The organism is Amedibacillus sp. YH-ame6, assembly GCF_053848845.1.
In genome coordinates this window covers 1-57,671 of sequence record NZ_JBSPEZ010000007.1, presented here as the reverse complement: position 1 = coordinate 57,671, position 57,671 = coordinate 1, and the positions used below count along the sequence as shown (strand labels likewise).

Sequence of the window (57,671 nt, the reverse complement as noted above, 5' to 3'; positions counted from 1 at the left end):
AAGATGGAGATTTTATTAGTATCCTTGGGACGAATGGGGCTGGTAAGAGTACCTTATTGAATGTGATCAGTGGAACTGTGGGTGTAGATAGTGGACAGATTCTATTAGATGGTAAGGACTTAACGTATTTGTCAGAGTATAAAAGAGCGAAAGATGTGGGAAGGTTGTTTCAAGATCCTTTGAAGGGAACTGCACCTAATATGAGCATTGAAGAGAATTTAGGACTTGCGTATAGTCGTGGGAAGAGAACAACGTTAGCACAAGCGATAAAAAAAGGAGATCGTGCATTCTTTGTAGAAAAGTTGGGAGAACTTGGATTGGGATTGGAAGATCGTTTGTCGACAAGAGTAGGATTGTTGTCAGGAGGACAAAGACAAGCATTAACATTGTTAATGTCTACCATCGTGACACCAAAATTATTACTCTTGGATGAACATACGGCAGCACTTGATCCTAAAACAGCACAATCAGTTATGGATATTACAGATAAAATTGTGAAGGAACATCATATTACAACACTGATGATTACGCATAATATGAAACAAGCACTTGCCTATGGCAATAAGACCATTATTTTAAATGAAGGAAAAATTGTAAAAGTATTAGAAGGGGAAGAACGCGCAAAGACTACGGTGGATGATTTGTTGAATATGTACGATTTCATATAGATTACAGAAATTGGAAATGAGTCTTTGCACTCATAAAAAGAGAATCATGGTAGTATAATGAACATGCAGGAAGTTTTTCAAGTAAAAAATATCACGAAAAAAGATGTGAAAATTACGATATTTTAACTTGACTTTTCTGTGTGTTTTTGCTTTTACATACATTTATTACAAGATTTGTGTAAACGCATACAAAAAGTGAAATTTTCTCACAAAAAAGGTGGAAATTTATCCAAAAAGACTTTATACTTAATGTATAAACAAATTCCTAAGGGGGGATTTAACATGAGACAAAGCAACATGTTGGCTATGATATTAGCCGGAGGGCGCGGAACGCGATTATACGCCCTTACAAAAAAAATCGCAAAACCTGCAGTTTACTATGGTGGAAAATATAGAATCATTGATTTTCCTCTAAGTAATTGTGCAAACTCAAACATCAATGTAGTTGGTGTACTAACTCAGTATGAATCTGTTCTTTTAAACTCTTATGCAGCAGCTGGTCAGCGTTGGGGTTTAGATGCAAAGGATAGTGGTGTGTATGTATTGCCTCCTCGTGAAAAAGATGGCGCCGCTTTTGATGTGTATCGCGGAACTGCAGATGCAATTTCACAAAATATCGATTTCATTGACAGTCACAATCCGGAATACGTATTGATTCTGTCTGGAGATCATATCTACAAAATGGATTATTCTAAGATGTTATCTTGTCATAAAGCGAACAATGCGGATGCGACCATTGCGGTTCTTCCTGTGCCTATTAAAGAGGCAAGTCGTTTTGGTATTATGAATACTGATGAACAAGGACGTATTGTTGAGTTTGAAGAGAAACCAGAACATCCTAAGAGTAATTTAGCTTCTATGGGTATTTATATCTTTGATTGGAAGTCTTTACGTAAAAAATTAGTGGCGGATATGGATGATCCAAATAGTAGCCATGACTTTGGTAAAGATATTATTCCTGCAATGCTAGATGAAGGAAAGCGTTTGGTCGCTTATCGTTTTGAAGGGTATTGGAAAGATGTTGGTACGGTAGATTCTTTATGGGAAGCAAATATGGATTTATTGAGTAAAGATAACGAGTTGGATTTAAATGATCCTAACTGGAAAATCTATACGGAAGATGTAGCAACAGTTCCACATTTTGTAGGACCAAAAGGTAAAGTGAACAACGCTTATATCAATCAGGGATGTTTGATCAATGGAGAAGTTAATAATTCTGTATTGTTTACGAATGTTGAAATTGGTGAAGGCGCAGTAGTAAATGATGCTGTATTGATGCCAGATGTTGAAATTGGTGAAGGTGCAGTGGTGCATCGTGCAATTATTGCACAAGGTGTTAAAGTTGATCCAGGAGCTGTTGTGGGAGATCCTAACAGTGAAGAAATTGAACTGGTCAGCAAGAGAGTGAGGGGTGAGTAAGTATGTGTAATGCATTTGGAATTGTGAATTTCGAAGGACAGAGCGTACATGTAAAAGCAATGCAGGACTATCGTCCTATCTCAGCGTTCTCATTTCTTGGAAGATATCGTTTGGTAGACTTCCCTATCTCAAATTTAAGTAATAGTGGTGTAAATCAAATCAAAGTATTTGTGAAGACAAATCCTAGAAGTTTATTAGAACATTTAGGAACTGGTCGTCATTATAATATCAATTCAAAACGTGGAAAACTTCATATTTTACCAGCAAAGAGCATGGATGAAAATGATTTCTATAGCAACGATATCAATTCTTACATGTACAACATGCAGGCAATTGAACAAGTGAATACTCCATATGTGATTTTAATGCCTAGTCATATGGTATATCGTCAAGATTTTAGTGATTTATTGGATGTGCATATTGCAAGTGGTGCAGATATTACAATGTTGTATCAAAACGTAGATCATGCAAAAGAAACATTTATCAACTGTGATACGTTAGAGTTAAATAAACAAAAAGGTGTTCTTGCGATTGGAAAGAACAGAGGAAATGCAAAGCAAAGAGCAATTTCATTGGAAACTTACATCATGAGTAAAGAGTTGTTTATGGAACTTGTGGTAAAAGCAGCAAATATTTCTTCTCTTTATTGGTTTAGAGATATCGTAAATGATGAATGTGCAGAGTTGGATATTCGTGGTGTTGCGCATCGTGGATTTGTAGCTTGTATCAATGACTTTAAGAGTTATTACAAAGCAAACATTGATTTGTTGGATTATGATAAAGCAATGGATTTATTTGCGAATGATTGGCCAATTTATACAAGAACGAATGATTCTTGTCCAACACAGTATTCCTCAGGTGTTCATGTGTCAAATAGCATGGTATCCAATGGATGTATGATCAATGGTGATGTAGAGAACAGTGTCATTGGTCGTGGAGCAGAAATCATGGAAGGTGCAGTGGTGAAAAACTGTGTAATTCTTCCAGGCGCTCATGTTGGTGAAAATGTTCATATTGAAAACGTAGTTGTGGATAAACAGGCGAAGATAACGCGCAAAAAAGAACTTATCGGATTACCTGAACAACCACTATATGTAAAAAGGAATGATAAAATCTAATGGCAAGAATTTTAATGGTTGCGGCAGAAGGTCTGCCATATATCAAGAGTGGAGGATTGGCTGATGTAATTGGTTCACTTCCACAAGAGTTGGTGAAAAAAGGACATGAAGTGCGCGTTGTGATGCCTCTGTATGCACCAATAGCAAAGAAATATCATAGCACTTTCCAATTGGAAGCGCAGTATAGTGTTTCCATTGCGTATCATGAAGTACCTGTCAATGTATTCTCTTGTATGAATGGAAGTGTGAAATTCTATTTCATTGAGCATAAGGGATACTTTGAAAGAGATGCTTTATATGGGTATATGGATGATGGAGAACGTTTTGCGTATTTCCAGAAAGCAGTTATTGAAATGTTGAATCAGTTGAATTATTTCCCTGAAATTATGCATAGTCATGATTGGCATACGGGAATGATTCCAGCAATGTGCAAAGAAGGACATAGCTTTGATGAACGTTACCGTAACATTTCGCATGTGTATACCATTCATAACTTAGCATATCAAGGAAACTTCGGTGTGGAAATGTTGGATAGTTGCTTAGGACTTGATTATCGTATTTTCGATAATGGAAATGTACGATATGATGGTGGTATTAGCTTTATGAAATCTGGTATCTTATATGCCGATAAAGTAACGACTGTATCTCCTTCCTATTCCCAAGAGATTTTAACTCCTCAATATGGGGAACATTTGGAAATGGTATTGAATATTCGCCGTTATGATTTATGGGGTATCACCAATGGAATCGATATTGAGTATTGGGACAGTAAAGCAGATCCAGAAGTACCATATCATTTCAATAAAGTAAACGTTAAGAAAGCGAAAGCTTTAAATAAAGAAGCGTTACAAAAAGAGTTAGGTCTTACGGTAGATTCTGGTGTGTTATTAGTAGGAGTTGTATCGAGACTTACTTGGCAAAAAGGATTTTATCTATTGATGGAAAAACTACATGAAATATGTGGTATGCCAATTCAACTTGCGGTATTGGGAAGTGGAGAGGCAAGCATCGAAGAAAAAATGGCACAATTAGAAGCAGGCAATAAAGGAAAGATAGCATTCTATAAAGGGTACAATGAATCTTTAGCGCATCGTATTTATGCGGCAAGTGATTTGTTCTTGATGCCTTCTTTGTTTGAGCCATGTGGAATATCTCAATTGATATCTATGCGTTATGGAACATTGCCGTTGGTACGAGAAACTGGTGGTTTAAAAGATACAGTGACTCCATTCAATGAGTTTGAAAAGAGTGGAAATGGCTTTAGCTTTGCGAACTACAATTCAGATGAATTGGTAAGTGTTCTTTGGAAAGCAATTCATGTATACTACGATTGTCCAGAAGATTGGAAGACGTTAGTACGTAATGCGATGAATACTGATGTAAGTTGGGAAAAGAGTGCGAATACGTATTGTCAATTGTATGCGCAGTTACATCCATAAGCATCTAGAAGGGGTCATGTAAATGACTCCTTTTTTAAAAATCATAGAAAGGAACTGAGTATGGGAAAATTAAGTGGTAAAGTGGCTCTTATTACAGGGGCGTCAAAAGGTATTGGTGAAGGTATTGCGAAGGTGTATGCAAGTGAAGGTGCGAACTTGATATTGTGTGCGCGAGGAGAAGAGACAAAAACTCTATGTGAGACATTGGAGCGTACATATGATATAAAAGCAATCTTTGCGAAAACGGATGTTTCTAATATGCTAGATTGTAAAGAGGCAGTGCGTGTTGGTGTAGAGACGTTTGGCACAATTGATATTCTTGTGTCCAATGCAGGTGTTTGTCGTTTAGGGAACTTCCTAGAGGCAAGTAGTGAGGATCGTGATTTTCATTTGGATGTGAATGTTAAGGGAACTTGGAATATTGCACAAGCAGTTTTGCCTATAATGGTGGAGAAGAAGTATGGTAAGGTTGTGATTATGAGTTCTGTGACAGGATATATGGTTGCGGATTGTGGGGAAGCAGGATATGCGATGAGTAAAGCTGCCTTAATTGGACTGACCAAAGCATTAGCTAGAGAGTTTGCGGATAAAAACATTACTGTGAATGCAATTTGTCCAGGATATGTGGATACTCCAATGGCAGATAGTATTGCCTTAGCAAGTGATGAAAAAAATCCACAGAGTGTAAAACAAGGAATCGCGGATGCGACACCAATTGGACGTTTGGCAGATCCTTGTGAAGTGGGAGATTTAGCTGCGTTCCTTGGAAGTGATGAAAGTCGTTATATCACAGGTACACAAATTGTGATCGATGGAGGAAGCACGCTTCCTGAAACGGTGAGTGTTGGCGTATGATGCGTGATCCACAACTTACCATAGGGAATTTAATCGATAAACAAAGCATCGCATATATTAGTTCGATTGATGAAGATGGGTTTCCAAATACAAAAGCGATGTTAGCGCCAAGAGTGAGAGAGGGAATTAAGACATTTTATTTCACAACCAATACCTCTTCAATGCGTGTTCAACAATATCTAAAGAATAAAAAAGCATGTATCTACTTTAGTGATAAACGTTTCTTTCGAGGTGTGATGTTACTTGGAGAGATGGAAGTACTACAAGAGGATACATACAAAGAGATGATTTGGGAAGAGAAGGACACGATGTATTATCCACAGGGTGTTCATGATCCAGATTATTGTGTATTACGTTTTACAGCACATAAAGGTAGGTTTTATAGTGCCTTTAAGTCGGAAACATTTGAAATAAAATAAAGTAGAAAGAACATAAGTTAAAGTATTTATGAAAATATTTTCAAACTGTCTTGACTTCGTGTTCTTTTCTCATTATAATTGATTAAAATATCGTTGATAAATTAGGAAAGTATCATGACGAATATAAAGAAGGAGATGTATAAAATGGCATACTATTTTGATGAACCCTCTCATACATTCAGTGAATATTTAATTGTTCCTGGATATTCAAGTGCAGATTGTACTCCTGCAAATGTTTCTTTAAGAACACCTTTGGTAAAATTTAAAAAAGGTGAAGAATCACCAATCTATTTAAATATCCCTATGGTATCTGCAATTATGCAGTCTGTATCAGGTGAAAAGATGGCATGTACTTTAGCTAGAGAAGGTGGATTGTCTTTTATTTATGGTTCACAATCAATCGAAGATGAAGCAGCGATGGTACGTCGTGTAAAAATGACAAAAGCAGGTTTTGTACATAGCGATTCTAACATTCGCCCAGACGCAACACTTGCGGAAGTTTTGGCATTAAAAGAAGAAAATGGTCATGCGACTATGGCTGTAACAGAAGATGGTACAGGAAATGGTAAACTATTAGGTATTATTACAAGTAGAGATTACCGTGTATCTAGAATGGATGAAAATTCTAAAGTATCTGACTTCATGACACCATTTGAAAAATTAATCTGTGGTAAAGAAGGGTGTACATTAAAAGAAGCAAATGATATTATTTGGGACAATAAATTGAACCAATTACCAATCATTGATAAAAATCAGAACTTGGTTGCGTTTGTATTCCGTAAAGATTACGATTCTCACAAAGAAAATCCTAGTGAGGTATTGGATGCACAGAAACGTTATTTGGTTGGTGCAGGTATCAACACAAGAGATTATGAAGAACGTATCCCTGCGCTTGTAGAAGCAGGCGCTGACGTGTTATGTATTGACTCCAGTGAAGGATTCAGTGAATGGCAAGCAATTACATTAAAATGGGTACGTGAAACATATGGAGACAGCGTAAAAGTTGGTGCAGGAAATGTTGTGGATGCGGAAGGATTTAGATTCTTAGCAGAAGCAGGTGCTGACTTTGTGAAGATTGGTATTGGTGGAGGATCCATCTGTATCACTCGTGAACAAAAAGGTATTGGTCGTGGACAAGCAACCGCAACAATTGAAGTTGCGAAAGCTCGTGATGAATATTTCGAAGAAACTGGTATCTATGTACCAATCTGTTCCGATGGTGGTATTGTACATGATTATCACATTACACTTGCTTTAGCAATGGGTGCTGACTTCGTTATGTTGGGTCGTTACTTCTCTCGTTTTGAAGAATCTCCTACAAAGAAAGTTACCATCAATGGTACTTACATGAAAGAGTATTGGGGAGAAGGTAGTGCACGTGCACGTAACTGGCAGCGTTACGATATGGGAGGAAGTAAAAAACTTTCATTCGTAGAAGGTGTTGATTCTTATGTGCCTTATGCTGGAGCATTAAAAGACAATGTGGATTTAACCTTGAGTAAGGTAAAACACACCATGTGTAACTGTGGAACATTAACTATCCCAGAATTACAGAAGAATGCGAAAATGACGCTTGTATCTTCTACTAGTATTGTAGAAGGTGGAGCACATGACGTTGTAGTAAAAGATAATACAATTGATGCGAAAGTAAAATAATTAGGAACTGTTGAGCAATCAACAGTTTTTTTTCTATTGACATAACTGTCAATACTGTATATACTGTTATTGTAAAATAATAACAGTTAGAAACTGAGGTGAGTTCATGCAAATAAATCAGAAATCAGACGTAGCACTATATCAACAAATCGCGGAAGCATTCAAAGCACAAATTTTAAGTGGTGAACTTAAGAGTGGAGATTATCTTCCGAGCGTTCGTGCACTTGCGGCCGATTTGAAATTGAGTGTCGTAACTACCTTAAAAGCATATGAACAATTGACACAAGAAGGGTTGATTAGTTCGAAAGCAGGAAAAGGCTACTATGTGAATGAACAAGACGAAGAAATGATACGTGAACAACATATTCGCATTGTAGAGGAGAATTTACAAAAAGCGCTTGATGCGGCAAAAATAGCAAACGTAAGCGATGAAGAAGTGTTTTTAATCTTGAAAACACTAATGGAGGTATAGATATGCAAAGCGCAATTGAACTAAAAAATGTAACAAAGAAGTATAAAGAATTCTCAATCAACGAATTATCTTTATCTATTCCAAAAGGTTTAGCGACTGTATTTATTGGAAACAACGGTGCAGGAAAAACAACCCTTCTGAAGATTATGAGCCAACTCATCACATGTGAAGGAGAAGTATTTCATGATGGTGCCATGGTAGAAGAAGATGATGATAGCTTTAAGGAATCGATGGTTTATGTACCTGATTCTTGTTGTTTTCCAAGCTTTATGGATATTAAAAAAGTATGTGAACTTATGAAATTGGGGTTTCATGCATTCGATGAATCTAAGTTTATAAAACTTTGTAATGAGTTTGAACTAATTCAAGAAAACAAACTACAATCAAAGAAAATTAAAGAAATGTCCACAGGGAATCAAATGAAATTGATGTTGTGTGCAATGTTGGCGAGAAAAGGGAAATATTTGTTGTTGGATGAACCAGCCGCAAACTTAGACCCAGTTATGCAAGATTTATTACAAGAGAAGATGAGAGCGTATCTAATGGATGAAGAACATACCATTATTTATTCAACACATAACATTGAACAGGTGAATAATGTTGCGGATTATGTTGTCTTTATGAAAGATGGATGCATCCTTGAACAAGGACTAATTGATGATGTATGTGATCGCTATGTCATCGTACAAGGGAATAAGCAGGATCAAGATAGACTGAAAAAGGGATATCTTCACATGCGCGTACATGGAGAATATGTGGAAGGGCTTATGTATAAAGAAGAAGCACAAGGTTTATCAAAAGAGATGGATATTACCATCATGAAACCTGATTTACGTGAGCTATCGATTTTCTTATTAAAGAAGGAACCTTTATGTTCTCAAGAATAAAAGAAGCATATAAGCTTTATCACATTACCTCTATCCCCAAACTTTTAAAAGTAGAATTTATGATTGAATTTACGTGCACGTACCTCGTTGCGTATTATCTGTTGAGTAATCAAGCGCAAAATCTTATTCGTCTAACAAATGGAAATAGCGATAGTATCTTGTACTATATAACATATGAAATGTATCCTCGCGTAATTTTTCCAATCATTGTATATGTGGCAGTATTATTTTTTACACAAAGTCATTTATCATCTTTCGTTACAAAGAATGAAAAAGAAATCATACTTTATAAGATGTTACCGAATAGTTTTCAAAAATTTCAATGGAATCTGGTCATAACATTTGTCATTACAACAATCTTGCTTTTTGGGGCAGCTACCTTAATGATTATATTAGGATATTCTAGAATTTCATTTTCTACTGCCTATGTGTATGGATCTATGCTTCCATTAAGTGCTATATGGATATATAGGGGTTTAAAAAAAGAAAAGACCACTGCATTTTCAGGTGGAGTAGGTTTCGTTGTATTCTTCTTTATAAGCTTTATTTACGATTATATAGATGGGGCTAGCAACATATTTACAATAGAACAAGTTTTCTGTGCCTTATGTTTCATAATTCTTTGTCTCATCATTACAATTTGGTATGTAAAAAGGATACTTAAACTCATGAAAAGTAGGTGGTTAAATTGAGGAAATCATTAAAATTATATTTTCTATTATATCCCTTTTCTAAACGACGCTTCATATATATATGTTGTGCATTAGGACTATCTATGGGAGTGGTTACCTTAAACACGGATGTTAGTTATAATAGTGAGAAGATGTTATCTCTACTAGGACTAGGGTGTTCTATTTACTTTTTGGTTCTAGGTTTGGTGAATGACTTTCGTTTTTTATCAGAGAAAAAAGGAGTGAATCTATCTCATTTATTGCATCAGTTTCCTGAACAAAGAAATATTTATAGAAATGGTATTATTGGCTATGTGACCATGTTTACAGGGTTCTATATAGTAGCACAACTTGTAGTGTTTGGCATTCTTTCATTATTTGAACTTGTGTATATACAAACTGTTGTGTTGTGTATATGGGGAAGTGTGCTGTCTGGAGTCATTTGTGTATTTGTGTTATTTGCACAGGTTTGTGGAAGACAACTTCTTGGAATATTCTTCATAATATTCTATATTTGTGTGGTGTTTACTATGTTAGCAAACGTAATTCCAATAGAAATTTTTATTTATTTCCACCCTAAGAGTTTCATAATACTACTTTTTATAACAACTTTATTATTAGGTATTTCTATTATATTTGGAAAGTACTGTTATCGAACAAGACATGAATTAAATGAAAAAATGCGATTCAAAAGATTACATTAAGAAGGAGGTCATGATATGAAGCAATTTACGATGAAAACATATCAAACATTATTTGTACTAAGAGGGATATTTATAATTCTTTTGTTAATAGCGTTTATCCTTTTAGTCTCATGGAAACCTTTGTCTAACTGGCTTGAATTGTTGATTCTTGGTATTTATATAGTATTTAATGGTTTCTTATTAAAGTCTCTTTGTCGAGATATGCGCGCATGTCGTGTTAGTAAGGGAAACATACTCAAAAAACCACCAATAAAGCTTGAAACGATTGCATTATGTATGTCCATTCTTGGTTTACTATATGTAATTAATACGATCGCTGAAAGAACATATGACATTATGGATTTGATTCTTATCATTCTACTTTCTAATACCTCACTTATTTATCATGATTATGTAATGATTATCGTAGAAGATAACCAACTTTATTTCAGAAAATGTTGGATACCTTATAGTGAACTTCATGAGATTGAGTGTGATTGTAGTGTGAAAAATAGAGTGACGGTATATGTGATGGGAAAAAAGACAATAAGTCAAAGATTGAAAAAGGATGATTTTGAACAGTTTAAAGAAAGTTTGTGTGCTGTAGGTCATAAGGATAAGTTTGGAAAAGTGTAAATGCACTTTTCTTTTTTTTGTATAATTTGTATGAGATACGAACGTTTCTAAACGCGCATTTTATAGTGGAAATATGCCGGATTTGCTGTCATTTTCAACTTTTGTAAAGAAATTGTGATTATTTTCGCAAAATCACAAAAATCCTTTTACAGAAAAAGGCAGATAGTGGTATAATAAATGCGCTAGCATAAGGAGGATTTTATAATGGCAAAAAGAACTGTAAAAGATTTAGATGTTGCAGGAAAACGTGTTATCGTACGCTGTGACTTCAACGTTCCTAGAAAAGATGGGAAAATCACTAATGACAACCGTATCATTCAAGCATTACCTACAATCAAATACTTAGTAGAAAATAATGCGAAAGTCATTTTGATGTCTCACTTAGGAAAAGTTAAAACTGAAGAAGACAAAGCGAAAAATGATTTGCACTGTGTAGCTGATCGTTTAAGCGAATTAGTAGATACTAAGGTAACATTCGTTTCTGTTACTCGTGGAAAAGAATTAGAAGATGCTGTAGCTGCATTAAACGATGGAGAAATCGTTGTTATGCAGAACACTCGTTATGAAGCTGGAGAAAGCAAAAATGATGCTGAACTTGCTAAATACTGGGCTAGTCTTGGAGATATGTTCGTAGAAGACGCTTTCGGAAGTGTACACCGTGCACATGCTTCTACTGCAGGAATTCCTTCTATTTTACCTAATGCATTAGGTTTCTTAGTGGAAAAAGAAGTTAAAATGTTAGGAGCTGCTGTTGATACACCTGTTCGTCCATTTGTGGCAATCATCGGTGGAGCAAAAGTTTCTGATAAAATCGCTGTTGTAGACAACTTGTTGAAAAAAGCTGATAAAGTATTGATCGGTGGAGGAATGGCTTATACATTCTTAAAAGCACAAGGTCTTAGCGTTGGAAAGTCTCTTGTTGAAGAAGACAAGGTTGAACTTGCAAAAGAATACTTAGAAAAAGCAAACGGAAAATTGATTTTACCAGTGGATCACATTTGTGCTGATGCATTTGCTGAAGATGCAAATACTGTAATTGCAGACAATGAAAGCATTCCTGCTGATTACATGGGATTAGACATTGGACCTAAATCTATCGAATTATATAAAGATGCTCTTGCTGGAGCAAAAACAGTTGTATGGAATGGACCTATGGGTGTATTCGAAATGAAACCTTTCGCAACTGGTACATTAGAAGTTTGTACAGCAATCTCACAGTTACCTGGTGCTACTACAGTAATCGGTGGTGGAGACTCTGCTGCTGCAGCTATCCAATTAGGATTCGCAGAAAAATTCTCTCACATCTCTACAGGTGGAGGGGCTTCTCTAGAATATATGGAAGGTAAAGAATTACCTGGTATCGCAGTCATCGCAGACAAATAAAAATAGAAAACAGGAGAAAAATCATGAGAAAACCAATTATCATAGGAAACTGGAAAATGAATAAAACAATTGCTGAAGCAGTTGAATTTATCAAAGCAGTAGATCCTATTTGCCACGACAATGCTACATTCGGTGTAGGTACATCTTACTTAGCATTAAACGAATCTATTAAAAACGCTAAAAACTTAGTAATCGCAGCTGAAAACTGCCACTTCGAAGACAATGGAGCATTTACTGGTGAAGTAAGTGTACCAATGCTTCAAGAAATCGGTTTAAAATATTGTATCATTGGACACTCTGAACGTCGTGAAATGTTCGGGGATACTGATGAAACAGTAAACAAAAAAGCAAAACGCTTAATTGATGCAGATATTACTCCAATCCTTTGTATTGGTGAAACAGAAGCTCAATACGATGCTGGAGAAACTGAAAAAGTTATCCGTACACAGTTAACAGGAAGCTTAGCTGACCTTTGCCCTAAATGTGTGGCAAACATGGTAATTGCTTATGAACCAATCTGGGCAATCGGTACTGGTAAATCAGCTACAAAAGAAGATGCTCAAAAATGTTGTGCAATCGTACGTGACCAAGTTAAAGTTATGTATGGTGATGAAGCTGCTAACAGCGTTCGTGTACAATATGGTGGATCTGTTAAACCAGAAAACATCGTTGAATATATGGCATGTCCAGACATCGATGGTGCATTAATCGGTGGAGCTAGCTTAAAAGCTGATAGCTTTACAGATATCATCAACAAAACAAAATAATGTAACGAAGAGGCGAAAGAAATTCGCTTCTTTTTTTGTTTTTATGCATTTGGAATTTTTACCGCAAAAAAGAAAAAGTTACGTTGTTAGAGCATATATACCATAAATCATGTAAATGCTATTCTTTTATATACGTATATGGTATAAAAATAGCAGGTGTTGAAAGCGCTTATAATACAGCATCAAAAAATAAAGAGGAGGAAATAAAATGGTTCAAAAATTACAACGTTTTGGGGGAGCCATGATGGCACCAGTTATGTTAATGCCTTTCGCGGGTATTATCATTGGTCTATCTTCTATTTTCATGAATGTTAATATTATGGGAAGTATTGCGTAAAGTACGACAATATGGTATCAGTTCTGGTCAATGCTTTACGATGGAGGATATGCAATCTTCAATGAGTTGCCATTGCTATATGCAATTTCATTACCACTTGGTTTAGCTAATAAGCAAGGTGGAAGGGCTGCGATGGAGTCCTTTGTGATTTATATTACATTTAATTATTTTATTCAAGCTATGTTTACATTTTGGGAGCTGGCGTATTCTTGTTTACATTTATTGAAAAGTTAACAATGCCGACAGGGCTTCATCATTTCTTATGGGTACCATTTGATTTAGGGCCTGCAGTAATTCCTGATGGAAACTGGACACACTGGTTAGCAAATGTAAATGAATTTGCGAACTCTACAGAACCTTTAAAAGAATTATTCCCTACTGGTGGTTATGCATTATATGGTAACTGTGCGTTCTCTTAATGTGGCTAAAGACACTAACCCAAAACGGAAGTGGATATCGCAAACTTAAATACAGAATACCCACACTTCACAGTGAGGTGTATACGTGGTGACGAGAAGCAGTGCGCAAGTGTTTTATTGCGAGAAAGATTATGTTGCTTTTACAAGAGAGCAACGCGCGAGTTAACATGCCAATGGATAGCTTTTTCCGGAGGTTTATTCTGAACGAAAATCCTTCGAATTTGCTTGTCGAACAGATTTTTGGTATAATTTTATCAATCAAGGATATGGCGTTTATGTTCAAGAAAGGCTGAAAAGAGGGCGACATGAAAAAAATAATTTTAATCATTTGTGCATGCCTTTTTTTGGTTGCATGCATTCCGCAAAGCAAAAGTTCCGCTGAAGAAGAGCTCAGTGCGGCACTTACAATTCCTTTTACTTTTGTTTCCACTCAAACATCTCGCGACGATAATGGCTTGAAAACAGCTGTGTATACGTTTGAGGACGAAAACGGCGTTTCGTTTACACACAAGTCAGGGTTTTATAAGGGGTCGTATGGTCCAGCGTTTTATTCAGAATGTAATTATGCAGAGGTTTTGCTTGCACCTTATCAAGATACACTTGAGGCGCATCTCAAAAAAGGCTTTCGAACGAATTTTTTGAATTACTGTCTGGAATACACCATTTATGTTCCAACCTATGATTCATTGGAACAAGCAGCACAGGCTATTTTCAACGCCATTCAATCGGTTGAGCCAATGCCCATTGACAGGGAACAATATCCGTTCTATTTGCCCAAAATCACTGTCAATCATGATGACGGCACAACTGGATCGTTTGTAACTTCGTTTTCTTTCAGATGCAACGAAGAAAATCTTACAGAAACTGAAATATTAGAATCCTTGCAAAGGAGCTATGCAGACAGCGTGAAGCGTGGTTCTATCGATGAAACACTTCCGCCCGAAATCATGGAGAAATATCCGGTATCACGCATTTACAAAATATTCGTTGGTGAGGATCAAATTGATAAAAATCAATTTACTGTGCGATTCAATGTAGATTTGAATGAATATACTGTGGAAGGTCTTGACCCCTGCAAGGAGTCTGTGATAACCAGCCTTTATCTCGGAAAGGGAGCTTTTCCCTATCTCGTCAATCTATTGGGTGGTAGCTATTCAAGCGAAATAGTGGCGGAAAGCGCAAACCGTGACAAGCCTAGAAGCCAAAGATGGGAAGGTGGAAACGGAACATGGACCATTGGAGAAAACACGTGGACAGCACGGCTTACTCCACATATAAAAGAATATATGGGTAGTACCATTGTTTACTTTGATTTAGAAACAACGAAAAACGGCAAGAAGGTAAAGCAATATCCTTATCGCACGGAGGAATCTTTTGGGAAGGATACGGACGATACCTTTACCGTGTCTGAACTGGAAGAAATACTGGGAATTGATATTGTAATCGACCAAACAAATAATACCATGACATTTGTGAAGCCTTAACTTTATAGCAACGCAACCTATGGCATTGTTGAAAATCTCCTCTGTATAGCTCCGGCAAAAATGCAGAAAGCAGGATATTCACATGAAGGATGCCCTGAAAGGAAAAAAATATGGATGAGCATGTTTCTTTCATTTATGCTCATCATTTTTTATGCTTTTTCTATATTCTGGCATGGTGGTGTATGAAACCTACATCATGGGTAAGGAGCGCACAGCAGGTGAGTACGCTGGTGGAGCGTCGGCAGATAGTTGCACAAAGCATTGTAACCAGCATCACCTCCTCCATCACCATGAAAAAAGTCAAAATGTTACCCAAGATGAAGATCATAGCTTATAGGACATTTTTTAAATACTTTCATTTTCTTAAGATAGCTTGTATATCGAAAGGATTTCTTTTAAAATAAGGAGAAAGATTGGTGGTGGCATAATGAAAAAGAGAAACTGGAAGATACGTATACCAATATTGTTATTGTTTTTAGGATTAAGTGGTATGGTTATGTTGTCAATCTATAGTTTATCATCCGAAGATGGTCAACAATAGAGTGTTAGAAGTGAGACCGTAACAGAAACCATCAAAGAAGAAGTGAATACAAAACTAAATGAAAAAGGACTTCGTTTGGTAGATAAGATCAAGTACTATGTTATTTTGAAATCACCGTATGGAAGTGATTGGAATTTGAATATTCGTAAGTTAGCGCACTTTTCTATTTATTTTGCGTTGGGTAGTATGGTGTATATCTCCTTTGCGATATTAGGAGTCAATAAAACATTACGATTCTTATTAGCGGTTTTCCTTTGTTTCTTATTTGCAATAGCGGATGAGTATCATCAAAGCTTTACTGCAGGACGTGTCATGGCAAAACTAGATGTCTTTATAGATACGGCAGGTGCCTTTAGTGCAGCGAGTTTATTAACCGTTGTATCATGGGTGTTCTGTGGAATCCGTTATGGTGTTAACAAAATGTACGATGATAAAAAAGAGTCAAAAGTAACATTAGAAAGTAGATAAGCGCGAGAGCGCTTTTTCTTTTCGTACTAGTAAATACTTTAGGATTTCTTTATAATTGGTACGTTATACTTGATGTGTGAAAGGGGTGAAACCATGATTTTACGCTTATTAAAAAATGATTTGATGCGAGGAAAGCTCTCTAACTTTGTCATGTTGTTGTTTATCATGATTTCTGCGACTCTTTCCTGTGCAAGTGTGAATTTAATCTATTCATCTACGAATCAGATTTCATATTTCATGAATGATATGGGAAATGTTGCGGATTTAAACTATTCTATGATGAACGTTACGCAACAAGATAAAGAAAATGTAGAAGACTTTCTAAAAAAAGAAGGTATTCAAAATTATCAAATTGAGGAAGATGTGAGTTTACCATTAGCTTATATAAAATTTGAAGGACATGATGAATTAAAAAGTTCAGGAGTCTTTGCGACAACATCACCAAAGTACTACAATTTCTTATTTGATGAAGACAATGAAATTCCAACTATCAAAGAGGGATATGTAGGCATCCCTTTAACTATGAAAGAACAACTTGATTTACAAATTGGAGAAAACTTTACCATCACAAGAGATGGGGAGAAGTTTACGTATAAGATTCAATGTTTTGTAAGAGATTCTATTTATGGTTCAGAGATGGTTGGTCAGAAACGTATTCTATTACATCCAAAGGATTATGAAATACAATATGCATCCTCTAGTGAAAAAGAACATACGATGGTGTTATCTATAAAGTCCGCTAAAGGATATGAAAATCTTGAGGCAAACATGCAGAAAGCAAGATTGCCTACGTATATCTCAATTAGCAAAGATACATCGTATTTATCCTTTTTAGGACTGAGTATTGGTACTTGTGCGATTCTTATGATGAGTGGTGTTATTTTGTTATGTATGTCCTTTTTGATTATACGATATACAATTTTATTTCAAATGGAGAATAACTACGCAGAAATCGGAGTAATGAAGGCAATTGGGTTAAGGCATTCTCAAATACGTTCTTTATATATGGCGAAGTATTTAGGGTTAGGTGTTTTAGGAAGTATATTGGGATTCTTTGTTTCCATTCCAGCAAGCTCCATCTTAAAAGAAGTACAAGCAGGTGTTGTGCCAGTGTTGTCAGATGGAGTTGGTGTCTTATTATCCGCAGTGATTGTTGTGGTGATATTGTGTATGGTATATGGTATCACTGCGTTGGTTTTAAATCGCTTGAAGAAACAAAGCACCATGGATGCGATACGTAAGGGGAATGAAGGAGAAAGCTATAAAGCAGTTTCTTCAATGGAACTAAGAAAAATTCGTCATATGCCAATGTGTGTGTATCTTGCGGTGAACGAATTATTTGCGCATATGAAAAATACAGTTATGATGATTTCTATTTATGCGTTTTGTCTGTTGTTAATATTATTGCCACTTACTTTGAAAGATTCATTTCGTGGAAATGCTTTTTTGGATATCCTAAAGGTAAGTAGCGCAGATTTATTTACGAGACAATATGATGGTGTGGCGATATCAAAACTTGAAAAAGAACACCAAAAAGTTGTAAAGGATTTAAAAGCTTATGATGAACATGTAAGTGTTCGTTTAGAAACCATGACGAGTGCTACGTTGAATGAAGGAGATATAAGTACTGCTGTCTTTATGATGAAACGTGCGAATCGTGACATTCAGTTGGATTCAGGGAAAAGGCCAATATTAGAAAATGAAGTCGCTGTATCTTCAACAATTGCGAAACAATTTGATAAGACCGTCGGTGATTCTATTACCATATCCTGTGAAGGAAAGAAAGTATCTTATTTAATTACGGGCATTTATACCAGTATGATGAATCTAGGTAGTAATGTGATTGTTAGTGATAAAACAAAGTATTCATTTGCGTACAATGGGTACATGGTCATCAATTTCTCGGGAGATCAATTACAACGAGATAAAATAAAAGAAAAGGTATTAAAAGAATATGACGGTGTTAGTTTGATTACATCTACTGATTTGATGACATCGTTTAGTGGAGATATGCCAAAGCAGATTTCATCATTATCAGATTTGATGACGGTTGTTATTTCAGGGATTGTATTTGCGTTAATTATTCTATTTTCTAAAATGCAGATGTTACGATCTAAAAAATCAATCGCACTACTACAAAGCATTGGGTATCATCGTCGTTTTATACGTCGTTGGCAAACCTTACGTTGTTTACTTCAAGTTGGACTTGGACTTCTTGTAGGCTTGCTTGTTCATACGTTATGTACCAGTGCTGTGTTAGAAGCATTTTTCAAAGCGATGGGTATGGGAAAAGTGAACTTAGTTGCGAATCCCATACATGCGTATATTCTGTATCCTTGTATATATCTTTGTGTGGCCTGTGTTGCCCAATGGATGGTCAATCAAACACTACAAAAATGGAATGTAAAAGAACTCAATGATGAATAGGAGGAGTTAAAATGGAAACGTTAATTGAAGTAAAACAACTATGTAAATCATACGTTATAAATAAGAATCAAAACCATGTATTAAGAAATGTTGACCTTAGTATTCAGAAAGGGGAGTTCATTGCGATCATGGGACCAAGTGGAAGTGGTAAATCAACCCTTCTATATACAGTGAGTGGTATGGATCATATAAGTGGTGGCTCTGTTTTATTTGACCATAAAGACATCAGTAAGTATAATGATAAAGAAATGGCAGAGTTACGTTTACATGAAATGGGATTTGTATTTCAACAGATGCATTTCTTAAATAATCTCAATGTATATGACAACGTTATTATGCCTGGGTATATGGCTAATAAAAGAAAACATGGGGAAATTAATGCATTTGCGAATGAATTGTTTCAAAAGTTCATGATTGCGGATATTGCCAAACACAACATACAAGAAGTGAGTGGTGGAGAACTACAACGTGCATGTATTGCAAGGGCGATGATCAATCAACCAAAAGTATTGTTTGCGGATGAACCAACAGGAGCATTAAATAGTTCGAATGCTAGAGATGTGATGGATATGTTTTTGAAGGTACATGAACAAGGGACTACCATTCTTATGGTAACACATGATGTAAAAGTCGCTTCTTACGCACAACGGATTTGTTATATCAATGATGGAAAGATTGAAAGTGAATTAAATATAGGGGTTATGAATAAAGATAGTGATACAAAAGAGAGAGAAAAAACTGTATATAATTGGTTGATGGAAAAAGGCTGGTAGAAAGGAATGTACATATGATAGATATCCTAATGGTGGAAGATAATAAAGAATTAAAAGATGTATTGGAACGATTTCTTCTCCATGAAGGATATCGCATCCAATGTGTAGAATGTGGAAGTCGTGCACTTGAGGTGTTATCGAAAGAGGAAGTACGACTTCTTTTGGTCGATATTATGTTGCCAGATATGGATGGGTTTCATATATGTGAGGAAGTTCGAAAGTGTAAAAATATTCCGATTATTATCATGAGTGCGAGAATACAAACGAGTGATAAGTTACTAGGGTATGATTTGGGTGCGGATGATTATATAGAAAAACCTTTTCCAATTCCATTGTTGATTGCGAAGATTAAAACCTTACTACGTAGAAGTTATGAGATGAAAGAAGAAGTATCTCTGTTACAAGATAAGAATCTTTGTGTCGATGTTAAAAAGCGTAGGGTACAACTTGATGGAAAAGAAATAGCTTTATCTGTGAAGGAATATGAATTGTTGGTGTTGTTGATGAAACAGAAAAAGACAACGTTAAATAAACAATATTTATTTCAGGAAGTGTGGGGAAGTTATTCGGAAAGTGAACTATCTACACTTACCGTGCATATCAATACTCTTCGTGAAAAGATCGAAGAAGATGCGAAGCATCCTCAAAGGTTAAAGACCATATGGGGAGTGGGATATCGTTATGAAGGCTTGGGATAAAAGTTACTATGGGGCGTTAGGATTTTTAATTCTTTTGGTTATTGTTGTGAATGTTTTTTTGTTTCAAAGCAGAGAAGAAAATATACCCAATGAGAAGATTGTTGAAATTAATAGGGTGTATAAGAAACTACAAAATGGAGAAGATGTTTCAAAGCAACTAGGAGAGCGATTAGAGTTAAAAATTGTTCATGAGGATCGTTTGAATCTAGAGAAGTATATGGAATCTTTAAATAAACGTATCATTGTACTTCCAGGGAAAGGAAACGAATTTTATTTCTTTACGTATTCCATCGATCGTATACCGTCTTATATCGTATGGGGAATTAATCTGTTCTTTTTCTTAGCGATCGTAATCTTTATGTGGATGCATCGTTTTGTTGCGAAACAAGTAATACAACCATTTTATAAAATGAAAGATATGGCAGAGGCAATAAGTAGAAGAGATTTTGATTATCCACTCCCACAACAAAAATATAAGTTTTTTGGTAAGTTTGTTTGGGCAATCGATATGATGCGAGATGAATTACGGTATCATGAACAAAAAGAATTGGATTTGATGAAGGAAAAGAAAGTGATGATTTCCTCTTTGTCTCATGATATTAAAACTCCTTTATCTAATATACGTTTATATAATGCAGCACGAAAAGATGCGCTATATCCTGTGGATACAATTATGGAAAGAGTGGATGAAAACTGTGATAAGATTGATGCTTATGTAAAAGATATTATCAATACAAGCAATGAAGATCTTTTTGATTTTAGTATTCATAAACAAGAAACCTATTTGCATGAGATTTTACCGATTTTAAAGCGAGAAGAAGAGCGCATTACACTTTCTTTTGTGGAATATGAACAACAAGGGTTTCATGAGGATTGTTTCATCTATGCGGATATCAATCGATTAAAAGAGGTCATGGATAACATTATGGATAATGCGTTGAAATATGGTGATGGGAAATGGATTCATGTGTCGTTTTATGAAGAAGACCATCATATCATTGTAAAGATTACGAATTCAGGTGTTGGAATACAGGAACAAGATCAAAGTTCTCTTTTCCAAAGTTTCTATCGAGGGAATAATGTAGGGAAACAAAAAGGAAATGGGTTGGGATTGTACATATGTAAGCAGTTGATGGTTAAAATGGGTGGAGGTATTTTCATGAGCCAAGAAGAGGGAAGTGTTAGTTTTCATTTGGTGCTAGAAAAGTTATAGTTATTACAAAATTGAAAGAAGCGTGAGGAGCGCTTTTTTTTCAAACTCTTGTACGTTATAATACTTATAGAAACTGAGGTAAGATTATGTATAAAATTATGATCGTAGAAGATGATGAACCCATCGCAAAAGAACTAAGTGTATTTTTGACACATCAAGGATATACATGTTGTATTTGGGATTTACAAGAGGATATTACAACGTTCATTTTAAAAGAAGAACCTCATGTGATTTTATTGGATATTAACCTTCCTAAACAGGATGGGTTTGTATTGTGTACGCAAATTCGAACATTTTCCGATATACCGATTATCTTTGTGACAAGTCGTAATTCGGATATGGATGAGTTGTGTAGTATGCGTATGGGGGGAGATGATTTCATTACGAAACCTTATAATTCTAGTGTCTTACTAGCTCATATTGAAGCGATTATAAAACGATCTTACAAAGGGAATGAGAAACAGTTGGTTCATCGTGATGTCACTTTAAATTTGGCATTGAGCCGTCTAGAAGCAAATGGTAAATTTGAAGAACTTACAAAGAACGAAATAAAGATTATGTATTACCTTTTTCAACATAAAGGAGAGATTGTTTCTAGAGAAGATTTAATTGATTACTTATGGGATAATAAACTATTTATTGATGATAACGCATTGAGTGTTAATGTGACACGTATTCGCAATAAATTTCGAGAACTCGGGTATGATGAATTTATTATAACGAAGCATCGTCAAGGGTATGTGATATGAAATTAAGTGAATATTTAGAAGATCAAGCTAGTTTTTTAATTACTATGTTTCTAGTATTGATTGTACAATCATTGGTATTATATTTCCTAGGTAATAATTTATCTATGATTATTGTATTGAATGGTATGTGGGGAATCTTTTTTATAACGTATTTAAATATGCAATTTCGAAAGAAGCATAAACAACATAGGTTGATACGATATTTAGAAGAAACGTTGGATCAAAAATATTTGTTACATGAAGTTTTGCCACAAGATATGAATCATGAAGAACAATTTTATAAGCATCTATTGTATGTGGGCAATAAGTCTATGTTAGAACATGTGTCTTCTATACGAAGAGAAAGAAAAGAGTATCAAGAATTTATTGAACAATGGGTACATGAAGTAAAGACGCCGATTGCGGCAATGAAATTATGGAGCGAAAATCAACAGGTAGAGAGAAAACGTGACCTGATGCAACAAATAGAGAGAACAGAACACTATGTCGAACAGGCGTTGTATTATGCAAGAAGTGAAAATGTAGAAAAAGATTTCCATATTCATGCTTTTGATTTGATGAAGTGTATTCAAGAAAGCTTATTGAAGAATAAGTATTTATGTATGTGTTCACAAGTGCGTATTGAAATGCCTTCAGGAGAGTATTGCGTATATACAGATGAGAAATGGGTTATTTTTATTTTGAATCAATTGATTGAGAATGCAGTGAAATATCGTAGGAGTGAAGATGCCTTTATTCGTATTGAGATTCAAAAAATAAATGAACATACGTATTTGCGAGTGATTGATAATGGAAAAGGAATACAGGCTCAGGATTTGCCAAGGGTGTTTGAAAAAGGTTTTACAGGAGAAAATGGAAGAGTAAGCAATAAGCATTCCACTGGAATTGGTTTGTACTTATGCAAGCGTCTATGTGATGCGTTATCCATAGGGATTGAAATACAATCTGTTGAAGGAGAGTATACAGAAGTGATTCTTTGTTTTTCATAAAGTTCTTACAATACTGTAACTCCAGAGAAAAGAAACAACATACAAAGTGAGCGTAAAACTTTCTATAATGAGGGTATAGCGAGGAGAATGAATATGACAATTTTAAATGTATCCCATGTGGAAAAGTATTATGGCAATTCAGGAAATTTAACAAAGGCGTTAGATGATATAAGTTTTACTATGGATGAACATGAATTTACTGTGATCATGGGAGCGAGTGGAAGTGGAAAAAGTACATTGTTGAATGTGATTTCCACAATGGATATGGTAAGTGCTGGCTCTATTACCATAGGTGATATGGAACTATCAAAGATGAATGAAAATCAAATGGCAGATTTTCGTAAGAAAGAATTGGGGTTTATCTTTCAAGATTTTAATTTATTGGATACTTTGAGCTTACATGAAAATATCGCAATGCCCTTGGTACTATGTAAAGAGAACCCAAAGGTGATTGATGAAAAAGTTGTACAATATGCGAATATATTAGGGATTGAAGACCTGCTTGATCGTTATCCATATGAAGTGAGCGGAGGACAACGCCAACGTTGTGCATGTGCAAGGGCAATCATTCATCACCCAAGTATTGTTATGGCAGATGAACCAACGGGTGCTTTGGATTCGCATTCTTCCTATCTTTTGATGGAACGATTTTTAAAAATGAATCAAGAAGAACAGGCAACCATTCTTATGGTAACACATGATGCGTTCGCAGCTTCTTATGCTAAACGAATTCTATTCTTAAAGGATGGAAAGATATACAATGAGATTTATCGTGGCAATCAAACGAGAAAAGAATTCTTTCAAAGTATTTTAGATGTCATGACGTTGCTAGGTGGAGATGTTCATGATGTACGCTAAATTGATTGTTCGTAATTTAAAGAGAAGTACCAAAGAATACATGTTGTACTTCATGACACTTACCATTTGTGTTACTTTAATGTATGCATTCAATGGGCTTGCATTTTCTAATCAGGTAAGTCAATTGGCAAAAACGATGGATGCGATGGCTGGAGGAATCGTTGTTTCTAGTGTGATTATTGTATTCGTTATGGGATGGCTTGTCTACTATATCTCGAACTTTATCTTACAGAAACGAAGTCATGAATTTGGTATGTATATGTTGATGGGAATGACACGCAAACAAATTACGAATATGTTCCTGTTGGAACAAGTTTGTATGGGGTTGATTGCCTTTGTGGTGGGGTGTGTACTCGGTGTTGTTGTATATCAAGTACTGATTGCAATACTTATGAATTTATTCCATTCCATTTATTCTTTTCAAATTGATTTCAATTGGCAAAGTGCACTATTAACATTCTTTTATTTCTTTATGATTTATCTAGTTGAATTGATACGAGATCGTAATTTTTTAAAGAAAAGAAATATTACGACGCTACTTTATAGTAATCGTATAAATGAAGTAGCTAAAAAAAGCGGGAAGCTTTCTGTTTTGTGTTTTATCTTTGGAATCATGGCGTATTTTGTTGGACTTCGATGTTTGCATTTGGGATTTCAAAATGAAATCGATGCAGGAGTAAGTTTATTCGGTGGTGTGGGTTCTATTTGTTTCTCAATCTTTCTTATATATTTTGGATTGTCCTATGTTATTACACAATGTATTCAACGCAAGAAAAATATCAAATACAAAGGAAATGCTTTATATTTGAGTGCGCAAATTTGTACACGATTGAGAACCAGTAGAATGGTGCTAGCTTTGTTATCTGTATTGACACTTTCAACCTTTTTACTTGTGAGTATGGGGATGAAGTTCAATGCATCCATTGATGATTCTTTAAACTTAAGACCTTTTGATATAAGTGCTTCTACCTACAGTGGGGAAGATGAGATAAATCCAACTTCGATTCTAGAATATTTGAAAGAACACGATATAGCATATCAAGCACATACGTATCATACGTATGAACTAGATATTATTCATAAGGATATCGTAAAGGGAATTGCATGGGAAGAACGTTACAAAAATGCACAAGATTACCACTATATATCGTATACGGACTATGTCACATTGGCAAAGATGTTAAATGAAAAGGTACATCCTATGAAGGAGGGGGAATACCTTATCTTATCGACGGGGCAGTTTGAAGATATCTTGCGAATAAATAGTAAGGGATATACGTTTCTTGGTCTACAATGCGCGGGTGTTGTAAATCAAAATTTAGGATTAACCCTATATGATGCCTTTATATTTGTGGTTCCAGATATTGTACTAAAGGGTGTGGATACCTTAGATAAAGGGCAGTTTGTGGTAAAAACAGAAGAAGAATCCACACAAAAATGGGGAGAAGATATATTAAAACCTTTTTCAAAGGATAATAAAGGATATGTACAACTTGTGACTAGATATGAATGGGTTACACAATCTATTGGCTCTAGTTCTACGATTATGTTCTGTTTGATTTATTTAGCAATCATATTTGCTTGTGTAAGTGCGACAGTACTTTCTGTTCAACAGATGTCAGATGTATGGAAACAGCGAAGTTCTTATCATATGTTATGGAAGATGGGAGTTTGTAAACGAGAGATTTATAGCTTGTTGAGAAAACAAATTGCGTTGTATTTCTTTATGCCATTTATTCTTCCAGTACTTTATCTTTTCCCGATTATTAAGGTTTTGGATACCTTATTCTTAATGAGTTATTCGTATGGTTCCATGGTACCCTATGCATGCTTCTCTATCATGTTCTATTTGGGTATCTATTTGTGCTATTATTTCTTAGCGTATTTCAATAGTAAACAAAGTATTTGTATTTCATCAACTGGAATTAAAAAACAGTAGAATACCTTTTGTAAATAGTTTAGATTGTGCTATACTATAGAATATTATCGGAGGTATACTCATGTTTAATTTAAATACGTTATTACCTAATTTAATTTATATTCTTCCTGCGGTTATTATTGCGTTATCTTTGCATGAATTTGCACATGCATTTGTTTCCTATAAGTTAGGGGATGTATCGCAAAAGGAACGTGGAAGAATGTCTTTGAATCCATTGAAGCATTTAGATCCAATCGGTACCATTTCTTTGATATTCTTTGGATTTGGATGGGCGAAACCTGTACAAGTAGATCCATACTTTTATCGCAATAAAAAAGAGGGTATGATGTGGACAGCTTTGGCAGGACCATTGATGAACTTCATTGTAGCGTTTATATGTGTTATTTTATATTCCTTGTTGTTGAGGTTTGCGCCTGTATGGACAGTTACGTCAGTGATTGGTGATTATATCTTCCAGTTGTTGATTATTACAGCACGTATTAATATAGGGTTAGGAATCTTTAATCTTATTCCTATTCCACCACTTGATGGTTCTAAAATATTAACTGGAATCTTGAAAGAGGAAACATACTTCAAACTTATGCAATATGAGAATTACTTTATGATCGGGATTATCTTCTTGTTGGCAAGTGGCACATTGAATGTACCATTGATGCAGGCAAGAGAAACCATCTTTGAACTATTCAATAATATCGTGTTCCCATTGTTGGGACTGAGATAACATAAAAAAGACGAATCTTGTTCGTCTTTTTCTATATATTTAACACCTGCTTGTGTGTAATAGGATAAGAGAGATTTCAGGTGTAAATACCATTATTCTACTGTGACAGATTTTGCTAGATTTCTAGGTTGATCAATTTCACAGCCTCTTAAATTCGCTATGTGATAAGCTAATAACTGTAAAGGAATAACGGTTAAGATTCCTTGTAGTAGTTTGTCTACCTTTGGTACCGTAATCATAGTGTCATAATAATCATTTGCGACATGTAAATCATCACTGATCAACAACAATACATAAGCACCACGAGCTTTTACTTCTTTGATATTACTGATGGTTTTCTCATATAAGTCTTCATCTGTTGCAAGAGCGATGACTGGAGTACCTTCTTCAATAAGAGAAATGGTTCCATGTTTTAACTCTCCAGCAGGATATGCTTCTGAGTGAATATAGGAAATTTCTTTTAGCTTTAAAGATCCTTCCATGGATAGGGAATAATCCAATCCTCTTCCGATGAAGAATACATTGTTGTGATCTGCTATTTTCTTGGCAAGGATCGCATATTGTTCGTTATGAATTAAATTATCCATAATCGCAGGTAATTCTTGAATTTCTTTTGAAATTCTTTTTGCCTCTTCATCTTTGATGAAGCCTTGGGTATAAGCTAAGTTACAAGCAATCAAAGATAATACGGAGACTTGTGTACAATAAGCTTTGGTAGTAGCGACACAGATTTCTGGACCAGCCATTGTATAAATAACATGATCCGCAAGTCGTGCAATGGTAGAACCTACAACATTTACAATCGCGAGAGTATCCACTTGATTTTGTTTTGCAAGTTGTAATGCCGCGATGGTGTCTGCTGTTTCTCCTGATTGTGATATTACGATTACAAGAGTATGTTCTTTAAAGATAGGGTTTGCATAGCGATACTCACTCGCACAAACACAATCCACTTGAATTCTTGCCTTTGTTTCAATAAGACTTTTCGCAATCATACCTGCATACATTGCACTACCACAAGCTACAATATGAAGGCTTTCATAGTTTGACATATCTGGCATACTATCTAATAATTCACTGATATCTTCTTGCATTAAAGAATGGATAGTTTTCTTAACGACTTCACTTTCTTCGTGAATCTCTTTTAACATAAAGTGTTCAAATCCATCTTTTTGAATATCTTTGATATCAAGGTCACTTTCTAAGATTTCTTTTTGAATAAAGTCACCTTCCAAAGATTTGATAATAATACCTGCACTTGAACATTTTGCGATTTCTTCGTGTTCTAATAAAATATAACGATTGGTATATTTTAAGAACGCAGATATATCACTACCTAAAAAGGCTTTATCCGCATCAACTCCCAAAATTAGTGGGGAGTTTTTACGCATTGCGTAAATGGCATCTACCTCATCGTGGAAGATGATCGCAAAGGCAAAGGAACCACGGAAGGCATGATATGCCTTGGCAAGTGCTTTTTGTTTATCCTTTGTACTTTGGTAACAATAATCAATATATGCTGCCGCAATCTCACTGTCAGTTTGAGATTGGAAGGCATAACCAGCTTCTTCTAATATAGTGCTTAGTTCATGGTAATTTTCAATGATACCATTGTGTACGAGAGTTACACTTCCACTTTGGTGTGGGTGAGAATTGATTTCACTTGGTTCTCCATGTGTTGCCCAGCGGGTGTGCGCAATACCTAACATTCCACTCGGTATATTAGACTTCGCTAATTTTTCCTTTAAGAAACGTACGTTTCCTTTTTCTTTGATGATTTCTACCTGTTCATTATGAACAAGTGCTACTCCGGCTGAGTCGTATCCACGATACTCTAAGGACTGTAAGCCCTCGATTAAAACACTATTCGAGATTTTGCATAATCCCGCATAGCCAATGATTCCACACATAATTATTTCCTCCATTAGTTTATGTTTGCATACTAAAAAGTATATGTGGTGAGATAGTTTTTGTAGCCTATGATTGGTGGCCTTTGTCTATTCTCTATCGATTCACATGAACCGTAACAGTACCCGCCGAAACTTTCGATAACTGTTAACCTCGTCGACCCATCGGTCCTGGCGCTTATCATTACGTCCTAATTTCACTCCTTGGCTCGCAATAACTGTTTTTAGTATACTACGCTTTATCAATAATGCAAGAAAAAAATAATTACGAATTTCAAACGATTAAAAGTATATATGTTTAAATATATAAAAGTATATTTTTGTTGAAATTCATATATGAATGTTTTATAATGAAGTATATAAAGTGAGGTGTGCGTTATGTTGACCATAGGATATATTGGAAATGGGAAAAGTACAAACCGGTATCATTTACCATTCGTATTGCAGAGAAAACAACGTTTACATGTAAAAGCAATTTATGAACGAAATCCAGATCATCGAGCATGGGATACCATAGAAGGTGTCCATTACACAAGTGATTTGAACGAGCTTTTAGAAGATAAGGAGATTGATTTAATCGTTGTTTGTACGATGCAAAATTCACATTACGACTATGCAAAACTTGTACTTCAACATGATAAACATGTCCTTGTTGAAAAACCATTTATGATGACTCTTTCGCAAGCTCAAGAGATTTTTGCGCTTGCGAAAGAAAAAGGAAAGATTGCGGAGTGTTATCAAAATAGACGCTATGATAGTGATTTCTTAACAACACAAAGTGTTATAGAATCAGGTAAACTAGGAGAGCTTTATGAGATGGAGATGCATTTCGATTATTATCGTCCACAGGCAGTTTACAATTCTACCTATTCACGATATGAAGGCTTTCTATATGGACACGCTTGTCATACCCTGGATCAAGTGATTTCTTATTTTGGGATACCAGATAATGTAGATTATCAAGTGAAGTGTTTATGTGGAAAAGGTAAAATGAACGATTACTTTGATTTGGATTTGTTTTATGGAGAAAGTTTGAAGATTTCTGTGAAATCTAGCTTTTTTAGGGTGAAGAGTAGACCAAGTTTTGTGGCCTATGGAAAAAAGGGGATGTTTGTGAAAGAAACAAAGGACTTGCAAGAAACGGATTTGAAGAAATTCTATTTGCCTGATCATGAAGACTTTGGTATTGATTCCTTCCATGAATATGGAGTACTCACATATGCAGATGAACATGAACAACTACACGAAGAAAAAATAGCAAGTGTACGTGGAGACTATGGTAGAGTGTACGATGCCTTGTATGATGCAATCGTACTTGGAAAAGAACGTGTTGTAAAAGAAGAACAAACACTAGCTGTTATGGAAATACTCGAAAAAGGAAGTGCACTTTGTGAGGAACGATATGCAGAAGGGAATACAATCCTATGATCCCAAAATATATGGAAGTCTACAGTGCTATCAAAGAGAAGATTGTAGAACAGGAATATGCGATTAACACCATGTTGCCTACAGGAGAAGAACTCGCAAGTGTATATAATTGTAGTGTGTTAACGGTAAAAAAAGCATTGGATAAATTGGTAAGCGAAGGTTATATTGTTCGAAAACGTGGATTAGGTACCTTGGTAAAGCGTAGTGAAGGTAATAAGGCAGATATTTCTTCCTTGAAAAATATTCATACTGCAAAACGTGAGATTGTGCGTGATATGAAATCCATTGTATTGAAATTCGAGATTGAGAAGTGTAGTGAAGAACTTGCGGAACAGTTAAATATTGAACCAGGGGATTTTATCTATAACATAGAGCGTGTACGACTCATTGAAGATGAACCACGTATTTTAGAATATACTTGGATGCCGATCAATGTCATCAAAGGTTTACAGGCGAAACATGTACAAGAATCTATTTATTATTACATTACTAAAGAATTACATTTAACTATTCAAAGTGCTCATGTCGCAGTACATGCAGTGCGTCCTAACGAAATAGAAAAACAGTACTTTCATATGGATGATAACGATTTTGTGGCAGAAGTGATTCAGACTGCATATTTGGATAGTTCAGAGATATTTGAGTATTCTATTGCTAGAAGCATACCGAAGTATTTTGAGTTTGAAACTACCATTATTCAAGAACTATACTAGAAAGGGAGTGGCGTCATGTATATCAAAAATGGGAAAGGATTTCCAAAGGATTTTTTATGGGGAAGTGCCTCAGCAGCTTATCAGATCGAAGGAGGCTATCGCAGTGGAGGAAAGGGTGTATCCAATTGGGACCAATTCGTACGCATTCCTGGTAAAACATTCAAAGCAACAACCGGAGATATCGCAGTAGATTTCTACCATCGTTATAAAGAAGATATTCAACTAATGGCAGAAATGGGTTTGAAAACATATCGTTTTTCCATTGCATGGACAAGAATTTATCCAGATGGCAATGGCAAAGTGAATGAAGAAGGATTACGGTTTTATGATGATGTAATTAACGAATGTTTGCGATATAACATTGAACCGATGGTAACGATGTATCATTGGGACATGCCACAGGCATTAGAAGATAATTATGGTGGTTGGGAGAATGATCGTATTATTGGTGATTTTGTGAACTATGCAAAGACGATCATACGTCGTTATGGTGATCGTGTAAAATACTGGATTACCATGAATGAACAAAATATCTTTACAGGATTAGGTTGGTTGAAGGGTGTTCATCCGCCTGGAAAAGTGGATGATATGAAGACTTTCTATCAGGTCAATCATCATGCATTTGTAGCACACGCAAAAACAGTCGTTGCGTTAAAGGAGATGTATCCAAGCGCAATGGTAGGCGCTAGTTTTGCGTATTCTCCATGTTATGCGAAAGACTGCCGTCCTGAAAATGCATTAGCTAAAGAAGATTATGATGATTTACAAAATTATTGGTGGATGGATGCATATGCACTAGGACATTATCCAAAAGCAGCATGGACGTATTTGAGTGAGTTGAATGTTGCGCCAGAAGTTACCAATACAGAAATGCAGTTTATGAGACAAGCCGCAAAATTATTAGATTTTATGGGTGTAAACTATTATCAAACAATTGTGGCAGAATATAATCCAATTGATGGAATTGCGTCCAGTGGAAGTTTTAATACTACAGGCAAAAAAGGTACGAGTGAAATACCAGGTGTTCCTGGTTTATATAAGAACCCAGGAAATGAATATTTGCCAACAACAGATTGGGATTGGACAATCGATCCAATGGGAATTCGTATGTGCTGTAGAATGATTACTTCTCGTTATGGGCTTCCAATTGTTATTTCTGAAAATGGGTTAGGGGCATTCGATAAATTAGAAGAAGATAAAACGATACATGATCCTTATCGTATTGTTTATTTGAGAGAACATATAAAAGAATTAAAGAAAGCAATTCAAGAAGGTTGTGAAATCTTAGCATATTGTACATGGTCATGTACGGACTTGTTAAGTTGGTTGAATGGGTATCAAAAAAGATATGGCTTCATTTATGTGGACCGTGAAGAAGAGGAACATTCAGGAACGTTACAACGATATAAAAAAGATTCTTTTTATTGGTATCAAAAGGTAATTAAGAGTAATGGAGAGGATTTAGAAGAGTAAGCACGTGAGTGCTTTTCTTTTTGTTTCTTGTTTATAATCGAAAAATAAAAGGTGTTCACAAGTGATAAACAATGTGATTATGTAATAAAATGGAAAAATTCATGAAAATTTGTGAAAATAATAAAGAAAGGACTTGTAAAAAAGGAGAGTTTTTCATATAATAAGTATATCAATTTGAAGGATAGAAGATTGAAAAGGAGAGAGAGACATGGGAAACTTTAAGAAAATTGTAGCAATGGCTGCAGTATCATGTATGGCACTTACAACACTTGCCGGCTGTGGTGGAGACTCAGGTTCAGGAGGATCAACTGGAGGTAGTGAAGTTAAAATCGGTTTAAACTTTGAATTATCAGGAGGAACTGCAAACTATGGTACACCTGAATTCAAAGGGGCTAAGCTTGCGATTAAACAAGCAAATGAAAACAAAGACAACAAATTAAAATATTCATATGTTGAAGGAGATAACAAATCTCAATCTGATGAATCAACAAATGTTGCGACAAAACTAATTACATCAGATGGTGTAAATGGTATTGTTGGTCCAGCAACTTCTGGAAACTCAGCAGCAACTTATCAGATTGCAAACGATAGCAAAGTCTTAATCGTTTCACCAAGTGCAACTGCGGAAAACGTAACATTATCAAATGTAAAAGACAAAACAGTTTACGATTATATTTTCCGTGTATGTTTCGAAGATTCTTATCAAGGAGCTGCAATGGCTGCATATTCTGCGGATACATTAGGAAAGAAAAAAGTAGCGGTATTATCAGACTCTAGTTCTGATTATGCAAAAGGATTGTCTGCTGCATTCCAGAAGAAATTCAAGGAAAAAGGTGGAACAATCGTTACTGAATTAAACTATGTTGAAAAAGATACAGACTTTAAAGTACAGTTAACAAAAATCAAGGATATGGATTTTGATTTAATTTATATTCCTGGTTACTATAACGAAGTTGGTTTGATCATCAAACAAGCAAAAGAATTAGGTATTAACACACCAATCGTTGGTGGAGATGGATTTGATTCAACAGACCTTGTAAAACTTGCAGGTGCTGAAAACTTGAACGATGTATACTTTACAACTGCATATACAACAGTAGGTGCAAGTGAAGCATTGACAAAATTCATTGAAGATTACAAAAAAGAATATAACGAAGAACCTAGTATGTTCTCAGCTTTAGCATATGATGCGACAAATGTAATGATTCAAGCATTTGAAAAGGCTGGTTCTGCAGATAACGAAAAAGCTCAAAAAGAAATGGCGAAACTTGATTTCAGTGGAGTTACAGGAAGCTTTACATTCGATGAAACACATACACCTAAAAAAGCTGCATTAGTAGTTAAGGTTGAAAATGGTGTTCAAAAAGAAGCTATTGAAGTAGATCCAAACAAATAATTTTAGAGAACAATTTATGAACCATCAAATAGGGGAAAGACACTTTCTCCTATTTTAAAGTATAGGGAGTGATGTTATGACACAATTTTTACAACAAATGATCAATGGTCTATCAATCGGTAGTATCTACGCTTTGATAGCGCTTGGTTATACGATGGTATATGGTATCATCAAACTTATCAACTTCGCACATGGAGATATTTATATGCTTGGGGCATATATTGGCTTTATTGCCATATCACAATTTCATTTGAATATCTTTGTGGCATTGGCTCTTTCCATGATCCTATGTGCAATATTGGGCGTGTTAATTGAGCGTATTGCGTATAAACCGCTTCGTAATGCGACTCGCATTGCGGCTTTAATTACGGCCATTGGTGTTAGTTACTTTATTGAGTATTCTACACAAAAAATCATGGGTCCTGGAGTAAAAACTTATCCTTCAACCATCGGAAATGAAACATTCAATTTCTTTGGTTTACAATTACAAGCACAACAGATTTATATTTTTGTGATCGCGATCGCTCTTATGTTGGTGTTGACCTTCATTGTAAAGAAAACAAAAGTAGGACGTTCTATGCGTGCAGTATCTGTTGATGCGAATGCGGCAAAATTGATGGGAATCAATGTAGACGCAACAATATCTTACACATTTGCGATTGGATCAGCACTAGCTGGAGCTGGTGGTGTATTGGTCGGGATGTATTATAATACTATCAATCCTTTAATGGGAATGGTACCAGGTATCAAAGCGTTTGTCGCGGCGGTATTTGGTGGTATTGGAATCATACCTGGGGCAATGTTTGGTGGATTCTTTATTGGTATTGTAGAAGCACTTGTTACGGCCTATGGAAGTTCTTTATATAAAGATGCAGTTGTGTATGCAATCCTCATCTTAATTCTTATCATTAAACCAGCAGGTTTATTAGGTAAGAATGTGAAAGAGAAGGTATAGTCATATGAAAAATATATTTAGTAAATTAAATTTGTGCTGGATTATTTCAACGACTGTTATCCTTACTGCACTTACACTTGCGATGCAATCTGGAGCGATTGGATTGTATTATCAAAGTACGTTATATACCATTGGGATCAATATTATTCTAGCGGTATCACTAAACTTAATCATTGGAGTTACTGGGCAATTTTCTTTAGGTCATGCAGGATTTATGTGTATTGGTGCTTATGCGGCAGCGATTGTGACCAAAGCAAATCCAACCATTGCGGGATTTTTAATCGGTGTTTTGATTGGAGGAGTCATCAGTGCTATCGTTGCGTTGATCGTCGCAATTCCTACACTTCGATTAAAGGGTGATTACTTGGCAATCGCAACACTTGGATTTTCAGAAATCGTTCGTATTGTTGTATTGAATATGGAAGTTACCAATGGAGCTGCGGGGTTGTTTGGAATTCCAAAACTAACAACTTGGCCATTGTTGGTGATTTGTATCATCGTAGCTATGCTTGTGGTTCTAAACTTTTCTAGAAGTGCACCAGGACGTGCATGTATTTCTATTCGAGAAGATGAAATTGCTTCTGAAGCAATGGGTATCAACACAACAAAATATAAAACGATTGCGTTTGTAATCGGTGCGGTATTAGCAGCCCTTGCGGGAGCTTTATATGCATGTAACTTCTATGTTGTAAAACCAGACTTATTTACATGGGCAAGATCAGTAGATATTTTAATTCTTGTTGTATTTGGCGGTATGGGAAGTTATACAGGTTCTGTAGTAGCGGCAATTATGATTGGATTTATCAATATGTTCCTACAACAATTCTCAGATATTCGTATGATTATTTATGGAGCAGCATTGGTGTTGATTATGGTATTTCGTCCAAAGGGAATTTTTGGAACAAAAGAATTTACGTTCTCAGCCCTTCTTGAGAAATTTCAGAAAAAGAAGGAGGCGAAATAGCGATGACAATATTAAAAGTAAATGGACTTACCAAAAATTTCGGTGGTTTATGTGCAGTTAGCAATGTGAATATGGAAATCAATGAAAAAGAATTGATTGGTTTAATTGGACCAAATGGTGCAGGGAAAACAACGTTATTTAACTTGTTAACTGGTGTTTATGAACCAAGTGAAGGTAGTATTCAATTGAATATCGATGGTACGATGAAAGAAATTGGTGGATTAAAACCATATGTAGTTACACGCATGGGTTTGGCTAGAACCTTTCAAAACATTCGTCTATTCAAAGATTTAACAGTGTTGGATAATGTGAAAATAGCGATGCATAAAAATATCAAATATGGTACGATACAAGCTATTTTACGTACTCCAAACTTCTATAAAGAAGAACGTATCATCGAAGAACGAGCAAAAGAATTATTAAAAATTGTAAATTTATTGGATAAACATCAAGAACTTGCTAAGAATCTTCCTTATGGAGAACAACGACGTTTGGAGATTGCTAGAGCCTTAGCAACAGAACCAAAAATTCTATTTTTGGATGAACCAGCGGCAGGTATGAATCCACAGGAAACAGCAGATTTAACAAATCTTATTCATCAAATTAAAGATGAATTTAATTTGACAGTGGTACTGATTGAACATGATATGTCATTGGTTATGAAGATTTGTGAACGTATCTATGTGTTAGATTATGGTAAATGTATCGCCAATGGAATTCCAGAAGTTATTAAGAATGATAAGCGTGTCATAAAAGCATACTTAGGGGAGGATATTTAAGATGTTAGAAGTAAAAGAACTAAATGTCCATTATGGAGTTATTCATGCCTTAAAAGATGTTTCTATGGAAGTACATGAAGGTGAAGTTGTTTCCTTGATTGGTGCCAATGGAGCTGGAAAGACCACTCTTCTTCATTCTATAAGTGGACTACTAAAGAAAACCAGTGGAGATATCATCTTCCTAGGACATTCATTAAATAAAACAAGCGCAAAAAACATCGTAAAAGAAGGAATTACACATGTACCTGAAGGAAGACATATTTTCTCTGGCATGAGTGTGTATGAAAATCTTATTATGGGTGCCTATTTAAGAAAAGATAAAGATGGCATTAAAGCAGACTTAAAAGATATCTATCAACGATTCCCAATTCTAGAACAACGTAGTTCACAAGATGCATCCACACTTTCAGGTGGAGAACAACAAATGCTTGCGATGGGAAGAGCCTTGATGGCTCGACCTAAAATACTATTATTAGATGAACCTAGTATGGGATTAGCACCAATTTTGGTCAAAGAAATTTTCAATATTATCAAAGATATCAATGAGAAAGGCACTACTGTACTTCTTGTAGAACAAAATGCCAAAATGGCTTTATCCATCGCAGATCGTGGATATGTTATGGAAACTGGTAAAATTGTGATGAGTGGTACTGGTGCAGAATTGATTGAAAGCCCTGATATTCAGAAGGCTTATTTGGGAGGATAAAAACATGTACGTAAAGAACAGAATGACAAAAAATCCTGTATGTATTGATATAAATAGTAAAATCAGTGATGTCGTAGACATTATGAACGAGCGAGAACTACACCGTTTACCAGTTGTTAGTGGTAAAAAATTGGTAGGTCTTGTGACAGAAAGTATGATTTCAAAGAATGGGGCATCAAAAGCAACTAGTTTGAGCATCTATGAATTGAATTATTTACTTTCTAAAACGAGTGTAGATGCTATCATGATTAGAGACGTTATCACGATTCACGAAGATCGTTTCTTAGAAGATGCGGCATTGCTTATGTTCAAACATGACATTGGTTGTTTGCCAGTCATCAATGATAACAACGAAGTTGTTGGAATCTTAACCAGCAATGATGTATTATCTTCTTTCTTAGATATTTTAGGATATCGTGAAAGCGGAAGTCGTGTTTGTGTGGAAGTAAAAGATGAGTTAGGTACCATTGGTAAATTATCAGAGATATTCGTACGCAATAACTGTAATATCACACATTTAGGTGTTTATTCACAACATAATGGATTTGCTGATATTATCATCCGTATTGATACTTTCCAAACAGATCAACTTGAAAAAGAGTTAAATGAACATGGTTATAAAGTATTAAGTATTACAAAAAATCCAAATTAAGGTCGGTTCTATTGAACTGATCTTTTCTTATTGAACTTCAAAGATGTGCATGATAAACTCATAGTAGGTATGAATGAGAAAGAGGATATGTGTATGATAAGAGAAATTATGAAGGATCCTATGTTTTTACAAGCAAAATCTGTGGATGCGACAAGTGCAGATAAAGAGGTAATACAAGATTTATTAGATACTATTATGGCACATAAAGATCATTGTGTTGGAATGGCAGCGAATATGATAGGGGTACATAAGAACATCATTATTTTCTGGGATGATATTATGAAAGATTATCAAATCATGTTGAATCCTTCTATTATGAAAACAAGCGGTCAAAAATATGAAGTGGAAGAAGGGTGTTTATCCTTGAGTGGAGAGCGTAAGACGGTTCGTTATTCTAAGATAAAAGTGCGTTATTTTGATTGTGATATGAAAGTCAAAATTAAATCTTATGATGGGTTTACAGCTCAAATTATTCAACATGAAATCGATCACTGTAAGGGTATATTAATTTAGCGATTATATCTTTTATTGTATTGCGATTTCTGTGAAGAGAGATTATAATAAAGGTGCTGATAATGTGTACCAGTTATTTGGTACAGAAAAGGGAATGAGTTGCAGCTCATTCCCTTTTTAATACTTGGAGGTGCTGATAAATTCAGATCGGCCATAATAAACTATGTAAAGCACAATGTATTACCGCTTTAAACGGTCGATAATAAGATATGAAATCTGTAATATCAAATACAAGATACACAGTTCAAACATAGCGTCTCCTCTCTTAATAGCACGAACGTATGTTATCATACTATACCCTCCTACTATACATATACGAGAAAGATATATGAAAATCCTAAAATATAAGGAAATAAATTAAAAAGTTTATTTTGCATATTGATTATATCTTTTATAGTATTGCGATTTCTGTGAAGAGAGATTATAATAAAGATGCTGATAATGAGTACCGGTTATTTGGTACGGAAAAGGGAATGAGTAGGTGCTCATTCCCTTTCTAATACTTGGAGGTGCTGATAAATTCAGATCGGCTATAATAAACTATGTAGAGCTCAATGTATTACCGCTTTAAACGGTCGATAATAAGATATGAAATCTGTAATATCAAATACAAGATACACAGTTCAAACATAGCGTCTCCTCTCTTAATAGCACGAACGTATGTTATCATACTATACCCTCCTACTATACATATACGAGAAAGATATATGAAAATCCTAAAATAAAAGGAAATAAATTAAAAAGTTTCTTTTGCATATTGATTATATCTTTTATAGTATTGCGATTTCTGTGAAGAGAGATTATAATAAAGGTGCTGATAATGAGTACCGGTTATTTGGTACGGAAAAGGGAATGAGCTGCTACTCATTCCCTTTTTAATGCTTGGAGGTGCTGATAAATTCGGATCGGCTATAAAAAACTATGTAAAGTTCAATGTATTACCGCTTTAAACGGTTGATAATAAGATATGAAATCTGTGATTTTATGTACTTATCTATCAAGAATAAGTTCATTAAGTAAAATCAAAATTACAATCTTTTTTTCATAAAAATAAATCTCTTCAAAATCAATAGGGATATAATTATAATTACTATCATAGAAATGCTCGTGTATATGAAAGAATATAGAGCAACGCTCGTAGTCGAAATTTCAATTTTTATCCATTGGTTGAGAATTACCAAAGCTATAATTTCAAGAAGAAATGAAATACTTGCAGATAGACCAGTGATAAGGATTGCACGTTCTATGAAGAATATTCTTACTTTTCTTTTTGTCATACCTAAAGTTGTAAGCAATTCAATTTCTCTTTTATTTTTTATATTATATTGCAACAAGATGTTGTATATAATAAATAAAGTAAGTATCAAAATTGAAAAGTTGAGTACATAAACAAAGATACGAATTGCTCCTGTGTCCCTGTAAAACTGTCCTAGTTCTTCAGTGTTGTCTATTACATATATTTGATTATTCGCATTCGTTTTTGGTATGGAAGATAATTGATTTGTAATATTGATGTGATTTTCACTGTTTATTTCGAGCGTTCCGCTTACCGCAGTATCTGGATATTTCTCCAACCATTCAAGTGTCAAAGCTGGTGGAACTAAAACCATTGCTTCCTGATGATAATCCCTCATAAATTTGTCATCTTCAATGATCAAATAGTTCATAGTAAAATTATCTATTTCTTCTTGAAAAAGTGTCAAAATATGAATAGCTAGTTCGTCATTTATATTTTCATCATTCTTTCCATGAACAAAAATTGGAATATTGGTATCCTTGATTTTCTGGTTTTTAAGAAATTTATTATACGTTCCCTGATCGACTGAATAAACTGGAAATGCGGTATTGTAACCAATAATCGCATTAGCTTCTACACCATATAAAAGATTACAGGATTTTGCATTATTTATTACACATATTTTTTCTATTTCATTTGTAAAATTAGATATATCATTTTTATCCTTATTTAACAAAGTGAAACTTGCAGAGATATCTGAATCCTGTTGGATATTTGGAACCTTGGAATTTATCCAATAATCTACTATGACTTGTGTTGTTTGAAATAAAACTGAACTTACGATTAAGGTAGCAATGATAAATATAGCGTATCCAGTACGAATCATTTCTAAACAAACCATTCTAAAAGTAAGTGGTATAAATCGAAATTTTACTGTTTTGAATTTTAATTTCTTTCTCTTTTGTTGTCGATTTGTCCACAATGCAATTATGAAACAGAATAAAAATATAACAAGGGACATAAACAAAAGCGTATATAGATGATTTGTGGTTAATACAAAAGTAAAATCAAAAGACAAATTCAAGTAATTAGCAATCCATTTTCCGCCAAACATGAAAATAAGTCTCCACAATAATATGCTTAGAATTACACTCATTGAAAAGAAAAAACCGCAAACAATAATAAATTCAAAGAAAAGAGATAATATGATTTGTTTTTTTGTTGCACCAAGAGTTGATAATTGATAGAAGTAGGATTGTTTTTTCTTAATATACATACTCAAAGAATTAAAGATAAACAGAAATATACAAATATAAACCAAACCCATAAAAGCAGTGTAAAGAATTTCAAAGGAATCATTGAAATGATACTTAGCATTAATAACTCCATCATTCAATTGATAATATGGTTCCGTCATTGTTTCCGTCATGTTCATAATATGTTGCATTGACGATTGATCTTTTGCATCTGCATAAGCAGTAAATGCATCATGATTATTTTCTAAATATGTGTAAAATGTAATCGTAGGAGTGGGAATATAGTGTTGATAATATCCTGTGATTGTGAAGTTTTTTATTACATTAGACTCATCATGAAAAGCTACTATATTCCCTATTGATAAATTGGACTGTTCCATATATTTTATATCGATTAGAATTTCATGTTCATTTGTTGGATACATACCTTCAAGAATAATAATCGGAAGATAATTGAAAGTGGAAACAGCTTTAAAGTTACTTAAATGGTTTTCTATTTCGTTTGATATGGGAACATATGATAAATAGTTTTCAAACATCTTTATGTCTACATTATTGTCTATAAAAATTTCTTCTGACTCCTCAATGGACTGAGGGGGAAAAGTAAAATCCCATGCACCATAAATTTTTTGGTTCATTTGAAGGCTATAATGTGCATAAGAATCTTTAATAACATAAATTGTTGTTATCAAGCAGGTGGATAGAAATATCACGATAATGAAAGGGATAAACAAAGTTTTGTGTGATTTGATAAACTTCAGTGACAATTTGAGGATGTATTTATAATTCATCTACAATTTCTCCATCTTTCAAATTTATAATTCGGTCCGCTTGGTTTGCAACATACGAATCATGTGTGATAACAACAATAGTTTTCCCTTGCGATTTCATTTGTTTGAATATTTCCATGATATTTATGGTATTATGACTGTCAAGATTTCCGGTTGGTTCATCAGCAAGTATGATATCACAATCGGCTAACATTACTCTTGCAATTGCTACTCTTTGCTGTTGTCCACCAGATAATTCATGGATAAATGAATTTTTATATTTTTCTAAATCTAATTGTTTTAAAATAAAATCTAGATTTTTGTTATCAACTTTTTTACCATCTAGCTCTTTGCTTAACTTAATATTTTCTTCTACTGTAAGAAAAGAGATTAAATTAAAAAATTGATAAATGACGCCAATATCTTTTCTTCTTTTGGTAGTCAATTCATCATTTTTTAGTGTCTTGATGTTAACTTCATCAATAAAACAATCACCTTCATATTGTCGATCGATACCACTGATAATATTGAATAATGTAGTTTTCCCACTACCACTTGATCCGCAAATTGCCACAAAATCATTTTTATTAATATTGAAAGTTACATCATGCAAAGCAATGGTTTTATTGTCATTTTTCCCATAAACTTTTGTTAAATTTTTGACATAAATTTTGTCTTTCATAAGTATAATACCTTTCTGTCTATAATCTTGTTATATAATATATTATACGAAATTATTAGGTGTGATTACAACCTACATGTATTAGCCGTCTTTTTTAGTTTGAAAAGCACTTTTACTGCACTTATTATCTTTTATACGTTTATTGTAAAATATCCACTTTCATAATTTCATGAGACAAGACTTTGATATATAGTAAACTAAGAGTGAGTTTGTTCTCTTTTAAATTTGTAGCTGTATTATCATATTGTAATAAGAATAAAAAAAGAATACACTTAGAATAGAGAACAGGTTAGGAGAAAATTATTATGAGAAAAGAATTGGGAATGGGATATTGTGGTTTAGTGTGTGCATTTTGTAGTGAAAATGCACAATGTGTTGGTTGTAAAGAAGGTGGCTGTCCTGATAAAGAAAACTGCAAAAACTATCAGTGTTGTACTACAAAAGGATATAATTCTTGTGCTGATTGTTCACAGTTTCCTTGTGAAGATAGTATACTGTTTAAATTACGTGTGCGCACGTTTTGTAAGATTGCCAAAGAAAGTGGAGATGAAAATTTAATACAATGTATAGAAAAGAATCTTGAAAAAGGGATTATATATCATTATCCAAATCAAATTGTAGGGGATTATGATGCTTGTGAAAATGAAAGTGAAATTCGTTCGTTGTTAGAAAAAGGGAAATAGAGTTCTGTTTTATGGTGTTGAAGAATAGATCGTAAATGATGTATGAAAAGGAAATGGGTATAGCTCATTTCCTTTTTGTTTGTTTGAAATGCTAATGGATAGATTAAGTATTTGTCCATGATAGAGTGACAGATACTTGGTATTCGAAAGATTTTGTCATAAATAGAGTGTCAAACTTTAGATTTCCAAAAAAAGTAAGAAAAGGTACAATACAAGTGCAAGGAGAGAATAAAATGGAATTGATAAATGAAAATGATGTAGTGTTTGATTTAAATGTATCGACACAAAAAGAAACATTAAGAGTATTGGCAGAAATGGCATACAAAAATGGTAATGTGGATGATGGTGAAACATTTTATCAGGAATTGTGTAAACGTGAAGAAGAAAGTACGACTGGTTTTGGAAATGGAATTGCAATTCCACATGCTCGTCATGCCTGTGTGAAAAAGGCGGGAATCTTGTTTGTACGTTGTGCGCAGGATATAGAATGGAATTCCATTGATGGAGAACCTGTGCAAGCATGTGTGTGTTTAATTGCACCAGATGATAAAAATGATTTTCATCTAAAAACCTTATCTAAATTCGCAAGACGATTGATTCATGATGAGTTTGTGGATGTATTAAAGAATGCTGATAAGGAAACAGTATTAGCAGAAATCAATGAAATTATAAAGTAAAGAAAGAGAGAGAAGATTATGAGTAAACAATTGAAAATCGTTGCGATTACAAATTGTCCAGCTGGAATTGCGCATACCTATATGGTAGCAGAGGCATTTGAAAAAAGAGCAAGAGAACTAGGACATGAAATTCAAGTAGAAACACAAGGGGCATCTGGAGTAGAAAATGCATTATCACCTGCGAAGATTGCAGAAGCAGATTATGTTATCTTAGCCGTTGGTAAAGGGCTGAGTGAATCTGATCGTACACGTTTTGCGGGGAAAAAAGTAATTAACATTAAAGTGAGCGATGCCTTAAAAGAAGCAAAAACAATTTTTGATCATTTAGAGGAACGTGCAGTTTTACAAGATGGGGATGCATCAGCAAATATAAAATTAGGAAGTCAGAAAAATAATCAGGGTGGAATTATGAGCCACTTGATGGCAGGTATTTCTGCGGCACTACCATTTGTTATTGGTGGGGGTATCTTAGTTGCGATTGCGAATATAATGATGCAATGGGGAATGCCTTATACAAACTTTGAACAAGGTGGCGCAAGTTTTGCGTGGATTATAGAACAAATCGGTTATTTAGGATTCAAGTTTATGATTCCGATTATGGGAGCATATATTGCATATAGTATTGCGGATAAACCTGGGTTAGCACCTGCATTTATTATTACATACTTTGCGAATGACAATAGCATGCTCGGTACAGAATCTGGAGCAGGATTCTTTGGGGCAATCTTCTTTGGTATTAGTATTGGGTATTTCGTAAAATGGATTAAACATTACAATTATCCAAATGCAGTAAAATCATTGATGAACTTGACAGTGATTCCAGCTATTACAATATTTATCTTTGGATTATTAACATTCTATATTGTTGGACCATTCTTAGGTGGTTTAATGACGGTTATGTTGGATTTCTTGAATTCTGTTCCAGCAGAATTTAAATTACCACTTGCTTTCCTAATTGGAGCAATGTTAGCATTTGACATGGGTGGACCTGTTAATAAAATAGCTTGGTTCTTCTGTTTCTCACTGTTGTCAGAAAAGATTTACACATGGTATGCTATCGTTGGTGTTGTTGCTAGCGTTCCACCAGTAGCAGCTGGTATTGCAGCTCTTATTCGTCCAAAATACTTCTCAAAAGAAGAACATGATATGTCTTATTCAGCGATTGTGGTAGGAGCTACGGTAGCAACAGAACCAGCAATTCCTTACGCAATGGCTGATCCACTTCCAATGATTAGTGCAAATACGATTGCTGGAGGTATTACCGGTGTATTAACAATTATGTTGGGTATTGAACGTTTAGCTCCAGGTATTGGTGTATTTGATCCATTATTGGGATTAATGACACCAGGATGGGCTTTCTATGTAGCATATATCTTTGGTGTAGCATTGAATATTCTCTTAATCTTTGTTTTCAAAAACATGCGTATTAAACATGCTGAAAAGAAAGCATTAAAGACAAAATAAAACTTGCAAGAGTGTATCTTAGGATACACTTCTTGCCATATGAAAAGGAGTGAGTCTTATGATCTATGACTTTGATAAAATCATTGATCGTTTGGGGACCTATAGCACACAGTGGGACTATATAGAAGATCGATTTGGAAGAAAGGATTTATTGCCTTTTTCCATATCAGATACAGATTTCGAAGTACCATCTGTTGTGATAGAAGATTTACAAACTTGTATACAACATTCTGTTTTTGGGTATACAAGATGGAATCATGATGATTTTAAAATGCCAATTGTTCATCATTTTCTTAATCGAGGGAATACTCATATAGAAAAGGATTGGATTTTATATAGTCCTAGTGTTATGTATAGTGTTTCTGTGTTATTACGTTTCGTAAGTGAGGTAAACGATGGAGTACTTGTGTTTGATCCTATGTATGATGCTTTCATAAATGTGATAGAGAAAAATGGAAGAAGATTACTTCCCTGTGCATTGTGTAGGGATTATCATTTTTCTATTGATTGGGAAGATTTTGAACACAAGGCTAAACAAGCTAAGGTATTTCTTCTTTGTTCTCCACATAATCCAACAGGTCGCGTGTTTACACTAGAAGAGCATAAGAAGATGATTTCCATATGTAAAGCACACAAAGTTTTTATTATCAGCGATGAAATCCATAGTGATGTTGTATTGCATGGGTCAAAGCATGTTCCAATTCTTCATTTTTATCAGGAGTATGATAAAATGGCTCTTGTATCAAGTTCTTCAAAGACATTCAATACACCTGCTTTAGGTGGATCTTATGCTATGGTACCTAATAAGGATTTATATGATTCTTTTTTACTACAGACAAGACAAAAAGATTTTGTAAACTCTGCTAATATAATGGGGATGAAGGCACTCATGTGTGCATATCAAAATGCTCAAGATTATATCGATCAATTGATTTCTTATATTGAAGGCAATATGAAAATGATAGAAGATTTTATGAAGAAAGAATTTCCAATGATTCAGTTCTGTTGTCCTCAAGCTACTTATCTTGCATGGATTGATGTACGTGAACTTCCTTATTCATCAGCGAGCATTCAAAAAGCTCTTGTAGAAGTTGGTAAGGTAGGCATCATGGCTGGAGAAGTGTATGGGGAAAATGGGAAAGGGTATTTACGACTAAATGCAGGTTGCCCTAGAAGTAAACTCGAAGAGGGATTAGAGCGCTTCAAAAAAGCAATGCTTGCATTAAATGAGGGAATTATATGCTAAATGAACGCCAGTACCTGATTATGGACTTGTTAGTAAAGACTAATAAATCCATCAATACAGAAGATATTTCTAAAATTGTTGTGAAATCAAAGCGTACGATTATGCGTGATCTTTCTAGTATCAAGTTATTTCTAGAAGCAAATCATATTGGAGAATTAATCTCTAGTGTCGAACGTCAGGGATACCGTATTAAAATTGATGATGAAGCAAAATATGAAGACTATATGAAGAAAAGCATTCGTGATGAAGAATTGATCTTATATGAACTCATCAATGAAGAATATGTTACAATAGAACGACTTTCTGATCTTCTTTATGTTTCTAAAATAACCGCATCAGAAAAGATGAATGTTATTAAAGAAAACTACGGAGATATTTTACAAATTGAAATTTCTCATAAAGGACATCATTTAAAAGAACCACTTTATAAAAAATGTGTACTTGTAAGTAATTTGATTGATCAAAATACAAAATATTATTTAGACAAAGCAGAAATCGATATTCACTCTTATGATCTATTATCTTCACAAATAGAGCATTCTTCTGTTATTAATGAATATTTTCCAAATGTCTTACCTCAACAAATAGCGAATATTTTTATTGCGGCTTTATTGATGCAATATGTCAAAGATGAAGATAGCAATGAAGACTTCAAAAGCTTATATACCAACAGTGGAATACAACCAACTAGACAAGCCATTTATATTTTAAATCAAATTAGTGATCATTGTATCGAAATGAATCTAAGTTTGACAGACAAGCAAATACAACAAGCATTGTCGATGATTGAAGAAGAAAATTCTATACGTTTTGAGGAAGAAGAACTGAAAAACCAGTTGTATCTACACTTAAAACGCATTTTGTGTTACTCCAGTTATGTACGGACAAAAGAAATTCACAACATCGCAAATATCAAAGCTTTATATCCATTCTCCTTTGATTTGAGTATTTTGTTTATTAATTTAATGCAAAAACTGTATGGGTATCAAATCCCTAATCGTGATTTAATTGGACTTTATTTTGCGGTTAGTATGGATAAGAGAAAGAAGAAAAAACACGCTATATATGTTTATTCTAATATGAATTCCATTGCAAGTATCAACAAGCAATTGTTAGAGGCAAGTCTTAGTAACTGTGAAGTTATGATTGTAGATCATCTTGATGAACAACAGGTAGAAGATGCGACTTTGATTATCAACGGTACACAAGAAACAGTAGCCCATGTGGAACAAGTTTATTGTACTGAAAGTATTTTAAGTGATAAAGATATCGTAGAGATACGTAACCTCATTGAGAATATTTCAATCAATAAAAATATTCGAAGTGTATTTCCTAAAGAATATAGCTTTACATATGAGGTGAAAGAAAAGGAACATTGGGATGAAGTTATACGTAATATTACACAACGTTTAGCAACTTCTCTTGTTATCTCATCACAAGAAGCCACACGTATCCTTGAAAGAGAAAGGAGCGGAAACTCGTTGATTATTGGAAACTATTCCATCCCACATTGTATAAGTAACAAGGAAGATTTTTGTTTATCCATTTATGTTCATTTAAGCAAACCAGTATTCGTAGAAAGTAGCACTGTATCCCATGTACTTATTACGTTAATGAACCCTTCTATGAATAACAACCTAAATATATTTAAATATTTATATCGTTACTTGAATAATCATGAGCAAGAATTGCAAAACATTACTTCTTATGAAGAATTTGTGCAATTTATCTAGAGGTTGTTATGAAAAACGAAGTTATAGAAACGTTCTTAGATTTGGTTGAAATAAGTTCTCCATCACGAAAAGAGCGAGTACTTGCGGATTATATAAAAGATAGATTACAAGCGATTGATGTTGAAATTATGGAAGATGACTGTGCTAAGAAAATTAATGGAAATTGTGGCAATTTGATTGTGCATATAATAGGGAATGGAAAACCAATTCTATTTGATGCTCATATGGATACCGTTATGCCATGTGAAGAGATACACCCTAGAATAAGCCATGATTGTATTTCATCTGATGGAACGAGTATATTAGGAGCTGATGATAAAGTTGGTATTGCCACAATGCTCTGCTTGATTGAAACCATTAAAAAAGAAAACATTCCTCATCCAGAATTGTTCTTTGTGTTTAGTGTTTGCGAAGAAGATGGATTACAAGGAGTTAAGCATATCGATAAACGTCTATTTAAGGATGTTGCATGTGCTTATGTATTGGATGGTGAAGGTGTTGTTGGGACAGTGGTCGATAGAACTCCACACGGATGTAAAGGGACCTTGTCTGTGATTGGTAAAGAAGCACATGCGGGTGTATGTCCAGAGCAAGGAATTAATGCTTTGAAAGTTGCAAGTGAAGCCATAGCAAAACTTCCAATGGGACGAATCCATCCATACTTAACATCAAACATCGGTAAAATAGAGGGTGGAACTGCACGTAATGTTGTAATGGGAAAGGTATCAATGGAGTTTGAAGCAAGGGGATATCATCGAAAAGAATTAGAAGAATATGTCACGTATGTAAAAAGAACATTTCATGAAGTATGCGATCAATATCATGCACAGTTTGAAGAAGATATACAATTTGGAACACCAGGGTATACCATAGAGGAAGATGACACGTTGTGGGATGAGTTTGAACAAATTTGTAAACGATGTGGAAAGACGATGATAAAGGAATCGTGTGGCGGAGGAAGTAATGCGAATGTATATCGAATGCATGGCATTAAATCTCTTTGTTTGGGTACCAATATGAAAGAAGTCCATTCTCTTAATGAGCATATAGGGGTACAGGATATCATCGATCTTTATAAATTGTTGTTGAGTATCTGTAGGTATAAAGCTACGTAGTACTAATATTGTGATGATATAGTTTGTAACCTAGTCAAAATACGTTGTATAATAAAGACAACAAAAGGAGGGTATTATGGATAATTTTGTATATTCGATTCCGACCACTATTTATTTTGGTGAGGGACAGGTTAAACATATTGGGGAGATTGTTTCTCAGTATGGAAAAAAGGTTTTGATTGTATATGGTGGAGGTAGTATCAAACGTAATGGACTTTATGATGAAGTTACAGGTATATTGAAAGGAATGGGAATTACCTATCATGAGCTATCTGGTGTAGAACCAAACCCTAGACTTACTACGGTGAAAAAAGGGGTTGAGATTTGTCGTAAGGAACAGATTGATGTTGTGTTGCCAATTGGTGGAGGTTCTACTATTGATTGTGCAAAGGTAATTGCTGGAGCTGTTACATATGCTGGTGATCCATGGGACATTGTATTGGACGCAACAAAAGTGAAGAGTGTTTTACCAATTGTTACCATTCTTACACTTTCCGCAACTGGTACTGAAATGGATACATTTGCTGTTATTAGTAATATGGAAACAAACGATAAAATAGGAACAGGACATGAAGGAATGCGTCCAAAAGCATCGATTCTTGATCCTACATATACGTTCAGTGTTCCTGCAAACCAAACAGCAGCAGGAACTGCCGATATCATGTCTCATATATTTGAAAGTTATTTTTCAAATATTCCAAGCTATATGTTGGACCGCAGTGCAGAAGCATTGTTGAAGACATGCATCAAATATGGTGTAATTGCGATCAAGGAACCAAATAACTATGAAGCACGAGCAAACCTAATGTGGGCTAGTAGTTGGGCAATTAACGACTTTATCAAACTTGGAAAACCAGTAGCTTGGAGTGTTCATCCTATGGAACATCAACTAAGCGCTTATTATGATATTACACACGGTGTAGGGTTAGCAATTCTTACTCCACACTGGATGGAATATGTATTGAATGATGAAACTGTTGAAAAATTTAAAGAGTATGGTGTAAATGTTTGGGGAATCGATGAAACTAAAGATCCTTTTGAAATTGCACATGAAGCTATTCAAAAAACAAAAGAGTATTTTGTAGAGATGGGTATACCAACCACACTTCGTGAAGTCGGTATTATGGATGAAGAATTCTTCGAAGTGATGGCAGAAAAAGCAAGTGCTGGTTTAGAAGCGGCGTATGTACCATTAACAAAAGAAGCTATCATAGAAATTTATAGAAAAGCTTTATAAGCGGGAATTCCCCGCTTTTTATATATAAAGAATGTATAAATTCCAATTCTTGTGACTGTACCTTTACCTATAGATATGGTATAGTAAATACAATTTAAAGCGAGGGATACAGATGAAAAAATTATATTCATTTTTGATACCGGCATATGTTATTGTGATTGCGGTTATGTACTATGTGATGTTGCCACCAATGAATTGGCACGCACCAGAATTTTGGAGTTTTTTGGTTTTCTCAGTAGGACTTTTGTTGGTCGTATTGATCTTTCTATCTTTTACCAAACGGAATTTGGATCAAGTGGTCAATGTGTCCTTGCAAAGTTTGTTTAAGAAGAAAGCAAAGACTCAAGTTCATTTAACAAAAGAAGATCAGATGTGGTCAAAGATATGTAAAATTTGTATAGGATTAATTGTGGTTATAATTGGGTTCCCAGTGATTTCTACCGCAATCTCTTCTAGACTATTTAATGCACAAGAATATTCTGAACGTATTAAAATCAAAGATGTAGATTTTAAAGAAATACCAGAAGTAGATTTTGAGAAGACTCCAATTATTGATCGTGATAGCTCTATTCGCTTAGGGGATAAAGTTATGGGAAACATGACAGAGTGGGTTTCTCAGTTTGATGTAAGTACGGAATATACACAAGTATCTTATGAAGATAGTGTGTATCGTGTAACACCTCTTACTTACAATGGATTTATCAAATATTTTAGAAATAAAGATGGTGGTATTCCTGCCTATATTACAGTGGATAGTACGGATGGTGCTACCAAACTTGTAAAACTAAAAGACTTAGGGTTGAAGGGCATGAAATACGTACCTTCTGCTTATTTTAATGAGAATTTAAATCGTCATTTACGTTTTGCATATCCTACAGAAATCTTTGGTTCACCTTCATTTGAGATCGATGAAAAAGGACGTCCTTGGTATATATGTACAACCTATACTTACAAAGGTGTAGGAAACAAAAAGAGTGTAACAGGAGCTATTTTCCTTGATCCAATCACTGGGAAAAGTAAGAAATACGATACTGGAAAGATACCTACTTGGGCAGATCGTGTATTCCCAGAGGATATGATTGTAGAAGAACTGGATGATAATGGAAAATTACAAGATGGCTATTGGAACTCAGTATTTGGACAAAATGGTGTAACACAAACTTCAGAAGGATATAACTATCTTGAAAAAGAAGGCGATATCTGGTTGTATACAGGAATTACTTCAGCGAATGCAGATGAATCAAATGTTGGATTTGCATTGGTAAATTTACGTACACATGAAGCTATGAAGATAAAGACTGCAGGTGCTAATGAAATGAGCGCGATGAAGAGTGCAGAATCAGAAGTTAAGAACTATGGTTATGCATCTACCTTCCCATTGTTAATCAACATCAAAGGAAATCCAATCTATCTAATGTCTTTAAAAGATAATGGATTGATTAAGATGTATGCGGCGGTATCTGCGATTGATTATCAAAAAGTTGCGACGGTATATAGTGATGAAGGATTGGATTTATTATCTAAGAAAATGTTAAACATTCTAGGGAACAGTGGAGAAGAGGTAAGTAAAGAAAGTTTGAAGACTTCTGAAATTACAGTTTCTAATATAGAGAAGTTAAACGTAGATGGAAATACAATCTATTATATACGAGGCAGTGATAACAATGCGTATAAGATTCCATTTGCTACAAAATATGAAAATGAATTAGCGTTCTTGAAAATAGGCGATGTATTAAATATCACGTATATCGATACAGAAGGCGTGAAAACGATTAAAGATATCAAACAATAAGGAAAAGCGAGGTCAATTGTGATCTCGTTTTTTTTATATTTGGGTAGTAACTTAGACGTATTTTGTAAAATAAAAATTAGGTTTTCATATCTCCTCTTCGAAGAGGAAATTTCTTGTTTTATCAAATGTAATAATTTCGTTATAGTATAGGTGAAAGGAAGGGATATCATGAATTATGAAGAAATATCATTCCAACTGATATTGCACAGTGGAAATGCAAGAAGTCTTGCTCATGAAGCATTATCAGATGTGAAAGAAGACAAGGTAGAAATCGCAAAAGAAAAACTAAAAGAAGCAAAGGAGGAACTGTTACAGTCTCAAAAACTGCATGCACAAATGCTAAGAGAAATGGCAAATGATGTGGAAATTAAAATTAATTTATTGTTGATTCACGCCGAGGATCATGTGGCAAGTTCAGATTGTGTTCTTATGATGGCAAATGAAGTAGTTGGTATTTATGAAAGGTTTGGTAAAACACATGGATAAAAAATTTTTATGGGGAGGAGCAAGTGCTTCCTATCAATGTGAAGGTGCTTGGAATGAAGATGATAAAGCAGAAAGTATGTGGGATCACTATTTACATCTTGAAAATCTAGAAAATGGAGATATTGCAAGTGATCATTATCATCGTTTTGAAGAAGATATTAAAATGATGGCAGAAGGTGGACAAAATACATATCGATTCTCTCTGTCATGGCCAAGAATTATTAAGAATAGAGAAGGGGATGTAAACGAAAAGGGAATCGCTTTCTATCATAGGATGTTGGATGCTTGTCATACCTATGGAATTACACCCTTTGTGACAATTTATCACTGGGACTTACCGCAGTATTGGGAAGAAACTGGTGGATGGTTAAATGAAGAAGTTTGTTATGCTTATCAACATTATGCAAAGGTATGCTTTGAAAACTTTAAAGATAAGATTTTACATTGGGTAACATTCAATGAACCTAAGTGGTTTACAGCAAGTGGATATCTTATTGGGAATTATCCCCCAGCACATCAAAACCCACAAGAGATGATTTGTGCAGCGTATCATGTGATGTATGCGAGTGCATTGGGTGTGCAAGCCTTTAGAGAAGGTGGATATCCTGGAGAAATTGGTATCGTACATAGCTTTACACCAGTCAATGGGATTGACGATAGCGTAGAAACAAGAATTGCAATGCGTTATGCGGATAATTATTGCAATAATTGGATTTTAGACACTGCCGCAAAAGGTGAAATTCCAATTGATTTATTAACAGCATTATCAAAGAAGTTTGATTTAAGTATGATAAAAACTGAGCATTTAAAGGTGATTAAGGAAAACACAGTAGACTTTTTAGGGTTGAACTATTACTCTAGAACACTAGTAAAACCTTATACAGATGGAGAAACCGTATTTATCATAAATCATGCTGGTAAAGAAGGAAAAGGACAGAGTAAGGTAGTATTAAAAGGATGGTTTGAACAAATCTTAAATGATCCTAATATGACTTATACAGAATGGGATACAGAAATCTATCCAAAAGGTTTGCAAGAAGGATTGTTAGAAGTTCATGAAAAATACCATCTGCCAATTTATATTACAGAAAATGGTGTTGGAGTAGCAGAAGATGTAAGTGTTGAAGAGGTACAAGATGATTATCGTATTAGCTTTATGAATGATCATATCAATGCGATGATGAATGCAATGGATCAAGGTGTAGATATCCGTGGTTATTATGCTTGGAGCTCTTTTGATTTATACTCATGGAAGAATGGATGTAAAAAACGTTATGGTCTAGTTGCAATAGATTTTGATTCAGAACTTGTGAGAAAGCCAAAGAAAAGTTATCATTGGTATAAAGAGATGATTGAAAGCAATGCGAAGTTGATTAAAAGAGTCGACTTGTAGGAGGAAATTGTTATGAAAAAAATTATGTTAGTATGTAATGCTGGGATGTCTACAGGAATGTTAGCAAAACGTATTGAAGAAGCAAGTGGTGGTGAATTAGAAGTGAAAGCTTATGGAGAGGCTGAATATTTGGATTATATCGAAGGCGTTGAATTGATCCTTGTTGGTCCACAAATTCGTCATTTACTACCAGATATTAAAGCATCTGTATCCATTCCAGTGGAAGCCATTGCACCACAACACTATGGAATTATGAATGGGAAAGCAGTATATCAAGATATTTTAAAAATTCTTAAATAAAGAAAGGGAAGGTTTTGAAGTATGAATTTTAATACAATTAACGCGAAGATGGAGAAACATATTCTTCCTCTTGCGAATAAAATGAGTTCACAGCGTCATTTGAAAGCGATTAGAGATGCATTTATATCTTTGTTGCCAATTACATTAATGGGAGGACTTGCGGCTGTTGTTGGGGCAGCCCCAGTAACAGAGTCAACAACCAATGGGTTCTTGTTGGCATGGGCAAAATTTGTAGCTGATAACAATATGTTGTTGTCTTGGATCAACGCATTAACATTAGGAGCGATGGCACTCTATATTTGTATAGGTATTACAAACTTCTTGTGCAAACACTATAAAATTGATCCATTTTTACCGATTTTATTAGCGACAGCAGGATTCTTAATGGTATGTGTTGCGCCAATTGAATTAGGTTGGGCTGGAAAAAGTGTAGAAATTTCTTATTTGGATGGAAAAGGTTTGATTCCAGCAATCGCAATTAGTATATTTACTGTTGAAGCTTATCAATTCATGAGAAAACGTAATTGGGGAAGAATCAAACTTCCTGATAGTGTACCTGCATCCTTATCAGAAACATTTGCTTCCTTATTACCAGGCGTTTTAATACTGACAGTATTTATCGCAATCTTCGCAATCTTCAATGCAGCAAATACAACTTTACCAGGTTTCATTTATCAAATGTTGGCACCAGCATTTAATGCAGCAGATTCTATGCCGTTTGCTATCATTGCAACATTACTAATACATCTATTCTGGTTCTTTGGAGTACATGATGCAGCACTTGCTGGAATTTTAGGACCTGTTCGTGATGGAGGCTTATCCTTAAATGCAGCTGCTCAAGCAGCAGGAAAAGCATTGCCAAATGTATTCACGACTCCATTCTGGGTTTACTTCGTCGTTATCGGGGGATGCGGTGCTTGTTTGGCATTAGCAATTCTATTAGTACGTTCAAAATCAAAACAATTAAAGACGGTTGGACGTGTAGGTATTGTACCAGCATTCTTCAATATTTCTGAACCTATCATCTTTGGAGTTCCATTGATGTTAAATCCAATTTTCTTAATTCCATTCTTATTTACTTCTACGTTAAATGCGGTCATTGCATATGCTTGTATGGACTCAGGCTTGATTGGAAGATCGTTTGCCATGTTGTCATGGAATATGCCAAGTGTATTTGGAGCATTCTTGTCGACAATGGATTGGCGAGCAGTTGTACTAGTAGTTCTGTTGATTTTAATGGATATACTTATTTACTATCCATTCTTCAAAATACAAGAACGTCAACTTGTTGCGCTTGAAAATGAGGAAGAAGAAGTAAAAGAAATCGAATAATTGAAAAGGTGGGAAACTCTTCCCATTTTTTCGCATATCACATATACTTAAGGTATCATCACCTTTGCATAGGAATGAGGTAGAGATAATATGAAAGATTTAAGCAAACGTCATTTGGAACTATTGAAAATCTTACGTAGTGAGGAGGTTATGACTTCTCAAGAATTGGGTATGAAACTACATGTTTCATCGAAGACAATACGTAATGAAATTAAAGTATTGAACAGTTTGTTTTCAACTCCTTGTATCATAGCGAATAAAGGGAGTGGCTACAGTATTGTAAAAGATCATGAAGTTTATAATTCTTTAGCACAAAATCATAAGGATGTTGAATTACACCGTAATTTTAAAGTTTTAAAATATTTATTAACCAATACAAGCGTTAATTTTTATGATTTGGCAGAGGCATTATATATTAGTGAAACAACGCTACAAAATAGCGTTGTAGAGTTAAATGAAATCATCGCAAAACGAAATATATCCGTACAAATTAGACGTACAAACAATGAAGTCTACTTTGATGGTAGTGAAGAGGCAAGAAGACAAGCATCCACGTATTTTCTCATGCATGAAATCAATGAATATAATTTTGATTTAAATAATTACACTCACTTTTTCCATACCTTTGACCTAACAAAACTAAAACACTACATTCTAACATTTGATCGTGATCATGATGTAAAGATGAAAGATTTTGAGACGATATCTTTTGTAATGCATGTAGCAATTATGCTAGAACGTATCCTACAAGGAAATGAAATCTTACCTGTTGAGAATGCAAAACCAGATGATCGACATATGGAACTAGCAAAGGAGTTCGCAAAGGGCCTTGTTGAAGTAATTGATGTCGCTTTATCAAATACAGAGCTTTCCTATTTAGCATGTTTATTTGCAGGGAAATTACCAGTAATAGATACAGAAGAATTAGCAGATATGCGTTTATTCATCGATGATATCATTGCCCAAATTCAAACAAATTATGATGTAGATTTAAACCATGATTTAGAGTTTCGAAACAATTTTCTAATTCATCTGATGGGACTTAAAAATCGTATTGATAATCAGACATTCTTAAATAACCCTCTGATTGCGGATATCAAACAGAATTTTGTATTGGTGTATGATATTAGTGTATTCATTGCGATGAAAATTCAAGAACGTTTTGATACAAGTTTGTTAGAGGATGAAATTGGATATATTACCCTACATCTCATGGGGTCTTTGGTTAGAATGCATACTTCTAGTTGCCGTAGAGTTGTTGTTTTGTCTCCTTTAGGTGAAGCGGGGAATGGATATTTACGCAGTAAATTAACAAACGTGCATGATTTGACAATAGAACTGTGTGCAATTTTATCCATGTTTGATACGAAAAAGATTGCGGAAATCCAACCAGATTTAATTATTAGTTTTTTTAAAGAACCAAGCGATGTTAAGTATCCAGTCTATGTTTGTGATGGACTATTAAGTGATGGAGATTTAGAAAAAATATATCAGATTCTAAAAAAACAAAATCATACAGATGATGCGTCGAATTTCTTTTCTCAACAATTGTTTTTTCCAAATGTACAAGCCAACAAAAAGGAAGAAGTTATTCAGTTGCTTTGCGATACATTGTATGAACAAGGGTATGTTGAAAAGGATTATGAAAATTATGTTTTGAAACGAGAACAGACAGCACCAACTGCGTATGGAAATATGTTCGCGATACCTCATCCAATTGAGAAAAAAGCAAATAAGAATATGGTGGCAGTTGCGATATTGAACAAACCTATCATGTGGAGTGAACAAAAAGTGAGACTCGTGTTTTTGTTCTCATTATCAAAAGAGCGAGATGAGGCATTTGATAAGTTATTCGAACAACTCGTGGGTTTATTGAATGATGAAAATAAAGTAAAACAGTTAATCAAAATGGATACTTTTACATCCTTTATCACAACCTTTATGTCTTCTATATAAAAAGCAGCTTTATCGCCAATGTCATTAAGTTAAGGGATAGGAGAATTCGTAAAAGAGCTCCTATTTTTTATTCTGCTTATTTTCAAAATATATGTTGACATTTTTTTCGAAATCGGACGCTTCGCTACTCTCAGCGT

General features: G+C 34.6%; 54 protein-coding genes (1 of these 54 running past the window's edge). 51 read left to right on the top strand and 3 right to left on the bottom strand.

Annotated elements, in window-relative coordinates; all coding sequences use genetic code 11:
• The 28 genes from ACWG0P_RS06705 to ACWG0P_RS06570 form a co-directional block, all read left to right on the top strand.
• Positions 1-668, top strand: partial view of an ABC transporter ATP-binding protein gene (locus ACWG0P_RS06705; protein ID WP_455801057.1) — the 3' portion only. 88 nt of this gene lie to the left of the window's left edge; 668 of the gene's 756 nt are visible here — the last part of the coding sequence; its start codon lies off the left edge, out of view; its stop codon occupies positions 666-668.
• Between the two features lie 282 nt (positions 669-950).
• A complete protein-coding gene (locus ACWG0P_RS06700) occupies positions 951-2,087 on the top strand; it encodes a glucose-1-phosphate adenylyltransferase (RefSeq protein WP_455790767.1) in 1,137 nt (378 codons plus the stop codon).
• A 2-nt stretch (positions 2,088-2,089) separates the two neighbouring features.
• Positions 2,090-3,205 carry a glucose-1-phosphate adenylyltransferase subunit GlgD gene (glgD, locus tag ACWG0P_RS06695; RefSeq protein WP_455801056.1) on the top strand — a complete coding sequence of 372 codons (1,116 nt, stop codon included), beginning with the start codon at positions 2,090-2,092 and terminating at the stop codon, positions 3,203-3,205.
• Positions 3,205-4,644, top strand: coding sequence for a glycogen synthase GlgA (glgA, locus tag ACWG0P_RS06690; protein ID WP_455790771.1), 1,440 nt, complete (start codon positions 3,205-3,207; stop codon positions 4,642-4,644). Before glgD ends, glgA begins: the two co-directional genes overlap by 1 nt.
• A gap of 60 nt (positions 4,645-4,704) precedes the next feature.
• Complete coding sequence (gene ucpA / locus ACWG0P_RS06685) at positions 4,705-5,499, top strand: SDR family oxidoreductase UcpA (RefSeq protein ID WP_455801055.1); 795 nt, start codon at positions 4,705-4,707, stop codon at positions 5,497-5,499.
• Positions 5,496-5,918: a pyridoxamine 5'-phosphate oxidase family protein gene (locus ACWG0P_RS06680; protein ID WP_455801054.1), complete on the top strand. Its 423-nt coding sequence runs from the start codon at positions 5,496-5,498 to the stop codon at positions 5,916-5,918. The genes ucpA and ACWG0P_RS06680 overlap by 4 nt, the downstream gene beginning before the upstream one ends.
• A 144-nt stretch (positions 5,919-6,062) precedes the next feature.
• On the top strand, positions 6,063-7,574 hold the full coding sequence (locus ACWG0P_RS06675) for an IMP dehydrogenase (RefSeq protein ID WP_455801053.1): 1,512 nt from the start codon (positions 6,063-6,065) through the stop codon (positions 7,572-7,574).
• Positions 7,575-7,680: 106 nt separating this feature from the next.
• Positions 7,681-8,046: a GntR family transcriptional regulator gene (locus ACWG0P_RS06670; RefSeq protein WP_455801052.1), complete on the top strand. Its 366-nt coding sequence runs from the start codon at positions 7,681-7,683 to the stop codon at positions 8,044-8,046.
• A gap of 2 nt (positions 8,047-8,048) precedes the next feature.
• Positions 8,049-8,933 carry an ATP-binding cassette domain-containing protein gene (locus tag ACWG0P_RS06665; RefSeq protein ID WP_455801051.1) on the top strand — a complete coding sequence of 295 codons (885 nt, stop codon included), beginning with the start codon at positions 8,049-8,051 and terminating at the stop codon, positions 8,931-8,933.
• A complete protein-coding gene (locus tag ACWG0P_RS06660) occupies positions 8,918-9,625 on the top strand; it encodes a hypothetical protein (RefSeq protein ID WP_455801050.1) in 708 nt (235 codons plus the stop codon). The genes ACWG0P_RS06665 and ACWG0P_RS06660 overlap by 16 nt, the downstream gene beginning before the upstream one ends.
• 83 nt (positions 9,626-9,708) lie before the next feature.
• Positions 9,709-10,308: a hypothetical protein gene (locus ACWG0P_RS06655; protein ID WP_455801049.1), complete on the top strand. Its 600-nt coding sequence runs from the start codon at positions 9,709-9,711 to the stop codon at positions 10,306-10,308.
• A gap of 15 nt (positions 10,309-10,323) precedes the next feature.
• Entirely contained in the window at positions 10,324-10,923 is a 600-nt protein-coding gene (locus ACWG0P_RS06650; protein WP_455801048.1) for a hypothetical protein, read from the top strand.
• A 204-nt stretch (positions 10,924-11,127) separates the two neighbouring features.
• Positions 11,128-12,306: a phosphoglycerate kinase gene (locus ACWG0P_RS06645; protein WP_455801047.1), complete on the top strand. Its 1,179-nt coding sequence runs from the start codon at positions 11,128-11,130 to the stop codon at positions 12,304-12,306.
• Between the two features lie 23 nt (positions 12,307-12,329).
• Positions 12,330-13,073, top strand: coding sequence for a triose-phosphate isomerase (gene tpiA / locus ACWG0P_RS06640; protein ID WP_455801046.1), 744 nt, complete (start codon positions 12,330-12,332; stop codon positions 13,071-13,073).
• Between the two features lie 208 nt (positions 13,074-13,281).
• Positions 13,282-13,410 (top strand): hypothetical protein, encoded by a 129-nt coding sequence (locus ACWG0P_RS06635; RefSeq protein ID WP_455801045.1) that lies wholly within the window; start codon positions 13,282-13,284, stop codon positions 13,408-13,410.
• Positions 13,411-13,419: 9 nt separating this feature from the next.
• Positions 13,420-13,644, top strand: coding sequence for a PTS transporter subunit EIIC (locus tag ACWG0P_RS06630; RefSeq protein ID WP_455801103.1), 225 nt, complete (start codon positions 13,420-13,422; stop codon positions 13,642-13,644).
• Positions 13,620-13,829, top strand: a complete 210-nt coding sequence (locus ACWG0P_RS06625; protein WP_455801044.1) for a hypothetical protein — start codon at positions 13,620-13,622, stop codon at positions 13,827-13,829. The genes ACWG0P_RS06630 and ACWG0P_RS06625 overlap by 25 nt, the downstream gene beginning before the upstream one ends.
• A gap of 305 nt (positions 13,830-14,134) precedes the next feature.
• Entirely contained in the window at positions 14,135-15,313 is a 1,179-nt protein-coding gene (locus tag ACWG0P_RS06620) for a hypothetical protein (RefSeq protein WP_455801043.1), read from the top strand.
• A gap of 583 nt (positions 15,314-15,896) precedes the next feature.
• Positions 15,897-16,322 (top strand): VanZ family protein, encoded by a 426-nt coding sequence (locus ACWG0P_RS06615; RefSeq protein ID WP_455801042.1) that lies wholly within the window; start codon positions 15,897-15,899, stop codon positions 16,320-16,322.
• Positions 16,323-16,415: 93 nt separating this feature from the next.
• Positions 16,416-18,749, top strand: coding sequence for an FtsX-like permease family protein (locus tag ACWG0P_RS06610; protein ID WP_455801041.1), 2,334 nt, complete (start codon positions 16,416-16,418; stop codon positions 18,747-18,749).
• A gap of 11 nt (positions 18,750-18,760) precedes the next feature.
• Complete coding sequence (locus tag ACWG0P_RS06605; protein WP_455793009.1) at positions 18,761-19,522, top strand: ABC transporter ATP-binding protein; 762 nt, start codon at positions 18,761-18,763, stop codon at positions 19,520-19,522.
• A 14-nt stretch (positions 19,523-19,536) separates the two neighbouring features.
• Positions 19,537-20,220 carry a response regulator transcription factor gene (locus ACWG0P_RS06600; protein WP_455801040.1) on the top strand — a complete coding sequence of 228 codons (684 nt, stop codon included), beginning with the start codon at positions 19,537-19,539 and terminating at the stop codon, positions 20,218-20,220.
• Positions 20,204-21,433: a sensor histidine kinase gene (locus tag ACWG0P_RS06595; RefSeq protein ID WP_455801039.1), complete on the top strand. Its 1,230-nt coding sequence runs from the start codon at positions 20,204-20,206 to the stop codon at positions 21,431-21,433. The genes ACWG0P_RS06600 and ACWG0P_RS06595 overlap by 17 nt, the downstream gene beginning before the upstream one ends.
• An 86-nt stretch (positions 21,434-21,519) precedes the next feature.
• The gene (locus tag ACWG0P_RS06590) at positions 21,520-22,182 is read left to right on the top strand and encodes a response regulator transcription factor (protein WP_455801038.1); all 663 of its coding nucleotides are present in this window, start codon (positions 21,520-21,522) and stop codon (positions 22,180-22,182) included.
• The gene (locus ACWG0P_RS06585; RefSeq protein ID WP_455801037.1) at positions 22,179-23,171 is read left to right on the top strand and encodes a sensor histidine kinase; all 993 of its coding nucleotides are present in this window, start codon (positions 22,179-22,181) and stop codon (positions 23,169-23,171) included. Before ACWG0P_RS06590 ends, ACWG0P_RS06585 begins: the two co-directional genes overlap by 4 nt.
• A gap of 93 nt (positions 23,172-23,264) precedes the next feature.
• Positions 23,265-24,029: an ABC transporter ATP-binding protein gene (locus ACWG0P_RS06580; protein WP_455801036.1), complete on the top strand. Its 765-nt coding sequence runs from the start codon at positions 23,265-23,267 to the stop codon at positions 24,027-24,029.
• Complete coding sequence (locus ACWG0P_RS06575; RefSeq protein ID WP_455801035.1) at positions 24,016-25,968, top strand: FtsX-like permease family protein; 1,953 nt, start codon at positions 24,016-24,018, stop codon at positions 25,966-25,968. The genes ACWG0P_RS06580 and ACWG0P_RS06575 overlap by 14 nt, the downstream gene beginning before the upstream one ends.
• Positions 25,969-26,029: 61 nt before the next feature.
• Entirely contained in the window at positions 26,030-26,689 is a 660-nt protein-coding gene (locus tag ACWG0P_RS06570; protein WP_455801034.1) for a site-2 protease family protein, read from the top strand.
• Positions 26,690-26,781: 92 nt separating this feature from the next.
• Here the strand turns inward: ACWG0P_RS06570 and glmS are convergent, their stop codons facing one another.
• Positions 26,782-28,599 (bottom strand): glutamine--fructose-6-phosphate transaminase (isomerizing), encoded by a 1,818-nt coding sequence (gene glmS, locus ACWG0P_RS06565; RefSeq protein WP_455801033.1) that lies wholly within the window; start codon positions 28,597-28,599, stop codon positions 26,782-26,784.
• Between the two features lie 375 nt (positions 28,600-28,974).
• Here glmS and ACWG0P_RS06560 point away from each other — a divergent pair, with 375 nt between their 5' ends.
• From ACWG0P_RS06560 to ACWG0P_RS06515, 10 genes are all read left to right on the top strand, one after another.
• A complete protein-coding gene (locus tag ACWG0P_RS06560; RefSeq protein ID WP_455801032.1) occupies positions 28,975-30,024 on the top strand; it encodes a Gfo/Idh/MocA family oxidoreductase in 1,050 nt (349 codons plus the stop codon).
• Between the two features lie 11 nt (positions 30,025-30,035).
• Positions 30,036-30,737, top strand: a complete 702-nt coding sequence (locus tag ACWG0P_RS06555) for a GntR family transcriptional regulator (RefSeq protein ID WP_455793026.1) — start codon at positions 30,036-30,038, stop codon at positions 30,735-30,737.
• A gap of 15 nt (positions 30,738-30,752) precedes the next feature.
• Positions 30,753-32,210 (top strand): glycoside hydrolase family 1 protein, encoded by a 1,458-nt coding sequence (locus ACWG0P_RS06550; protein ID WP_455801031.1) that lies wholly within the window; start codon positions 30,753-30,755, stop codon positions 32,208-32,210.
• 208 nt (positions 32,211-32,418) lie between these two features.
• Positions 32,419-33,606, top strand: coding sequence for an ABC transporter substrate-binding protein (locus ACWG0P_RS06545; protein ID WP_455793028.1), 1,188 nt, complete (start codon positions 32,419-32,421; stop codon positions 33,604-33,606).
• A 76-nt stretch (positions 33,607-33,682) separates the two neighbouring features.
• Positions 33,683-34,561, top strand: coding sequence for a branched-chain amino acid ABC transporter permease (locus ACWG0P_RS06540; RefSeq protein ID WP_455801030.1), 879 nt, complete (start codon positions 33,683-33,685; stop codon positions 34,559-34,561).
• Positions 34,562-34,565: 4 nt separating this feature from the next.
• Positions 34,566-35,525, top strand: coding sequence for a branched-chain amino acid ABC transporter permease (locus ACWG0P_RS06535; protein ID WP_455793030.1), 960 nt, complete (start codon positions 34,566-34,568; stop codon positions 35,523-35,525).
• Positions 35,526-35,527: 2 nt separating this feature from the next.
• Positions 35,528-36,304: an ABC transporter ATP-binding protein gene (locus tag ACWG0P_RS06530; RefSeq protein ID WP_455793031.1), complete on the top strand. Its 777-nt coding sequence runs from the start codon at positions 35,528-35,530 to the stop codon at positions 36,302-36,304.
• A gap of 1 nt (position 36,305) precedes the next feature.
• Positions 36,306-37,010, top strand: a complete 705-nt coding sequence (locus ACWG0P_RS06525; RefSeq protein ID WP_455793032.1) for an ABC transporter ATP-binding protein — start codon at positions 36,306-36,308, stop codon at positions 37,008-37,010.
• A 4-nt stretch (positions 37,011-37,014) separates the two neighbouring features.
• Complete coding sequence (locus tag ACWG0P_RS06520) at positions 37,015-37,662, top strand: CBS and ACT domain-containing protein (protein ID WP_455793033.1); 648 nt, start codon at positions 37,015-37,017, stop codon at positions 37,660-37,662.
• A gap of 93 nt (positions 37,663-37,755) precedes the next feature.
• A complete protein-coding gene (locus ACWG0P_RS06515) occupies positions 37,756-38,175 on the top strand; it encodes a peptide deformylase (RefSeq protein WP_455793034.1) in 420 nt (139 codons plus the stop codon).
• 1,028 nt (positions 38,176-39,203) lie between these two features.
• Here ACWG0P_RS06515 and ACWG0P_RS06510 read toward each other — a convergent pair.
• A complete protein-coding gene (locus ACWG0P_RS06510) occupies positions 39,204-41,306 on the bottom strand; it encodes an FtsX-like permease family protein (RefSeq protein WP_455801029.1) in 2,103 nt (700 codons plus the stop codon).
• Between the two features lie 142 nt (positions 41,307-41,448).
• Positions 41,449-42,120: an ABC transporter ATP-binding protein gene (locus ACWG0P_RS06505; protein ID WP_455801028.1), complete on the bottom strand. Its 672-nt coding sequence runs from the start codon at positions 42,118-42,120 to the stop codon at positions 41,449-41,451.
• A gap of 305 nt (positions 42,121-42,425) precedes the next feature.
• Between ACWG0P_RS06505 and ACWG0P_RS06500 the strand changes: the two genes are divergently transcribed.
• The 13 genes from ACWG0P_RS06500 to ACWG0P_RS06440 all read left to right on the top strand — a co-directional run bounded on the left by ACWG0P_RS06500 (position 42,426) and on the right by ACWG0P_RS06440 (position 57,534).
• Positions 42,426-42,803 (top strand): DUF3795 domain-containing protein, encoded by a 378-nt coding sequence (locus ACWG0P_RS06500; protein WP_455793256.1) that lies wholly within the window; start codon positions 42,426-42,428, stop codon positions 42,801-42,803.
• Between the two features lie 233 nt (positions 42,804-43,036).
• Positions 43,037-43,480: a PTS fructose transporter subunit IIA gene (locus ACWG0P_RS06495; protein WP_455801027.1), complete on the top strand. Its 444-nt coding sequence runs from the start codon at positions 43,037-43,039 to the stop codon at positions 43,478-43,480.
• An 18-nt stretch (positions 43,481-43,498) separates the two neighbouring features.
• Entirely contained in the window at positions 43,499-44,944 is a 1,446-nt protein-coding gene (locus ACWG0P_RS06490; RefSeq protein ID WP_455793254.1) for a fructose-specific PTS transporter subunit EIIC, read from the top strand.
• A 58-nt stretch (positions 44,945-45,002) separates the two neighbouring features.
• Positions 45,003-46,190 carry a MalY/PatB family protein gene (locus ACWG0P_RS06485; protein ID WP_455801026.1) on the top strand — a complete coding sequence of 396 codons (1,188 nt, stop codon included), beginning with the start codon at positions 45,003-45,005 and terminating at the stop codon, positions 46,188-46,190.
• Positions 46,184-47,923 carry a PTS sugar transporter subunit IIA gene (locus ACWG0P_RS06480; RefSeq protein ID WP_455801025.1) on the top strand — a complete coding sequence of 580 codons (1,740 nt, stop codon included), beginning with the start codon at positions 46,184-46,186 and terminating at the stop codon, positions 47,921-47,923. The genes ACWG0P_RS06485 and ACWG0P_RS06480 overlap by 7 nt, the downstream gene beginning before the upstream one ends.
• Positions 47,924-47,931: 8 nt before the next feature.
• Positions 47,932-49,038, top strand: coding sequence for a M20/M25/M40 family metallo-hydrolase (locus tag ACWG0P_RS06475; protein WP_455801024.1), 1,107 nt, complete (start codon positions 47,932-47,934; stop codon positions 49,036-49,038).
• Positions 49,039-49,114: 76 nt separating this feature from the next.
• Positions 49,115-50,275, top strand: a complete 1,161-nt coding sequence (locus ACWG0P_RS06470; RefSeq protein WP_455801023.1) for an iron-containing alcohol dehydrogenase — start codon at positions 49,115-49,117, stop codon at positions 50,273-50,275.
• A gap of 112 nt (positions 50,276-50,387) precedes the next feature.
• Positions 50,388-52,067 carry a hypothetical protein gene (locus ACWG0P_RS06465; RefSeq protein ID WP_455801022.1) on the top strand — a complete coding sequence of 560 codons (1,680 nt, stop codon included), beginning with the start codon at positions 50,388-50,390 and terminating at the stop codon, positions 52,065-52,067.
• Between the two features lie 168 nt (positions 52,068-52,235).
• Positions 52,236-52,553 carry a PTS lactose/cellobiose transporter subunit IIA gene (locus ACWG0P_RS06460; protein ID WP_455793113.1) on the top strand — a complete coding sequence of 106 codons (318 nt, stop codon included), beginning with the start codon at positions 52,236-52,238 and terminating at the stop codon, positions 52,551-52,553.
• The gene (locus tag ACWG0P_RS06455; RefSeq protein WP_455801021.1) at positions 52,546-53,946 is read left to right on the top strand and encodes a glycoside hydrolase family 1 protein; all 1,401 of its coding nucleotides are present in this window, start codon (positions 52,546-52,548) and stop codon (positions 53,944-53,946) included. The genes ACWG0P_RS06460 and ACWG0P_RS06455 overlap by 8 nt, the downstream gene beginning before the upstream one ends.
• Before the next feature lie 12 nt (positions 53,947-53,958).
• Positions 53,959-54,246: a PTS sugar transporter subunit IIB gene (locus ACWG0P_RS06450; protein WP_455793111.1), complete on the top strand. Its 288-nt coding sequence runs from the start codon at positions 53,959-53,961 to the stop codon at positions 54,244-54,246.
• A gap of 21 nt (positions 54,247-54,267) precedes the next feature.
• Positions 54,268-55,578 carry a PTS sugar transporter subunit IIC gene (locus ACWG0P_RS06445; protein WP_455801020.1) on the top strand — a complete coding sequence of 437 codons (1,311 nt, stop codon included), beginning with the start codon at positions 54,268-54,270 and terminating at the stop codon, positions 55,576-55,578.
• Positions 55,579-55,668: 90 nt separating this feature from the next.
• On the top strand, positions 55,669-57,534 hold the full coding sequence (locus tag ACWG0P_RS06440) for a BglG family transcription antiterminator (RefSeq protein WP_455801019.1): 1,866 nt from the start codon (positions 55,669-55,671) through the stop codon (positions 57,532-57,534).
• The last annotated feature ends 137 nt before the right edge of the window (positions 57,535-57,671 follow it).

Excerpts from the sequence above, each read along its gene's own strand:
- glgD (WP_455801056.1), top strand. The coding sequence starts at position 2,090 with ATGTGTAATGCATTTGGAATTGTGAATTTCGAAGGACAGAGCGTACAT.
- ACWG0P_RS06620 (WP_455801043.1), top strand. The coding sequence starts at position 14,135 with ATGAAAAAAATAATTTTAATCATTTGTGCATGCCTTTTTTTGGTTGCA.
- ACWG0P_RS06585 (WP_455801037.1), top strand. The coding sequence starts at position 22,179 with ATGAAATTAAGTGAATATTTAGAAGATCAAGCTAGTTTTTTAATTACT.
- ACWG0P_RS06590 (WP_455801038.1), top strand. The coding sequence starts at position 21,520 with ATGTATAAAATTATGATCGTAGAAGATGATGAACCCATCGCAAAAGAA.
- ACWG0P_RS06475 (WP_455801024.1), top strand. The coding sequence starts at position 47,932 with ATGAAAAACGAAGTTATAGAAACGTTCTTAGATTTGGTTGAAATAAGT.
- ACWG0P_RS06595 (WP_455801039.1), top strand. The coding sequence starts at position 20,204 with ATGAAGGCTTGGGATAAAAGTTACTATGGGGCGTTAGGATTTTTAATT.
- ACWG0P_RS06545 (WP_455793028.1), top strand. The coding sequence starts at position 32,419 with ATGGGAAACTTTAAGAAAATTGTAGCAATGGCTGCAGTATCATGTATG.
- ACWG0P_RS06555 (WP_455793026.1), top strand. The coding sequence starts at position 30,036 with ATGGAAGTCTACAGTGCTATCAAAGAGAAGATTGTAGAACAGGAATAT.
- glmS (WP_455801033.1), bottom strand. The coding sequence starts at position 28,599 with ATGTGTGGAATCATTGGCTATGCGGGATTATGCAAAATCTCGAATAGT.
- ACWG0P_RS06455 (WP_455801021.1), top strand. The coding sequence starts at position 52,546 with ATGGATAAAAAATTTTTATGGGGAGGAGCAAGTGCTTCCTATCAATGT.
- ACWG0P_RS06510 (WP_455801029.1), bottom strand. The coding sequence starts at position 41,306 with ATGAACCAAAAAATTTATGGTGCATGGGATTTTACTTTTCCCCCTCAG.
- ACWG0P_RS06445 (WP_455801020.1), top strand. The coding sequence starts at position 54,268 with ATGAATTTTAATACAATTAACGCGAAGATGGAGAAACATATTCTTCCT.
- ACWG0P_RS06535 (WP_455793030.1), top strand. The coding sequence starts at position 34,566 with ATGAAAAATATATTTAGTAAATTAAATTTGTGCTGGATTATTTCAACG.
- ACWG0P_RS06650 (WP_455801048.1), top strand. The coding sequence starts at position 10,324 with ATGAAGCAATTTACGATGAAAACATATCAAACATTATTTGTACTAAGA.
- ACWG0P_RS06675 (WP_455801053.1), top strand. The coding sequence starts at position 6,063 with ATGGCATACTATTTTGATGAACCCTCTCATACATTCAGTGAATATTTA.
- ACWG0P_RS06605 (WP_455793009.1), top strand. The coding sequence starts at position 18,761 with ATGGAAACGTTAATTGAAGTAAAACAACTATGTAAATCATACGTTATA.
- ACWG0P_RS06575 (WP_455801035.1), top strand. The coding sequence starts at position 24,016 with ATGATGTACGCTAAATTGATTGTTCGTAATTTAAAGAGAAGTACCAAA.
- ACWG0P_RS06460 (WP_455793113.1), top strand. The coding sequence starts at position 52,236 with ATGAATTATGAAGAAATATCATTCCAACTGATATTGCACAGTGGAAAT.
- ACWG0P_RS06495 (WP_455801027.1), top strand. The coding sequence starts at position 43,037 with ATGGAATTGATAAATGAAAATGATGTAGTGTTTGATTTAAATGTATCG.
- ACWG0P_RS06680 (WP_455801054.1), top strand. The coding sequence starts at position 5,496 with ATGATGCGTGATCCACAACTTACCATAGGGAATTTAATCGATAAACAA.
- ACWG0P_RS06500 (WP_455793256.1), top strand. The coding sequence starts at position 42,426 with ATGAGAAAAGAATTGGGAATGGGATATTGTGGTTTAGTGTGTGCATTT.
- glgA (WP_455790771.1), top strand. The coding sequence starts at position 3,205 with ATGGCAAGAATTTTAATGGTTGCGGCAGAAGGTCTGCCATATATCAAG.
- ACWG0P_RS06490 (WP_455793254.1), top strand. The coding sequence starts at position 43,499 with ATGAGTAAACAATTGAAAATCGTTGCGATTACAAATTGTCCAGCTGGA.
- ACWG0P_RS06645 (WP_455801047.1), top strand. The coding sequence starts at position 11,128 with ATGGCAAAAAGAACTGTAAAAGATTTAGATGTTGCAGGAAAACGTGTT.
- ACWG0P_RS06540 (WP_455801030.1), top strand. The coding sequence starts at position 33,683 with ATGACACAATTTTTACAACAAATGATCAATGGTCTATCAATCGGTAGT.
- ACWG0P_RS06470 (WP_455801023.1), top strand. The coding sequence starts at position 49,115 with ATGGATAATTTTGTATATTCGATTCCGACCACTATTTATTTTGGTGAG.
- ACWG0P_RS06600 (WP_455801040.1), top strand. The coding sequence starts at position 19,537 with ATGATAGATATCCTAATGGTGGAAGATAATAAAGAATTAAAAGATGTA.
- ACWG0P_RS06665 (WP_455801051.1), top strand. The coding sequence starts at position 8,049 with ATGCAAAGCGCAATTGAACTAAAAAATGTAACAAAGAAGTATAAAGAA.
- ACWG0P_RS06505 (WP_455801028.1), bottom strand. The coding sequence starts at position 42,120 with ATGAAAGACAAAATTTATGTCAAAAATTTAACAAAAGTTTATGGGAAA.
- ACWG0P_RS06515 (WP_455793034.1), top strand. The coding sequence starts at position 37,756 with ATGATAAGAGAAATTATGAAGGATCCTATGTTTTTACAAGCAAAATCT.
- ACWG0P_RS06450 (WP_455793111.1), top strand. The coding sequence starts at position 53,959 with ATGAAAAAAATTATGTTAGTATGTAATGCTGGGATGTCTACAGGAATG.
- ACWG0P_RS06480 (WP_455801025.1), top strand. The coding sequence starts at position 46,184 with ATGCTAAATGAACGCCAGTACCTGATTATGGACTTGTTAGTAAAGACT.
- ACWG0P_RS06655 (WP_455801049.1), top strand. The coding sequence starts at position 9,709 with ATGGGAGTGGTTACCTTAAACACGGATGTTAGTTATAATAGTGAGAAG.
- ucpA (WP_455801055.1), top strand. The coding sequence starts at position 4,705 with ATGGGAAAATTAAGTGGTAAAGTGGCTCTTATTACAGGGGCGTCAAAA.
- ACWG0P_RS06560 (WP_455801032.1), top strand. The coding sequence starts at position 28,975 with ATGTTGACCATAGGATATATTGGAAATGGGAAAAGTACAAACCGGTAT.
- ACWG0P_RS06570 (WP_455801034.1), top strand. The coding sequence starts at position 26,030 with ATGTTTAATTTAAATACGTTATTACCTAATTTAATTTATATTCTTCCT.
- ACWG0P_RS06520 (WP_455793033.1), top strand. The coding sequence starts at position 37,015 with ATGTACGTAAAGAACAGAATGACAAAAAATCCTGTATGTATTGATATA.
- ACWG0P_RS06530 (WP_455793031.1), top strand. The coding sequence starts at position 35,528 with ATGACAATATTAAAAGTAAATGGACTTACCAAAAATTTCGGTGGTTTA.
- ACWG0P_RS06485 (WP_455801026.1), top strand. The coding sequence starts at position 45,003 with ATGATCTATGACTTTGATAAAATCATTGATCGTTTGGGGACCTATAGC.
- tpiA (WP_455801046.1), top strand. The coding sequence starts at position 12,330 with ATGAGAAAACCAATTATCATAGGAAACTGGAAAATGAATAAAACAATT.
- ACWG0P_RS06580 (WP_455801036.1), top strand. The coding sequence starts at position 23,265 with ATGACAATTTTAAATGTATCCCATGTGGAAAAGTATTATGGCAATTCA.
- ACWG0P_RS06670 (WP_455801052.1), top strand. The coding sequence starts at position 7,681 with ATGCAAATAAATCAGAAATCAGACGTAGCACTATATCAACAAATCGCG.
- ACWG0P_RS06635 (WP_455801045.1), top strand. The coding sequence starts at position 13,282 with ATGGTTCAAAAATTACAACGTTTTGGGGGAGCCATGATGGCACCAGTT.
- ACWG0P_RS06700 (WP_455790767.1), top strand. The coding sequence starts at position 951 with ATGAGACAAAGCAACATGTTGGCTATGATATTAGCCGGAGGGCGCGGA.
- ACWG0P_RS06465 (WP_455801022.1), top strand. The coding sequence starts at position 50,388 with ATGAAAAAATTATATTCATTTTTGATACCGGCATATGTTATTGTGATT.
- ACWG0P_RS06610 (WP_455801041.1), top strand. The coding sequence starts at position 16,416 with ATGATTTTACGCTTATTAAAAAATGATTTGATGCGAGGAAAGCTCTCT.
- ACWG0P_RS06440 (WP_455801019.1), top strand. The coding sequence starts at position 55,669 with ATGAAAGATTTAAGCAAACGTCATTTGGAACTATTGAAAATCTTACGT.
- ACWG0P_RS06660 (WP_455801050.1), top strand. The coding sequence starts at position 8,918 with ATGTTCTCAAGAATAAAAGAAGCATATAAGCTTTATCACATTACCTCT.
- ACWG0P_RS06525 (WP_455793032.1), top strand. The coding sequence starts at position 36,306 with ATGTTAGAAGTAAAAGAACTAAATGTCCATTATGGAGTTATTCATGCC.
- ACWG0P_RS06550 (WP_455801031.1), top strand. The coding sequence starts at position 30,753 with ATGTATATCAAAAATGGGAAAGGATTTCCAAAGGATTTTTTATGGGGA.